The sequence below is a fragment of the Enterobacter cloacae complex sp.6700776 genome (assembly GCF_048284255.1).
In the GTDB taxonomy this organism is placed as follows: domain Bacteria; phylum Pseudomonadota; class Gammaproteobacteria; order Enterobacterales; family Enterobacteriaceae; genus Enterobacter; species Enterobacter intestinihominis.
On sequence record NZ_JBLVYK010000007.1, the window covers coordinates 114,261 to 170,538 of the forward strand.

The window sequence follows — 56,278 nt, forward strand, 5'->3', positions numbered from 1 at the left end:
GGTACGTGACGAGAAGAAAGCACGTGAAGTGGCGCTGTATCGTCAGGGTAAATTCCGTGAGGTGAAACTGGCTCGCCAGCAGAAATCTAAACTCGAGAACATGTTCGCCAACATGACTGAAGGCGAAGTTCACGAAGTGAACATCGTTCTGAAAGCGGACGTACAGGGTTCTGTGGAAGCGATCTCCGACTCCTTGCTGAAACTGTCTACCGACGAAGTGAAAGTGAAGATTATCGGTTCTGGCGTAGGTGGTATCACCGAAACCGACGCAACCCTGGCAGCTGCGTCCAACGCTATCCTGGTTGGCTTTAACGTTCGTGCTGACGCATCTGCGCGTAAAGTTATCGATGCTGAAAGCCTGGATCTGCGTTACTACTCCGTCATCTATAACCTGATTGACGAAGTGAAAGCAGCGATGAGCGGCATGCTGTCTCCTGAGCTGAAACAGCAGATCATCGGTCTGGCTGAAGTACGTGACGTGTTCAAATCACCGAAATTCGGTGCGATCGCGGGCTGTATGGTTACCGAAGGGACCATTAAGCGTCACAACCCAATCCGCGTACTGCGCGACAACGTGGTTATCTACGAAGGTGAGCTGGAATCCCTGCGCCGCTTCAAAGATGACGTTAACGAAGTTCGTAACGGCATGGAATGTGGTATCGGTGTTAAGAACTACAACGACGTTCGCGTTGGCGATATGATCGAAGTGTTCGAGATCATCGAAATTCAGCGTACCATCGCGTAATCTTCGTCAACTGAAGATTAATTAGCGTAGGCCGGGTAAGCGAAGCGCCACCCGGCAGTAATTTTAAAAAGGGGCTTAAGCCCCTTTTTTGTCTGGAGAATTTATTATGGCGAAAGAATTTGGTCGCCCACAGCGCGTCGCGCAGGAGATGCAGAAAGAGATCGCTCTCATTCTGCAACGTGAAATCAAAGATCCACGCGTGGGGATGATGACCACCGTGTCTGGCGTGGAAATGTCCCGCGACCTGGCGTACGCCAAAGTGTTTGTGACATTCCTGAATGACCAGGATGAAGACGCCGTGAAGAACGGCATTAAAGCGCTGCAGGAAGCCTCTGGTTTCATCCGCTCTCTGCTTGGCAAAGCGATGCGTCTGCGTATTGTGCCGGAGCTGACCTTCTTCTACGACAACTCGCTGGTTGAGGGTATGCGTATGTCCAACCTGGTGACCAGCGTGGTGAAACATGACGATGAGCGTCGTGTTAACCCGGCGGACGACAGCAAGGAGGACTGATGAGTCGTCCTCGTCGTCGCGGTCGTGACGTGCATGGCGTGCTGTTGTTGGATAAACCACAGGGCGCATCCAGCAACGACGTGCTGCAAAAAGTAAAGCGTATTTATAACGCCAATCGCGCGGGGCACACCGGCGCGCTGGATCCGCTGGCAACCGGGATGCTCCCGATCTGCCTGGGTGAAGCGACAAAGTTTTCCCAGTATCTGCTGGATTCCGATAAGCGCTACCGCGTGATTGCCAAACTGGGCCAGCGCACGGACACTTCCGATGCGGATGGTCAGGTGGTTGAAGAGCGCCCGGTAACCTTCAGCGCAGAGCAACTTGATGCGGCGCTGGAGAGCTTCCGGGGCGACACAATGCAGGTGCCGTCGATGTATTCGGCGTTGAAATATCAGGGCAAGAAGCTTTACGAATATGCGCGTCAGGGCATTGACGTTCCGCGTGAAGCCCGTCCGATTACCGTGTATGAGCTGTTGTTCATTCGCCACGAAGGTGATGAGCTGGAGCTGGAAGTGCACTGCTCGAAAGGGACCTACATCCGCACCATCATTGACGACCTCGGTGAAAAGCTGGGCTGCGGCGCGCATGTGATTTATCTGCGTCGTCTGGCGGTCAGCAAGTATCCGGTCGAACGTATGGTAACGCTTGAGCATCTGCACGCCCTGGCTGAACAGGCGCAAGCGCAGGGAATTGCGCCGGCAGATCTGCTGGATCCGCTGCTGATGCCAATGGACAGTCCGGCAGCAGATTTCCCGGTTGTTAATCTTCCTTTAACATCGTCCGTTTACTTTAAGAACGGAAACCCGGTCCGCACAACGGGGGCGCCGCTTGAGGGCCTGGTCCGTGTGACGGAAGGGGAGGAAGGCAAGTTTATCGGGATGGGCGAAATGGACGGTGAAGGGCGCGTTGCCCCGCGTCGTCTGGTCGTAGAATACCCGGTCGAAGCGTGACGGTGATAACGCCTCACCTTGCGATAAGCAGGGGAGACGAGTAGAATATCGCCGCTTAACGCCTGGTAAATTGTTTAACAATCTGCGGGGCGTACATGGGATAGCTGAATTAGAGATCGGCATCCTTACATTCTTTATACTTTGGAGTTTGAAAATGTCTCTAAGCGTTGAAGCTAAAGCTAAAATCGTTTCTGAGTTTGGTCGTGGTACTAACGACAGCGGTTCTACCGAAGTTCAGGTTGCACTGCTGACTGCACAGATTAACCACCTGCAGGGTCACTTTGCAGAGCACAAAAAAGATCACCACAGCCGTCGTGGTCTGCTGCGTATGGTTTCTCAGCGTCGTAAACTGCTCGACTACCTGAAGCGTAAAGATGTTGCACGCTACACCGCGCTGATCGAGCGTCTGGGTCTGCGTCGCTAATTCTTGCGAGTTTCAGAAAAGGGGGCCTGATGGCCCCTTTTTTCAACCAGACGGCAGCAATTCAGGGGAAACTATTGTATTGTTGCTATAAATGATCTTCATTGCAGAGGTTCGCGCGGCTAATGAGAGGCTTCACCCATGGGGGTGTCGGTTGTCATTAGTCGCGAGGATGCGAAGAAGGTCGGGTTAAATCGTCAGCACACCTGAGGTGTGCTTTCAAACATTTAAGAAAGGACAGAATTTTGCTGAATCCGATCGTTCGTAAATTCCAGTATGGTCAGCATACCGTCACGCTGGAAACCGGCATGATGGCTCGTCAGGCTACTGCTGCGGTAATGGTAAGCATGGATGACACTGCTGTATTCGTTACCGTAGTTGGCCAGAAAAAAGCTAAACCAGGTCAGGACTTCTTCCCACTGACCGTGAACTACCAGGAGCGTACCTACGCTGCCGGTAAAATCCCGGGTGGCTTCTTCCGTCGTGAAGGCCGTCCAAGCGAAGGCGAAACCCTGATCGCGCGTCTGATTGACCGCCCGGTTCGTCCGCTGTTCCCGGAAGGCTTCGTCAATGAAGTGCAGGTTATCGCAACCGTTGTTTCCGTTAACCCACAGGTTAACCCGGACATCGTAGCGATGATCGGTGCGTCTGCTGCCCTGTCACTGTCTGGTATCCCATTCAATGGCCCAATCGGTGCCGCGCGCGTCGGTTACATCAACGACCAGTACGTGCTGAACCCAACTCAGGAAGAGCTGAAAGAGAGTAAGCTGGACCTGGTTGTTGCCGGTACTGAAGCAGCGGTTCTGATGGTTGAATCTGAAGCAGAACTGCTGAGTGAAGACCAGATGCTGGGCGCAGTGGTCTTCGGCCACGACCAGCAGCAGATTGTTATCCAGAACATCAACGACCTGGTGAAAGAAGCCGGTAAACCACGTTGGGACTGGCAGCCAGAAGCGGTAAACGACGCGCTGAACGCACGCGTAGCTGCACTGGCAGAATCTCGTCTGAGCGATGCATATCGCATTACAGACAAACAGGAGCGTTATGCTCAGGTTGACGTGATCAAAGATGAAACCATCGCAACCCTGATCGCGGAAGACGAAACGCTGGACGCTAACGAGCTGAGCGAAATCCTGCACGCTATCGAGAAAAACGTTGTTCGTAGTCGCGTACTGGCAGGCGAGCCGCGTATTGATGGCCGTGAAAAGGACATGATCCGTGGTCTGGATGTGCGTACTGGCGTGCTGCCACGTACTCACGGTTCCGCGCTGTTCACCCGTGGTGAAACCCAGGCGCTGGTTACCGCTACCCTGGGTACTGCACGTGACGCACAGAACATCGATGAACTGATGGGCGAGCGCACTGACAGCTTCCTGTTCCACTACAACTTCCCTCCGTACTCTGTGGGCGAGACCGGTATGGTTGGCTCACCGAAGCGTCGTGAAATTGGTCACGGTCGTCTGGCGAAGCGCGGCGTGCTGGCAGTAATGCCAGAAGCAGACAAATTCCCGTACACCGTACGTGTCGTGTCTGAAATCACTGAATCCAACGGTTCTTCTTCCATGGCTTCCGTGTGTGGTGCCTCTCTGGCGCTGATGGATGCAGGCGTGCCGATCAAAGCCGCCGTTGCGGGTATCGCAATGGGTCTGGTGAAAGAAGGCGACAACTTCGTTGTTCTGTCTGACATTCTGGGTGACGAAGATCACCTGGGTGATATGGACTTCAAAGTGGCGGGTTCCCGCGACGGTATCTCTGCCCTGCAGATGGATATCAAAATTGAAGGTATCACCAAAGAGATCATGCAGGTTGCTCTGAACCAGGCTAAAGGTGCGCGTCTGCACATTCTGGGCGTGATGGAACAGGCTATCAACGCACCACGTGGTGATATCTCTGAATTCGCTCCGCGTATTCACACCATCAAGATCAATCCAGACAAGATCAAAGATGTTATCGGTAAGGGCGGTTCTGTTATCCGTGCACTGACCGAAGAAACGGGCACCACCATCGAAATCGAAGATGACGGTACTGTGAAAATCGCAGCAACCGACGGTGAGAAAGCGAAATATGCTATCCGCCGTATCGAAGAGATTACAGCAGAAATCGAAGTGGGCCGTATCTACAATGGTAAAGTGACCCGTATCGTTGACTTTGGTGCATTCGTTGCCATCGGTGGCGGTAAAGAAGGTCTGGTACATATCTCTCAGATCGCTGACAAGCGCGTTGAGAAAGTGACCGATTACCTGCAAATGGGTCAGGAAGTACCGGTGAAAGTTCTGGAAGTTGACCGCCAGGGCCGTATCCGTCTGAGCATTAAAGAAGCAACCGAGCAGTCTCAGCCTGCTGCGGCGCCGGAAGCTCCGGCTGCCGAACAGCAAGGCGAGTAAGGTTGCCATTTGCCCTCCGCGCAGGCGGAGGGCTTATTATCAGGCAGGACGCCTTGTTAAGCCGCCGGGGGACAGGACGTTCATCCAATAGTTGTCTTCGGGAGTGGGAAATGAAGCCTTTTTTGCGCTGGTGTTTCGTTGCGACAGCTTTAACGCTGGCAGGATGCAGCAACTCTGCCTGGCGTAAGAGCGAAGTCCTCGCAGTGCCATTGCAACCGACTTTGCAGCAGGAAGTGATTCTGGCACGCATGGAACAAATACTTGCCAGTCGGGCTTTAACCGATGACGAACGCGCACAGCTTTTATATGAGCGCGGAGTGTTGTATGATAGTCTCGGTCTGAGGGCATTAGCGCGAAATGATTTTTCACAAGCGCTGGCAATTCGACCTGATATGCCTGAAGTATTCAATTACTTAGGCATTTATTTAACGCAGGCAGGCAATTTTGATGCTGCCTATGAAGCGTTTGATTCTGTACTTGAGCTTGATCCAACTTACAACTACGCGCACTTGAATCGCGGTATCGCATTGTATTACGGCGGTCGTGATAAGTTAGCGCAAGATGATCTGCTGGCGTTTTATCAAGACGATCCTAATGATCCTTTCCGCAGCCTGTGGCTTTACATCGTTGAGCAGAAGCTCGATGAGAAGCAGGCCAAAGAAGCACTGAAACAGCGCTTCGAGAAATCGGACAAGGAACAGTGGGGATGGAACATTGTCGAGTTCTACCTGGGCAACATTAGCGAAGCAACGCTGATGGAACGCCTCAAGGCGGACGCAACGGATAACACCTCGCTCGCTGAGCATCTCAGTGAAACCAACTTCTATTTAGGTAAGTACTACCTAAGTCTGGGGGATATGGACAGCGCTACGGCACTGTTCAAATTAGCGGTTGCTAACAACGTACATAACTTCGTTGAGCACCGTTATGCATTGTTGGAATTATCGCTCTTGGGCCAGGAGCAAGACGACCTGGCAGAATCGGACCAGCAATAGCTGACGACATAAACATCAGCCCGTAATCTTTTGATTGCCATCACCTTCACTGGTGAGGGCGTTGTTGTTCGTCAATACACCTAATTTGAGCCGGTTCACACTTTTCAATGAAAATTGCTAATCATTTTCACGATGAGCTAAGTAGACTGGCCGCCATTAATATCGAGGCACTTGTACTACATGGCTGAATTCGAAACCACTTTTGCAGATCTGGGCCTGAAGGCTCCTATCCTTGAAGCCCTTAACGATCTGGGTTACGAAAAACCATCTCCGATCCAGGCTGAGTGTATCCCACACCTGCTTTCTGGTCGTGACGTGCTGGGCATGGCCCAGACCGGTAGCGGTAAAACCGCAGCATTCTCGCTGCCGCTGCTGAACAACATTGATCCGGACCTGCGTGCGCCGCAGATCCTCGTCCTGGCTCCAACCCGTGAACTGGCTGTTCAGGTTGCTGAAGCAATGACGGAATTCTCTAAACATATGCGCGGCGTAAACGTGGTAGCCCTGTACGGCGGCCAGCGTTATGACGTGCAGTTACGCGCCCTGCGCCAGGGCCCACAGATTGTTGTCGGTACGCCGGGCCGTCTGCTGGATCACCTGAAGCGCGGTACCCTGGACCTCTCTAAGCTGAGCGGCCTGGTACTGGATGAAGCAGATGAAATGCTGCGTATGGGCTTCATCGAAGACGTTGAAACCATCATGGCGCAGATCCCGGAAGGTCATCAGACCGCTCTGTTCTCTGCAACCATGCCAGAAGCGATCCGTCGCATTACCCGCCGCTTCATGAAAGAGCCGCAGGAAGTGCGTATTCAGTCTAGCGTGACCACTCGCCCGGACATCAGCCAGAGCTACTGGTCTGTATACGGCATGCGCAAAAACGAAGCGCTGGTCCGTTTCCTGGAAGCGGAAGATTTTGATGCGGCGATTATCTTCGTACGTACCAAAAATGCGACCCTGGAAGTGGCTGAAGCGCTGGAGCGTAGCGGCTACAATAGCGCAGCGCTGAACGGCGACATGAACCAGGCGCTGCGTGAGCAGACTCTGGAGCGTCTGAAAGATGGTCGTCTGGATATCCTCATTGCAACCGACGTGGCAGCACGTGGTCTGGACGTTGAGCGTATCAGCCTGGTTGTAAACTACGATATCCCAATGGACTCCGAGTCTTACGTTCACCGTATCGGCCGTACCGGTCGTGCGGGTCGTGCGGGCCGTGCGCTGCTGTTCGTTGAGAACCGCGAGCGTCGTCTGCTGCGTAACATTGAACGCACCATGAAGCTGACCATTCCAGAAGCCGAGCTGCCAAACGCAGAACTGCTGGGCAAACGCCGTCTGGAAAAATTCGCCGCGAAAGTACAGCAGCAGCTGGAAAGCAGCGATCTGGATCAGTACCGTGCGCTGCTGTCCCAGATCCAGCCTGTCGCTGAAGGCGAAGAGCTGGACATGGAAACCCTGGCCGCAGCACTGCTGAAAATGGCGCAAGGCGAACGTAGCCTGATTGTGCCACCTGATGCGCCGATGCGTCCTAAGCGTGAGTTCCGTGACCGTGACGATCGTTTCGAACGTCGTGGCGACCGTAACGACCGTGGTCCACGCGGTGACCGTCCAGAGCGTGGTGGTGAAGACCGTCCACGTCGCGAGCGTCGTGACGCTGGCGAAATGGAACTGTATCGCATTGAAGTGGGCCGTGATGATGGTGTTGAAGTTCGTCACATCGTTGGCGCGATCGCTAACGAAGGCGACATCAGCAGCCGTTACATCGGTAACATCAAGCTGTTCGGTTCACACTCAACGATCGAGCTGCCAAAAGGCATGCCGGGCGAAGTACTGCAGCACTTTACTCGCACCCGCATTCTGAACAAGCCAATGAACATGCAACTGATGGGTGATGCACAGCCTCGCTCTGACCGCGGTGGCGAACGCCGTGGCGGTGGTCGCAGCTTCGGTGGCGAGCGTCGTGAAGGCGGTCGTAGCGAAGGTCGCACTGGCGAACCTCGTCGTTTCTCCGGCGAGCGCCGTGAAAATCGTGGCCCACGCCGCGAAGAAGGCACCAGCCGTCGTCGTTTCGGTGACGCGTAAGCCTTTTCGCTTTTGACGTAAAGTAAAATATACAGCCCCGATAGTTGTTATCGGGGCTTTTTTTATTCCTTTTGTACTCCTGTACTGGTACAGTGCATCACATTAAAATGCACACCACATTTTTGACTGGAGATAAGGCCGCATGGCAACACTAACCACCACCCAAACGTCACCTTCGCTGCTTGGCGGCGTGGTGATCATCGGCGGAACCATTATTGGTGCCGGGATGTTCTCCCTGCCAGTGGTTATGTCCGGTGCGTGGTTCTTCTGGTCGCTGGCGGCGCTGGTTTTCACCTGGTTCTGCATGCTCCATTCCGGGCTGATGATCCTTGAAGCAAACCTGAACTACCGCATTGGCTCCAGCTTCGACACCATCACCCGAGATCTGCTGGGCAAAGGCTGGAACATGGTGAACGGGTTGTCCATCGCGTTTGTACTCTATATCCTGACCTACGCGTACATTTCAGCGAGCGGATCGATTCTGCATCACACCTTCTCCGAGATGTCGCTGAACGTTCCGGCGCGTCTGGCGGGTCTCTGCTTCGCGCTGGGCGTGGCGTTTATCGTCTGGATGAGTACCAAAGCGGTCAGCCGCATGACGGCGATCGTGCTGGGCGCCAAGGTCATCACCTTCTTCCTGACCTTCGGCAGCCTGCTGGGGCACGTCACGCCGGCCACGCTGTTTAACGTTGCGGAAGTGAACACCTCCTACACGCCATACCTGCTTATGACGTTGCCATTCTGTCTGGCGTCGTTCGGCTACCACGGCAACGTACCGAGCCTGATGAAGTACTACGGCAAGGATCCGCGCACCATCGTGAAATGCCTGATTTACGGCACGCTGCTGGCGCTGGGGCTGTATGTGATCTGGCTGCTGGGGACGATGGGTAACATCCCGCGTCCGGAATTTATCGGCATTGCGCAGAAGGGCGGTAACATTGATGTGCTGGTACAGGCGCTGAGTGGCGTGCTGAACAGCCGCAGTCTGGATCTGCTTCTGGTGGTCTTCTCTAACTTTGCGGTGGCGAGCTCATTTCTCGGCGTGACGCTGGGCCTGTTTGACTACCTGGCAGATCTGTTTGGTTTTGATGACTCTGCGATGGGGCGCTTCAAAACGGCGCTGTTAACCTTCCTGCCGCCGATTGTGGGCGGCCTGCTGTGGCCGAACGGTTTCCTGTACGCCATCGGCTATGCAGGACTGGCGGCTACCATCTGGGCGGCGATTGTACCGGCGCTGCTGGCGCGTAAATCACGTAAGCGCTTCGGCAGCCCGAAATTCCGCGTCTGGGGCGGAAAACCGATGATTGCGCTGATCCTGGTATTTGGTATCGGCAACGCGGTGGTGCACATGCTGTCGAGTTTTAATCTGTTGCCTGTGTATCAGTAAACAGAAAGCCCGGTGGCGCTACGCTTACCGGGCCTACAGGGATCGCGTAGGCCGGATAAGGCGAAGCCGCCATCCGGCAAAAAACTACCCCACCAACTCCTCTTTCACCTGCATCGCCAGATCAAATGAATGCAAACGCGCCTGATGATCGAAAATCTGGCCGTTGACCATAATTTCATCCGCCTGCGTTTCTCGTAGCACTGCCTCCAGACCGTGACGCACCTTCGCCTTATCACCCACCAGCGACATGCTCAGGGCCTGCTGCACGCCATACTGCTCGGAGGCCGACCACAGCTGATGCATATTTTCTACCGGTGGTGGCAACTGGCCCGTCTCGCCGCGACGCAGCTTCACAAACGCCTGCTGCATGGAGGTAAACAGGAATTCCGCGTCGCGGTTGCTGTCGGCGGCAATGATATTGATGCACACCATCGCATACGGCTTCTCAAGACGCTCGGAAGGCTTGAAGTTTGTGCGGTAGAGATGCAGAGCCTGATGCAGCATATCCGGTGCGAAGTGGGAAGCGAACGCGAACGGCAGCCCCAGCTGTGCGGCAAGCTGTGCGCTGTACAGACTTGAGCCTAACAGCCACACCGGGATTTTCTCGCCGTAGCCCGGCACCGGGCGCACGTGCGGGTTAGGATCGCTCGCATCGAACCAGTCTACCAGCTCCGCTACATCACGCGGGAAGTTGTCGATATCGCCGCTCATATGGCGACGCAGGGCGCGCATGGTCGGCTGGTCGCTGCCCGGCGCGCGGCCAAGACCCAAATCAATGCGACCGGGGTAGAGTGTATTCAGGGTGCCAAACTGCTCGGCAATCACCAGCGGGGCATGGTTCGGCAGCATCACGCCACCGGAGCCAAGGTGCAAAGTAGTGGTATTCGCCGCCAGATAGCTAATCAGTACTGAGGTGGCGGCGCTGGCGATGCCCACCATATTATGGTGCTCCGCCAGCCAGTAGCGGTGATAGCCACGTTTTTCGGCAAGCTGAGCCAGATCCAGAGAGTGCGAAAAGGCTTCTCTTGCCGAGGAGCCTTGTGGAATCGGTGCCAGATCCAGCACCGAAAACGGAATGGTTTTGTCAGTCATAACAGCTCACTTTGTCGACGGTCAATCTTTAATACTGCATTAAAAAATGATAACCGTTGTTAACAAAGTGAGCTTTTTTACCCCTGCAATTCCAGTCCGGCGAGACGTTTCCAGTAACCGTTGCAGTCGCTGTTTGCCGTCAGCGGCAGCGGCGAGGTGCCGTTTTCGTTGGCACGGAAGGCGTCCAGCATGGTGAACACGCCGGTATCGAGCGGCGAAAGACGCACCATATCCACCAGCCCATGCATTGACGCCAGCTCGTTGCCGAGGTTATAGACGTAACCGCTCATAGTCTGAATGCCGTTGAGGACAAACACCTGCTGATTCTCCTGTGACAGCATGCTGCGTCCGTTCGGGTACTTAATGCAGCAGGTTTCACACTCGTCTTTCGGGCGATCTTCGGAACGCGCGGTGAAGCAGCGGGCAGAGTAGGCCAGCGGCAGATGGCCGTAGCTCAGCACTTCGACTTCAAACTGATTGCGAATGCCCAGCTCGTCACACTGATTTAGCAGGTTGACCAGCCAGTCGCGGGAGAGCTCAACCGGCATGCACCAGCGTGTCATCCCCTTTTTGAGCAGCAGGCGCAAGGTCACCGCGTTATAGCAGTTCAGCGCATGTCCGGCGACAAACGGCAGCTTACGCTCGGCGCACATGTTCACCACGCCCAGGTCGCTCGCCTCCAGCAGGAACTCACCGTTTTCGACGTAGCGCTTCAGCTCGCCCAGTTCAGAGGACGCCTGCACCAGCGCCAGCGTCGAGAGCACCACCTGCTTGCCGCTGCCGGCCAGGCTTTTCGCCATATCCAGCCAGTCGCCCACTTTGGTGGCACGGCGCTTGCTGCACACCGCTTCGCCGAGGTAAATCACATCGGCGCTGCTGTTAGCCGCCTGCTGGTAAAAATCTTCCAGCGTCTCTTTTGGCCAGTAGTAAAGCACCGGCCCTAATGAATATTTCATGATTATCTCACTGCCATTTACGGTGATACGCGCCGAGCGTGGTTTGCGTGCCTTCGGACATCGCGCCGAGCGTCTCCATCCAGGCCGCCTGCGGGGCGTAGTTTTGCGGGTCCGCCATGCAGCGGTCGATGGCCTGACGCCACACCTTCGCCACCTGGCTCACGTAGGCCGGGCTACGCTGGCGGCCTTCGATTTTCACCGAGGCAATGTTGGCGGCCAGCAGTTCCGGCAGCAGCTCCAGCGTGTTGAGGCTGGTGGGCTCCTCCAGCGCGTGGTAGCGCTCGCCGTCCACCAGATAGCGGCCTTTGCACAGCGTCGGGTAGCCCGCGTTTTCACCGTCCTGATAGCGGTCGATTAACACATCATTCAGGCGCGACTCCAGCCCCTGCGGCGTTTGCTGCCAGCGAACGAAGCGGGCAGGCGAGCAGGCACCGACGGTGTTTGGCGATTCCCCGGTAAGATAGGAAGAAAGATAGCAGCGGCCTTCGGCCATGATGCACAGGCTGCCGAAGGCAAAAACCTCCAGCGGAACTGGCGTGACGCGCGCCAGTTGCTTAACCTGATGAATAGAGAGCACGCGCGGCAGCACCACGCGGGCTACGTCAAAGTGTCGATGATAAAAACGCACGGCCTCTTCATTGGTGGCCGATGCCTGAACAGAGACGTGGCGCTCAATATGCGGATAACGTTCTGCCGCATACTCAAGCATAGCGAGGTCGGCCAGGATCAACGCATCGGCGCCCAGCTGGGCCGCCATATCCACGGCGCGCTGCCAGCGGGCGTAGCCATCAGGATGGGCAAAGGTATTGATGGCGATGTGCAGTTTGCGCCGGTGCTGGTGAACGAAGTTAACGGCTTCCTGAAGCTTTTTCTCCGTAAAGTTAAGACCCGCAAAATGGCGGGCATTGGTATCATCTTTCAGCCCGATATAGACCGCATCGGCCCCATTTTCGATGGCCGCCTTAAGCGCCGGAAGGTTTCCGGCAGGGCAGAGCAGCTCCATAATTTATCCCGATGTTGTCGATCGCAGGGATCGTAAAAAATGTTAACGAGCTGGGATTTTAATTAACCCATACGCGACAATTTTTGATTTAAGGCAGCTAATGGCGTATTGATGGCACCAATAATGAGGTATACCGGACAACGGTTTGTTGATTTACGCCGCTATCTTCTTGTCGGGATATGGCAAAATAGCAGGACTATAGCTATCAGGGAGTAAAGCTCGTGCTGGATAAACTGCGTTCACGTCTCGTACAATTTGGCCCATCAATGCTGAGCGTGCCGGTAAAACTGGCGCCGTTCGCGCTTAAACGCCAGGTGCTGGAACAGGTACTGAGCTGGCAGTTCCGCCAGGCGCTACAGGACGGTGAGCTTGAGTTTCTGGAAGGCCGCTGGTTAAAGATTGAAGTACGCGATATCGGGTTGCGCTGGTTTACTTCCGTAGAGAACGATCGGCTTATCGTCCGTGAAACCGCCGAGGCGGATGTCAGCTTTAGCGCGGATGCCAGCGATCTGCTGATGATCGCCGCGCGCAAACAGGATCCGGACACCCTTTTCTTCCAGCGTCGTCTGGTGATTGAAGGCGACACGGAGCTCGGTCTGTACGTCAAAAATTTAATGGATGCCATTGAGCTGGAGCAGATGCCGAACGCACTGCGTATGATGTTGATGCAAATGGCAGATTTCGTTGAGGCCGGGCTAAAAACCCCGCCGGACAGTAAACACACTTCAGTAGGTGAACCATGCTGATTCGAGTCGAAATTGGGATTGATGCGCCGGGTATCGATGCGTTGTTACGCCGCTCTTTTGCAGGCGACGCCGAAGCTCAACTGGTTCACGATCTTCGCGAAGATGGCCTGATTACGCTGGGCCTGGTTGCCACCGACGATGAGGGGCAGGTGGTCGGCTACGTGGCGTTCAGTCCGGTGATTGTGCAGGGCGAAGAGTTACAGTGGGTCGGCATGGCGCCGCTGGCGGTGGATGAAAACTACCGTGGACAGGGCCTGGCACGCCAGCTGGTCTATGAAGGGCTGGATTCCCTGAATGAATTCGGCTATGCCGCTGTCGTCGTTCTGGGCGATCCGGCGTTCTACGAGCGTTTAGGCTTTGAGCCAGCGTCCAGATACGATCTGCGCTGCCACTGGCCAGGCACGGAAACATCTTTCCTGGTACATCCTCTGGCGGACGATTCGCTCGACGGCGTTACCGGTCTGGTGGAGTACCACGATCATTTCAATCGTTTTTAAGCAGGCTTTCGCGTAGCGCCTCGAAAGAGCCGTCCCCGTTGACGAGACGCTCTTTCTGGCGCTTCGTCAGCTGCTTGATGCGGTACTCCAGCCTGAGCGCCAGGGATCTGTCGCCCACGGCGGCTGAAAACGCCAGCTGAAGTTCACCTTTCCCCCGCAGTGCTTTCGCCCCTTTTCCCGTTTGATGTTGTAAAAAACGCCGTGCCACATCGGTAGTGATCCCGGTGTAGAGTGCGTTATCAGCGGTTCGGACAAGATAGAGAAACCAGCACACGGTAAACAGATTCAGTATGTTAAGGTGAACGCACCATAGCATGAGAGAGAGCGAAAATGGAAACACTGGCCGCCATTAACCGCTGGCTGGCAAAGCAGCATGTTGTGACCTGGTGCGTCTGTAAAGACGAGGAGATGTGGTGCGCAAATGCCTTTTATTACTACGATCCCGAGCGCGTGGCCTTTTACGTGATGAGCGAAGACAAAACGCGGCATGCGCAGATGACGGGCCAACAGGCAAAAGTGGCGGGCACGGTAAATGGTCAGCCTAAAACCGTTGCGCTGATCCGCGGGGTCCAGTTCAAAGGCGAAATTCGTCGCCTGGAAGGTGAGGAAAGCGACGCCCAGCGTAAACGCTATACGCGCCGCTTCCCGGTGGCCGCAGCGCTAAAAGCCCCGGTGTGGGAAATCCGCCTCGATGAGCTGAAATTTACCGACAACACCCTGGGCTTTGGCAAGAAGCTGCACTGGTTACGCACCGAGCAGGCGTAGCGCTTCGCGGTTAAAAGCTGGAAGATCGTCCGGCGTACGGCTGGTGATCAGCTGATCGTTATCGTTCACCACTTCCTGATCGTAGAACTCGGCGCCGGCGTTTTTCAGATCGATAACGATCGGTTTCACCGCGGTGAGCTTACGCCCGCGTACCACCTCGGCGCTGATCAGCAGCTGCGGGCCGTGGCAAATGGCAAACACCGGTTTACCGGTGCCGACGAAGTCACGGGTAAAGGTGACGAAACGCTCGTCCCCGCGCAGGGAATCCGGTGAATGGCCGCCCGGTAACAGCAGGGCGTCGAAATCCGACGGGCTGACGTTATCAATGGATTCGTCAATGGTCACGCTGGCTTCACCCTTGTGGCCCTTCACGGTTTTACCCGCTTCTTTTTCGATGGTGACCACCTCGTGGCCCGCCTTGCGGAATGCCTCTGCTGGCGACGTAAATTCTGAATCTTCAAACTCGTCGGTAATCAAGACTGCGATTTTTTTACCCATGCTTCCTCCGTTGTTTTCGCTTCAGACTGTTTTTTTCCCGTTTGTGGTAAATACTTACCGGTAACAGACTTTTAAGTGTGGTAGAGCAGGCCCAGATCGCAAACGGACAATTCTGTAAAGGGGACAAGATGAGTCAGGTACTGATTACCGGCGCAACCGGGCTGGTGGGTGGACATCTGCTGCGGCTGCTGATCCAGGATCGGCATATCAACTATATCGCCGCCCCGACGCGTCGCCCGCTGTTGGATATCACCGGCGTCTATAATCCGCACGATCCCCAGCTTACCGACGCGCTGGCGCAGGTGCAGGATCCCATTGATATCGCCTTTTGCTGCCTTGGCACCACCCGACGGGAAGCGGGCAGTAAAGAAGCCTTTGTCCATGCAGATTACACGCTGGTGGTAGATACCGCTCTGACGGCCAAGAAGCTGGGTGCTAAGCATTTCCTGGTGGTCAGCGCGCACGGCGCGAACGCAGGCTCGCCGTTTTTTTACAACCAGGTGAAGGGCAAAATGGAAGAGGCGTTAATCGCGCAGCAATGGGAGCGCCTGACCATCGTGCGGCCTTCCATGCTGATGGGCCACCGCGACGAACGGCGTTTTAACGAGTCTTTTTTCGCTCCGCTGTTTCGCATCCTGCCCGGTAACTGGAAGTCCATCGAGGCGCGGGATGTCGCGCAGGCGATGCTGAAAGAGGCACTGGCTCCGTCGCAAGAGGGGGTTAATATTATCCCTTCGGCAAAACTGCGTGAAATCGCGCAGGGCGAGGCGTAAACTTCCCCGGCTTATTAAATAACACCTTCCGGGGAATGGTATGACTGGTCAGTCTTCATCTCAGGCGGCAACACCTGTTCAGTGGTGGAAGCCCGCACTCTTCTTTCTTGTGGTCATCATTGGCCTCTGGTATGTGAAATGGCAGCCGTACTACGGTAAAGCCTTCACCGCCGCCGACACCCACAGCATCGGTAAATCGATTCTCGCGCAGGCCGATTCCAGCCCGCTTCGCGCGGCGTGGGATTACGCCATGGTCTATTTTCTTGCCGTCTGGAAAGCGGCGGTATTGGGCGTATTGCTGGGCTCGCTGATTCAGGTACTTATCCCGCGTAACTGGCTGATAAAAACCCTGGGACAACCGCGCCTGCAGGGCACGCTGCTGGGAGCGATTTTCTCCCTGCCGGGCATGATGTGCTCCTGCTGCGCTGCACCGGTGGCGGCGGGTATGCGCCGACAGCGCGTGTCGATGGGCGGCGCGCTTGCCTTCTGGATGGGTAACCCCCTGCTGAACCCGGCAACGCTGGTGTTTATGGGCTTCGTTCTCGGCTGGCATTTCGCGTTTATCCGTCTGGCGGCTGGCCTGCTGACGGTGGTGCTTGTCGCTACGCTAGTGCAGCACCTGGTGAAAGACAACGAGGCCGGGCCTGCCTCCGTTGAGCTGGACCTCAGCGATCCGCAGGGCAGTTTCTTAGCTCGCTGGGGCAAAGCGCTGTGGCAGCTTTTCTGGAGCACAATCCCGGTCTATATCCTGGCCGTACTGGTGCTCGGGGCGGCGCGCGTCTGGCTGTTCCCGCATGCGGATGGCGCTATCGACAACACGCTGATGTGGGTGATTGCGATGGCGGTGGCCGGTTGCCTGTTTGTGATCCCAACCGCGGCGGAGATCCCGATTATTCAGACCATGATGATGGCTGGCATGGGTACCGCACCGGCGCTGGCGCTGCTCATCACGCTGCCGGCGGTGAGCCTGCCGTCGCTGATCATGCTGCGTAAGTCATTCCCGGCGAAAGCGCTGTGGCTGACGGCGGGGCTGGTGGCGTTGAGCGGAGTGATTGTGGGGAGTATGGCGCTGGTGTGAAAGAAAGCCCGGTGGCGCTGGCGCTTACCGGGCTTACAGTCAGGTGTGAATTACTTGATATAAGTAAAGGCGGTGGTGACGTGCTTCACGCCGCTCACCCGGCTGGCGATATCCGCCGCCGCTTTCCCTTCACGTTCTGTCACCAGGCCCAGCAGGAACACTTCGCCGTTCTCAGTGGTTACTTTCACGTTTGAGGATTTCACCTGGTCGGTACCCAGCAGCTGGGAACGCACTTTGGTGGTGATCCAGGTATCAGATGACGCGGTGCCGAGACCAATCGGCTGGCCCTGGCGGATCTCGTTAAACACTTCCGCCGTACCTTCTACGCCCATCGCGATCTGTTTGGCGCGCGAGGCGAGTTCAGGGGTTGGCGCCTGGCCTGCCAGCAGAACTTTGCCCTGATAAGCCGTCACGTTAATGCGTGCTTCCTTCTTGATCTGTTCGTCTTTCGACAGCGCACTGTTTACGCGCAGCTCAAGCGTACCGTCATCCACCTGCGTCCCAACGGTACGCGGATCGGTCGCTGCTTTGGTGCCGACCGCTGCGGTACCGACTACAGCGGCAGCGATGCATCCCTGAAGCAGTAATGCAGACATCACGACTGCAAGGGCCGATAAAACCTTCATGAGAACTCCTTAATCATCCTGGTGAGGGAAAAGCGTGTTATCGATCAGATCGCATAAGCAGTTCACCGTGAGCATATGCATCTCCTGGATGCGGGCGCTACGGTGCGAAGGAATGCGGATCTCCACATCCTGCGGCCCCAGCAGGCCAGCCAGCTCACCGCCGTCGTAACCGGTCAGGGCGACAATCGTCATGTCCCGGGTTACTGCCGCTTCAACCGCCTTAACGATATCCCGGCTGTTACCGCGCGTGGAGATCGCCAGCAGCACGTCTCCGGCATGGCCTAAGGCGCGCACCTGCTTGGCGTAAATTTCGTCATGCAAACGATCGTTGGCAATCGCAGTTAAGACCACGTTATCGGTGTTTAGTGCAATGGCTGGTAAACTCGGTCGCTCGGTTTCGAAGCGATTGATCATGCTGGCAGCAAAATGCTGTGCGTTGGCGGCGGACGTGCCATTGCCACAACAGAGGATTTTGTTGCCGTTGAGCAGCGACTGAACCAGCGTCATCGCTGCACGCGAGATCGCGTCCGGAAGGGCTTCCGCTGCGGCAATCTGCGTTTGAATGCTTTCTGTGAAGCACACTTTTATTCGTTCGAGCACGGTATCCCTTTAAAATCTTATTTATGCGTCTTCGCCAAACGCGTTTTTAAGCCAGTCGATCGCATTTCCGGTGAAGGCTACCACATCGAAACGGCAATCCACAGTATCAAAACTCCCATTATGGCGGGCAAGCCACAAGTGGGCAGTCTGTAATAATTTTTGTTGTTTGGCGAGCGTCACGCTGGCGGCAGCACCGCCAAAACGGGACGACTGTCGGTAGCGTACTTCAACAAACACGATGGTTTGACCGTCTTTCATAATCAGGTCAATCTCGCCGCCGCGCCCGCGAACGTTGGCGGCGACAAAGCGCAGTCCTTTGCCTTCAAGCCAGCGGCGCGCTTTTAGCTCCCACGCGTCGCCGGTCTCTTTGCGGCTTAACTGGCCGGGACGATCTGCCCCTGCTGGTATTTGAGCCATGATAACTTCCTGTTAATCACACAATCCTGATCGGCGGTCAGATCGCCGGTATTCCCGTTAAGCTCAAAGCCCGGTACCTGGCGCATCTGGGTAAAGTGGTTTGCCAGCGCCCAGGCATCGACGCCCATCGCGTACAGACGCGCCAGGGAATAATCATTGCGCACCGCGCCCAGCGCCTGCTGCATCAACTGCGGGTTGCTGCCTGCCAGCATAGGGATCTCGCTGTATTGCAGTCCTTCCATTTCCAGACGGAAATCCGGGCCTGCGGTACCCTGTGCGCTGCGTGAGCTGGCGTAGAGCGTTGCGCCGCTCTGGCTGCCGTTACGCATGGCGATCATTGGTTTGATAAAGGCGATCTCTTCCGGCGTAGCGACGATGTACGCCGAATCCACTTTACCGCCGCCGCTGATTTGCGCGTCGGTAGGGGGGGCCGGGATCGTCAGACCGCCGATGGTGACGCTCTGCTGCTGCGGCAGGCTGGCGGATACCGGGCTACCGTTGAGGGCAATACCTGCCCCGCCGTTCACGCCCGCTCTCAGTTCGGAAGCTGAGCCAAATTTCTGCTGCAACACCACGCCACCGCCAAGGGTCTGCCACTCTTGCGCAAAGGCGTTGGCAACGCGGTCGCCCAGCGTGCTGCGTGGGATCAGCAGCAGCGGCGCCTGTTTGCCCTGCTCGTGGATATGACGGGCCGCATCGCGGGCTTCATCCTCCGGAGAGAGGGCGAAGTAACAGATATTGGCGCGGTTCTGAACCTGCTCAGGCTGGTTAAGCGCAAGCACGTTCAGCGTGGTGTTGCTCTTCATCAGCGCTTCCACGTTGTTTTTCAACAGCGGGCCGACAACGATGCTGGCCCCGTCCTGCTGAACCTGCGCCAACACCTGGTCAAGCGGCTGGGCGCTGGTGTCGTAGATTTTCAACTCTGCACCAGGGTTAGCGCTGGTGGTGGCCACAGCCTGCGGCTGGGCTGCTGGCTGCTGTTCCGGCTGCGCGGTTTGCGGCTGAGGTTGTTCTGCCGTCGCGGGCGCCGGGGTTTCAGCCGGGGCCTGTGTTGCCGCAGGCGCTGAGGTAGCGGGTTGCGTCGTTGGGGCGGTAACCGGATTCTGCATGGTGCCCTGGGCAGGGGTTTGCGCGGTGGTCAGGTCGCTGGTTTCGGCGGCTGACGGACTGACGACGTCATTCACATTCGCCGCCTGTGCTGCCTGCGCCGGAACGGCGCTGCCGGTGACGGCGGTAGTGCCGTTTTTCGCGGCTTCAAAACCTTGCTGAATGGCGCGGCCAAACACCGCTGCCTGGCCGTTTAACGGCAGCAGCAGGGCGATTTTGCTGGTGGAGGCGGGCTTAAAGTTTTGCACGTTCACCAGCTGCGTTGGCAGCATTTTTGCTCCCGGGTTTTGCGGGTAGCGCTTTTGCCAGTCGGTAATGCCGGCTTTCAGCATGTTCGGATCGCTGCGGTTGTTGAACCACATCTGTTGCAGATCCAGCCAGCCTTGCAGGACATTTTCATCGGCGTTGATCACCAGCGCTCTGGCCTGATCCTGGGTCATGGAGGCGAGTGCCTGCCAGGTTGCGTCAATATTTTTCTGCTTGTCCGCACCCGCGAGCAGAGGCTCCTGGGCAATCAGCGCGCGGAGAAGCGTCAGGGAGGGGCGACCTTGCTCAGCGGTGATACCGGCCTGCCAGAAACGGGCCTGCTGATTCTTATCCAGCGCGCTCAGTTCGATAGTGCCGAGGATCTTCTTCGCGCCGTCGAAATCTTTCTGCGCGACCTTCAGTTCTGCCGACAGCAGCGTCTGCTCATGGCGCTGATCGTCGTTAAGATCCTGCGGCAGCTGGCTGAACAGCTCGGCAGCCTGCTGGGTTTTTCCTTCCTTCAGCAGTGCACGAATGGCGAGTAATTGCCAGTTGATCCTGGTATCATTTGAACTCTGCGACATTTGTTGCAGATAAAAGCCAGAATCAGCCTGAGCGGATCCCTGCATATGAGCAGTGCTCTGGTCGGGTGCCTGGGTGCCGCAGCCGGTAAAGATCAGGGCTGCCAGCAGGAGGGGCACGCTGTGCGCGGCTTTTTTTCGAAGAAACGTTAACGGTACCATACTGTATCCAGTGATTTTTTTACGCAATGCTCAATATTAAATCGGCAATACGGACGAAACAATGAAACAACACGAAACGGCAGATAATTCTCAAGGCCAGCTTTATATTGTACCTACTCCTATCGGGAATTTGTCTGATATTACCCAACGTGCACTCACTGTATTGCAAGCTGTTGATTTAATTGCTGCTGAAGACACCCGTCATACCGGTTTACTGCTGCAGCACTTTGCCATTAACGCCCGTTTGTTTGCCCTGCACGATCACAATGAGCAACAAAAAGCCGAAACGCTGGTGGCGAAGCTGAAAGAAGGGCAGAACATCGCGCTGGTCTCCGATGCGGGTACGCCGCTTATCAACGATCCGGGTTACCATCTGGTGCGCACCTGCCGTGAAGCAGGGATCCGCGTTGTGCCGCTGCCGGGGCCGTGTGCTGCTATTGCCGCATTAAGTGCGGCGGGCCTGCCGTCCGATCGTTTCTGCTACGAAGGTTTCCTGCCTGCTAAATCCAAAGGCCGTCGCGACGTGTTAAAGGATCTGGAAGCAGAGCCGCGTACCCTGATTTTTTACGAATCAACCCACCGCCTGCTGGAAAGCCTGGAGGATATGGTTACCGTCTGGGGCGAATCCCGCTACGTGGTGCTGGCGCGCGAGCTGACCAAAACCTGGGAAACCATTCACGGCGCGCCGGTTGGCGAACTGCTGGCGTGGGTGAAAGAGGATGAGAACCGCCGCAAGGGCGAAATGGTGCTGATTGTCGAAGGGCATAAAGCGCAGGAAGACGCCCTGCCTGCCGATGCGCTGCGTACGCTGGCCCTGCTACAGGCTGAACTCCCCCTGAAAAAAGCGGCGGCGCTGGCGGCGGAGATCCACGGCGTGAAGAAAAATGCGCTGTATAAATATGCGCTGGAGCAGCAGGGGGAGTAAGCCCCTGCCGCCTGTTTTGCCGGGTGGCGGCTTCGCCTTACCCGGCCTACACCGTGTCAAAGCCTCACTATTTTCCCGGCATCGCCTCAAACACCAGCGTTTCCAGCGGTTGCAGCGTAATCACCACAGCGTTTTTATACTCCTCTGGTACGGTCGAATTACTGCCGTACACGGCTTTCAGGGTAAACTGCGAGCGCTCTCCTGCCGGGATCTCAAAATCTTTGGTTAAATCCAGGTAGTAACGTTGCGGCTTATCCGACGGGTTGCGTAAACCAAAAATCGCTTTGTCTTTACTCCATGAGGCCCAGCCGTAAACCTCAAGCGAAGTTGGGTCACCGCCAATCCAGTGCGTATCCACCAGCACGCTGGCATTCTCACGCGACCATTTCGCCGCCTGTGCCAGGGTGTCCCACTTCGCCTTGTTAAGCATGGACGGCGTGATGTACAGCTCCTGAAGTTGAGTTCCGGTCGCGAAGTAGCTCCAGACCTGATCGGCAAAATCACCGTCCGTTTGTACTTTCTCCAGTCCATAGTAAGCGTTCTCTGCACTGACGATCCCGTGGTACATCAGGGAGTTCAGCGGGAACAGCGGGCCTTTACGTACGATGGAGCGATAAGTTTCGGCATCCCGGTAGGTCATCCACTGCTGCACTGGCGTGCCGGGACCGTACAGGTTGATATCATCGCCCTGACGCCAGATTGAATCAGCATAGAACAGCCAGGACGGGCTCGCGTCGGTCCCGGTGGTCAGGTTGATAAACAGGTTCGGGTTTGCGCTGCGCATGTTGTGCAGCAGGGCAATGGACGCGTCAAAATCCGATGCAAATGGGCTGCCCTTGATATGCGAATTGGCGTTACCCATTCCGTCGAGCTTGAACGAGGTAATGTGCTCGTTTTTGATCAGCTTAATGATCTGATCGTTAAAGTTTTTAAAGTAGTTCGGCCCCGACAGCGCCAGCTTGCCGTCTACGGTTTCGAAACCATACTCTTTTGCATGCGAGACGCGAATATCGCGCGGCTTGTTGTAACCGCCCCACGGTGAAAGCCACAGCCCAACCGAGCTATGCAGGCTATCGGCTTTTTCCCTGACTTTGCCAAAACCGTTGCTGAATGCCGGGCCAAACAGCCAGCGTCCGGTGCGATCGTCCCAGCCATCGTCCAGCAGGAACGCGTCCAGCGCCACCCCGCGTCCGGCAATAAATTCTTTATTCCATTCGTCCATTCGCCCAATGACATCCTGCTCGGAGTAAGGAGTAAAGAAGCCGATGTCCATCCAGCTGTTGTAGTGCAGATAAGGCTTATAAGGCCGCGGGCGCACGGCATCGATAAACTGGTTTACGCTGCGCCGCAGCTGATTAGTTTCCGGGAAAGTGCCGAACCAGGTGGTAAAACTGACCGGTGTCTCAGGCAGAATTGGCGTTTTCAGCTCCACGTTGAGGTTCGTGGTGGCTTCATAAGCGTAAGTATTCACAATCGGTTTGTCTGGCAGGATGAAGAACGAGTCGGCCACGATTGGCGAGCTGTTAATCGCCCCGTCAACGTAAGGTGCCTGAGACTGCTTCTTCGTCGGGAAGAAGGTCATTTTCGCTACGTCCCGCGGCTGCCCGACGGCGGCGATGGTGTAGCCGATGCTGGCGTATTTTCCCTTCACCAGGTTCAGTTTCACCGTTACGTTAAAATCCGGATGCGTAAAGTCGATGACTATCGCGTTGTCCTGCTTTTCGACGTGCTTGATTTTGAAATCAGCGGTGTGGATTTTTGTTTCATCCGGCAGTGTCAGAAAGAACAACTCCTGTGGCGTGAGCGGATGGTTAGCCTTGCTGTCCGTTACTACTACCGTTGCATTTGCATCATCAAACGAAAGGGCAATATTGTTGTTACTGAGCGCGTAGTTTGCTGCCGCCGCGCCATGAGAAACACAGAGAGCCAGCAGCGAGAGAGTGAGCCTTGTTTTCATCGGGGTAAGATCCTTATCAGTAATGCTTCAGCATTCGGTTGATGGACTGTTCCAGCCAGTAGCGCTGGGTGCCGAAGTTAATACGCAGGTAGTTTTCGCCGTTTTGTACGTAGTGGCTGCCATCTTCGATGACCACGCCAGCCTGTTTGGCGAAATGTTGGGTTAGCGCCGTCGCACTGCGATCGTCCGCACTGACGTCTATCCAGGCGAGATACGACGACTCCGGGTTCATCATCTTCCATGCAGGGAAGTGGGTCTGGATGGCATCTGCAAGGTAGCGGGCATTGCCGCGCAGATAACCATTCAGCGCGTCGAGCCATGGCTGACCTTGCCGATAGGCCAGAATAATTCCCCACACGCCGAAGATATTGGGCGAGGTAATGGAGTTCTTCTCCAACTGCTGGCGGAAACGCTGGCGCAGCGAATCGTCTGGAATCATTGAGTAGGATGTTTTTAGCCCGCCAAGGTTGAAGGCTTTATTGGGGGAGGTCAGCACAATCAGGTTGTCCTGGGCGGCACAGCCCGAAGTCAGACAGCTGACGAATGTACCGTCCAGAATGTGCTCGGCGTGAACCTCATCAACCACCAGAATCGTGCCGTAGCGCTTACAGAGATCGGACACCTGGCGTATCTCATCCGCGCGCCAGATGCGGCCCGAGGGGTTATGCGGCGAGCAGAAGAACCACAGTTTTGGACGGTGAGTTTTGAGCTGAACTTCAATCAGATTAAAATCCAGCTGATAGCGGTTTTCCTTCACGCTCAGCGGATTTGCAAGCACCCGCACGCCCTGTCGCTGTGTCGCCATCGCAAACGGGTCATACACCGGGGTGTTCATCATCACGCAGTCGCCGGGATTGCAGAACGCCTGAACCGTATAGTGCAGCGTAGAAACGGTGCCGTAGGTCAGGGTGATCCATGACTTATGCACCTCAACCTGATGACGGGTGCGCTGGAAGGCGATGACCGCATCGTAGAATTCGTCGAAGCACCAGGTGTAACCGAAGGTGCCATGCTCCACGATGCGCTGAAAGCCTTCAATCACGGCGGGTGGCGAGGTGAAATCCATGTCTGCTATCCACAGCGGGATAAATCCCTCCGGGACATCACCGAAACGCGAACACACAAACGCATGATCCCATTTACGGCATTTATCGCTTTTACGCTCAATGATTCTGTCGAAATCAAACACAACGACCCCCTGTTAAATTAAGGCTTCAATGCCGGATTTGACGCTCTGCACCTGCGGGCCGATGATCACCTGAACGCTGTGGGCATCAAGCACCACGACTGACAAGGCGCCAGCGGCCTTCAGCGCCTGCTGGTCGATAAGCCCCATATCTTTCACCACCAGACGTAAGCGGGTAATGCAGTTGTCGAGCGACTCAATATTCTCTTTACCGCCAAGCGCGCGAAGAATAAGCCCATGATCGTATTTTGATTTTCCACGTGCCCGGGTATTGGCTTCCACCGCCTGGAGCGCACCCTGCGCGTCAACCTCACGGCCTGGCGTTTTTATATCGTGCTTGAGGATGTACCAGCGGAAGACGAAGAAGTAGATAGCAAACCAGGCAATACCCACCGGGAACAGCAGATACCATTTGGTCGACATCCCCTGCATGACGCCGAAGATCAGCAGATCCAGAATACCGCCGTCAGTGTTGCCGATGGTGACGCCGAGCAGCGCCATCACCATCAGCGCCAGGCCAGACATAACGATATGAAACGCGTAAAGCACAGGGGCAATAAACAGGAACAGGAACTCAATCGGCTCTGAAATACCCGTGACAACTGAAACCAGCACGCCTGAAAGCAGCAGCCCTTTAATCACCGGACGGTTTTCCGGGCGCGCGGTGCGGTAGATAGCGTAAGCGACGGCAGGCAGGCCGAAGATAAAGGTCGGCATAAACCCTTGCGATAAAAATGCCGTAACGTGCGGGCTAAACGGCAGACCCGCTTTCAGCTCGGCGTAGAAAATGTTCAGCGCACCGGCCACTTCCTGGCCGTTAACCATCTCAATGCCGCCCGCCGGGGTGAAGCGCACCATCGCCAGCAGAATGTGATGCAGGCCAAAAGGTTTGAGTAGCAGCACGCCCACGCCATACAGGAACGGTCCAAAGACGCTGGTGCTCTGGATGATATGACCAATCCCGGCAATGCCCATTGCCACATATTCCCACAGCAGGGGGATGACCAGGCCGACCAGCGACAGGGTGAGGGCGGTAACAATCGGAACAAAACGAATGCCGCTAAAGAAGGCAAATGCGTCGTGCAGCACCGTGTCCTGGAAGCGTTCGTGCAGGAAGTAGGTGATCACCCCTACCACAATGCCGCCGAGCACGCCCATCTCCAGCGTTTGAATGCCAAGCACGATGGATTGTCCCACCTGTCTCATGGTGGCGGCATCCGCAAGCTGGTGGGTGGCGGTCAGGTAGTAGTTGATGCTCATGTTCATCAGCATGTAGCCAACGAATCCGGCAAAAGCGCCCACCGCTTTATTACGCCTGGCAAGGCCCATTGGGATCGCCATGGCAAACATCAGCGGCAGATAGGTAAAAGCAAAGCCACCGACCATGGCGATAAAACCAAAGGTGAGCTGCGTTAACTCACCGCCCAGAAAGGGAAAACTTTTGATGGTGGAAGGGCTGGTGACAGAACTACCGATACCTAACAACAACCCCATAAAGGCCAATAGCGAAACCGGGAACATAAACGTCTTTCCCAGGCTCTGGAAAAACTCCCACGCTTTCGATTTAAACGACTTTTCCTGTGTCATGTAGGGACTCCTCGGATTTTTAGGATAATGGAAGGCGCTGTCCGGCTTAAGGACGCGCCTTCATATTTGCGAGGCTTATAGTTATTTTTTAGGTACTAACGTTATGCGCGATGGGTTCAGGCTTCAGCCGGAAGCAGCAGGCGGTTCGCCGAGCCGCAAACGGTGATTTTGCTTCTGACCACCTCTTTCATGGCATCCATGCCGACGCGCATGTAGAAGCGCGGATCGTTGCCCTGTGGGTTCTCGGCAAACCAGGCTTTGACTGCGTCAGAGAAGGCGATTTTCAGCTCTGTTGCGACGTTAACTTTGCAGACGCCCAGCTCAATGGTGCGGCGTACATCCTCATCCGGAACATCGCTCGCACCGTGCAGTACCAGCGGCACTGTCACTACCTCGCGGATCTCGGCCAGCCGCTGGAAGTCGATTTTTGGGCGTTTGGTATAGAGGCCGTGCGCGGTTCCGATGGCAACGGCGAGGCTGTCCACGCCTGTCAGTTCGACAAAGCGTTTTGCTTCCTGCGGGTCGGTCAGGAACGCGCTTTCGGCGTCGACGCTCATGTCATCTTCCACTCCACCCAGTCGGCCCAGTTCGGCCTCGACGCTACAGTCGTTGAGGTGACAGAAATCGACGACCGATTTCACCAGCTTGACGTTTTGTTCGAAGGGGTAATGGCTACCGTCGATCATTGCGCTACGTACGCCGGCATGGACTTTGCGGCGAATGTCATCCAGCGATTCGTGGTGATCGAGGTGTAGCGCCAGCGGCATGTCATAAGTAAGGGAATATGCGCTGCACAAGGCGTAGATCTCTTCCAGCGCAATATGTTTAAACGTCCCCGGCGTACCCGCGAGGATCACCGGGGATCGCATTTCGCTACAGACTTCGAGGATCGCCTGGATCGTCTCGGCGTTATGAATGTTAAAGGCCGGAACGGCATAGCCCTTTGCCTGTGCGTCCTGCAAAAGATATTTGGTGGAAATAATACTCATGAGCCTGTCCTCTTAAGCCTGCCACGGATGAATAACGACGCCCTGGACCACACGGTTAACCGTACCGCTGGCGGATGGCGTATCTGGCGTATTGCCAACGTGCAGAGACTGGGTCAGTGCGAAGACCTGGGCGTACATCAGGAAGCAGAACGCCTGCTCCATATCGTTAAATGAACGAGAAGGCGGCAGCAGGATATGCGGGCCAGCTTCAATGACCGGATCCGTTTCGGCTGCAATGGCTACTACCCGCATAGCCTGACGATCGCGACGTAGCTCGGCGAGCAGATCCAGATCGTACTGACGCGTGTACGGATGGCTGGAGACAAACACGACGACCAGCGTTTCGTTGTCCACCAGTGACTTAGGCCCGTGACGGAAACCCGTTGGCGAATCGTAGAATGCCGCCAGCTTACCGGCGGTCAGCTCCAGCACTTTCAGCGCAGACTCCCGTGCGGCGCCCTGTAATCCACCGCTGCCCAGATAAACAATGCGTTTCCACGGTTCGTGACCAAAGACGCCGGGGCTGAAATCGCCAAGCGAAGTGAGGATCGCCTGACAGCGATCGGACACGTTCCGGAACGTTTTGCTGTTGATCGTTTCCGGTGCGAATACCGCCAGGCAGCTCGCCATCATGGTGGTGATGCTGCTTGTCATCGCGAACCCGCGATCGTGCGTTTCGGCTGGCATGAGCAGAGCGCAGGCGTTATCGCTGTCGACGGCATTCTGGTACAGGCTGCCCGCTTCATTACAGGTGATCGACAGGTGGTAGCACTCCGGTACGAACTGATTCGCCAGCTCAACGGCGGCGACGCTCTCCGGGCTATTGCCAGAACGGGCGAAAGAGACCAGAAGCAGCGGGTGCGCAGGGCTGAAATAATCCATCGGGTTGGTGACCAGATCGGTCGTAGGTATCGCGACGATGTTTTTCCCCGTGTGGCTGGCAAGCCATGGCGCAATGATGTCGCCGATAAAAGCGGACGTACCCGCGCCGGTCAGAACGATCCGCAGATCGGGCTTGCGCAACAGTGGTGTCAGAAAACTGTCGATCGACGCGCGCAGATTATCAATATTGTTGAGCGAGCGAAGCCAGCTGGCTGGCTGCTGGCGGATCTCTTTTTCGGTCCAGGTGCCGGTGGTGGCGGTAGTGGTTTGTGGCATAACTCAGTCCTTAGTCGTGTGAATTCCACATCAGACGCTGGCAAACGTGTCGCTATCTTTCGTTTCGTTTCACTTGTTCACTTTAGCAGTTAAATAAAATCTATAGAAAAGAAATCGAAAGTTCAATGGCGTAAAAGAAATAAAACGAAAAGTGTGATCCCGAAAGGAAAGGAGAAATTCAAGGAAAGGAAAAGAAAGGCCTTACGATCGTCTTCCGTAAGGCCAACAGGGCACACTGTGAAAGGGCTACAGGGAAAGAGCCTGACCCTGGATCCAAATCTGCCGGAGGTGTAAACCCGCATCCAGCGCAATAATATTGGCGCGTTTGCCAGGCGCTAACGATCCCAGCAGGTGATCCATACCGAGCAGACGGGCGGGATGCAGTGAAGCCATATGGATAGCTTGCTCTGGGGCGACCCCCGTATGCTCCACCATATTTCGCACGGCGGCATCCAGCGCGAGCGTGCTGCCCGCCAGCCCGCCTGAGGCCGTGCGGACAACGCCGCCCTGCATCTCGACATTTCCACCACACAACGTATAGCGTCCATCAGGCATACCCGCCGCCTGCATGGCATCGGTAATCAGCACCGTACGATCCTTCGCGCAGCAACAACACAGCCGCATGGCTCCAGGATGAACGTGATGCCCGTCGGCAATAAGCTCCAGCCACGCGCGTGGGTCCGTAAGGCCAGCGCCAACCATGCCGGGCTCCCGGTGGTGTAACCCCGTCATGCCGTTGTAGCAGTGCACCAGCCCGGCTGCGCCTGCATCAAATGCGGCCAGGGTTTGCGCGTATGTAGCGGCGCTGTGACCCAGCATGACGCGTATCCCTTTTTGCTTGAGGTGATGGATCGCCTTCAGGGCTTCCGCTTTTTCCGGAGCAAGCGCCACTACCCGCAGCGTGTTCTGCGAAACCGCAATCAGATCATCAAGTTCCGCGAGATCCAGTTCGCGAAACAGTTCTTGCGGATGTGCCCCTTTGTTCTGCGGCGTAAAGTACGGGCCTTCCAGATAGCTGCCCAGGACCTGCGCACCGGGGCCACCGACATGACAGCGTCGGGCAATGCGCCGTAACGCGCTATGGATCGCCTCCAGCGGAGCGGTGACGGTGGTAGGCAGAAACGCCCCCACGCCTTCACGCGCTTTATGCATGGCTAACCGGTCCAGCACGTCGGGGGCATCATCCATCACATCCACACCCGCGCCGCCGTGGACGTGGATATCAATGTATGCCGGGCAAAGCAGGTCTGCCTCGCGGGTGTTAACCCCTGCCGGAATCGGCTCGATGGCGGTGATGACGCCTCTATCCATGCGCAACTGATGGTCATCCAGCCAGCCCTGCCCGGTAAGCAGACGACGCGCGCGCAGCAGCTGGCTCATATCCCTTCCTCGGCGGGCGCTTCCTCGCGACAGCGTGCAAGCTCATCCACCAGGCTGGTCAGGCCGCGATGGCCGCACTCCAGCGCCTGCAAACGAAATGCTTCACTGCTTAACCCTTCGCGCTCCAGAACCATCTCCAGCAAAAGCTGGAGATTGGTGCCGGTGATCACTTCGCTGCCGGGGTGTTGCATCGCGAGGGTAGAGGCCACACGAAACGGCGTACCGCCGAGAAGATCGGTGAGAAACACGATATCGTGCTCTGCATCCAAATCATTCACTGCCTTCTCAAGCTGCGCGGTCAGCTGCGCAGTGGTGGAGCTTTCCGGAAAATCGATGGCTATAAACTGCGGCTGTTCGCCGAGGATTTGCTTCATCGCCTGTTCCAGCCCGCTGGCAAAACCGCCATGACCCGTCAAAATAATGCCTAACATCGCAACCTCTTTGCTTTTACAGGAAGTGACAGAATTTACCGACAACGCCCAGCACCACGGTGATACCAATCAGGCGCAGCGGGCTCCAGCCACGGCGTACCAGCCAGAACATGGTCAGGGTGTAGACCAGCGGCAGAAAGGCGGGCATCAGTTTGTCGATCACGTCGGTTTGCAGTTTGACGACCGCATCCCCGGCTTTAATCTCGAGTGTGGTATTCAGGCGCACATAGGTTGCCACCAGTGCACCAATCACCGTCATCCCGACAATGGACGCAGCATGACCAACCTTTTTGGTGTTGGCCTTGATCAGCGGGATCGCGGCGACACCCATCCGGTAGGCATAGTGCGCCAGACCAAAACGCAGGCCGAGATGCACCACGTTAAACAGCACGATAAAGACCACGGCGCCAAGAATGGATCCCTGTAGCGCCAGGCTGGCGCCAATCCCCCCACAAATAGGCAGCAGGGTTAGCCAGAACATGGCGTCACCAATGCCACCGAGCGGTGCACCGACGGCAATTTTAGTGCTCTGGATGCTGTTCACATCCTGCTTGGAACGCTCCATTGCCAGAATAATGCCGATGACGAAGGTCACCAGGAACGGGTGGGTGTTAAAGAAGCCCATATGGCCTTTCATGGCGCGCGCCAGGTCCCGCTTATTGGTGTGGATCTTTTTCAGCGCGGGCAGTAGCCCATACAGCCAGCCGGAGGCCTGCATTCGCTCGTAGTTGAACGAGGCCTGTAGCAGCATGGAACGCCAGGCGACACGGTTAATATCCTTTTTCGTTAGCTCAGCGCCAATACTCTGGTCTTCGTAGACGTTTTCATTCACGCCGGTCAGCAGCGTCTCTTCACTTTCAGACACGCCCGGCAGGGTGGTTGGATTAGATGCCATCTTCAAATTCCTCTTTCTGGGCCGCAGGCGCCGTCGGTTCAGGCGATTTGCGCAGCAGGTCGATCAGCGCCATCGCCAGCGCAGCCGCGGCAATCGCCAGCACCGGCAGTTTCAGCCAGGCCGCGGCGACAAAGCCGATAATGAAGTAAGGGATGTAGACGTTTTTCATCATGATCTTCAGCAGCACGGCGAAGCCGATCGCTGGCATGATGCCGCCCGCGACGCCCAGACCGTCGATCAGACGTTCCGGCAGGACATCAATGGCGGTTTTCGCGTGTTCAGCCCCGAAGTAGATGGGCAGAAACGCACACAGGAAGTAGAAGACGCCGAGCGCCAGCAGTGCCAGATAGTTGACCCGTTCAATACCACGGGTGTCTGCGTTAGCCGCCATGCGATCGCAGCGGGACATCACGCCGGACATCACCGAGAAGAGGAAAGTGATCCCCATCTGAACCGCCACGGCAAACGGCACGGCGACTCCAACCGCGACATCCGGTTTCACGCCTGTGGTAATGGCAAATGTGGTGCCAACGATGGTGCCGATAATCACGTTTGGCGGCTGCGCGCCCGCCAGCGGCGCGAGACCCATCCAGACCAGTTCTAACGTACCGCCGGTCAGAATTCCGGTGTGCAGATCGCCCAGAATCAGGCCAACCAGTGGCCCGAGCACCACCGGACGGTGCATGTGTGTTAAGCCGTTAAACATATCCAGGCCCGCGATAAAGGCGAGAAGCCCCAGCGCGAAAGCCTGCAACAGACTGATTTCCATTGTGAATCCCTCAGAGCAGTTTAAAGAGATCCAAAGCAGTCTCTGTTGGAACGCCCTGAACGAAGCATTCCACTCCGGCCGCCTTCAGGCCGTTAAACGCGGCGATATCGTTCGCGTCTACAGATACCGTTTTGGCAATTTGCTGTTTGCCACTGGCGTAATGCATATTTCCGACGTTGATACGGGTGATGGGCACGCCGCCCTCGACCAGCGTTAAAAAATCAGCCGGTGTTTTACAGACCAGCAGAATTTTCTGCCGATCGGCGGCGCGATGAATGTTGTCGATCACTTTTTGCAGGGACCAGAAACGCACGGCGATGCCTTCCGCAAGCACCATCTCCATCAGGTTTTGCTGAACCGGATCGTCTGCAACCTCGTCATTTGCCACCAGCACCAGGTTCGCCCCCGCAAACCCCACCCACTGTACGCCCACCTGACCGTGGATCAGGCGTTCATCAATGCGGCATAAGACAATGTTTGGCATAGCGTTTTCCTCTTTTTAATTATGCGTGTTGAGTCGTTACGCCTTCGCAGGCGGCATGGTACTGCTGGAGTATGTCCTGAATGTGGTCGAGAATGAGCTCCCGTGGTGTGGACCTGAGAGCACCCTCGCGAACTTTGCTGTACTGCAACGGCAGATACTGGCTGATCAGCGGCAGCGGGATCGGTTCATCCGCCAGGTTGCGTACCAGTCGCTCAAAAGCCTCGTCAATCTGGCTGTCTGGCCAGTAATAGCGCACGCGGTCGGAATAGCTGTAACCGCGGGCCAGGCGACGGGCATTGCCGTCGCCGTGATAGTGGCTTTGCCAGTATTCCGGGCGATCGAGCATCACGTTTTCCAGGACGTGACGCAGTCCTGAGCAGGCTTTTGCCGGCAAAAGCTCTTCTTCAATTGCAGCCAGGGAGAACAGCGCTTCGCGCAGCGCGAAGGTTAGCGCAGGGCCGACTTTCAGAATGGCGAAGTGATCTTTCACCAACTGGCGCAGCGCCTGCGGCGTCTGGTAATCGGTAGAGTGTGCCTCAAATACGAGCGTGTCGTAGGCTTCAACCATCTTGCTCAGTGCGACGGCTTTATGCGGTTGATAGTCACAAACGTGCGCATGGTCGAACTCAACGCCAGGCTGAACCACCAGGCCAATAATGCGCGGCCAGATGTCGCTTAACCCTTCCTTCTCGAATGCGTGGCGGTGTGCCTCAAGCGTGGCACGTGCCGCCTCTGGTGTGGTGACCTCAAGCTCGGTCAGCGTTTCGTGTGCCCCACCGGGAACCGGAACTTCCGTGCCGATAACGTAGACCAGATCCGCTACGCCAAATTGCTCGAGACAGGTGGTTTCGGCAATTTTAGCCAGCCGAGCGGCACGCCCGGCAACGATTGCATCGGTTAAAGGAACCGGATCGTCTTCGCAGGACATGCTGCAATCGAGGTGAATTTTTTTAAATCCGGCCGCCACGTAGCTTCTGATCAGATCGTCGGCGTTCGCCATCGCCTGCAAAGCTGGCAGGTTTTGCCAGCGGTTAGGACCTAAATGATCGCCGCCAAGGATCAGCTGTGAGGTGGGGAAACCGAGGGATCCCGCCAGATTGCAGACAAACCCATAAAAATCGGCGGGCGTCATACCGGTATAGCCGCCAAACTGATCCACCTGGTTTGAGGTGGCTTCAATCAGCAGAGGCGTCTGTTGTGAATGGGCGTAACGAATTGCAGCTTCAAGTACCAATGGATGTGCGGAACAGACGGCGTAAATCCCGTTTGTATTCCCCCGTTTATGTTGTTCCACCATTTCTGTCAGATGTTTCACTTTCCTCTCCATTTCGGATGGTGTTGGTATTCATCTTTCGTTTTGTTTCATTTGATACTGCATTATGGTGGGGTAAAAATAAAACGAAAGATAATAGTTTTCCGATCTGTTTCACAAAAGAAACATAATGAAAGGTTTCAGCGGCGGTTAAGCTTGCGTCTGCTCACCATACAGGGCTTGCATTCCCTCAAAAGAAAGGCGTTAATAAGCAAAACGAAATGAAACGAAAGTTTATTTACTAAGGAGCTCGTATGAGCAGCACCGATTCATCCGCAGAGAAGCGCATCACCGGCACCAGTGAAAGGCGAGAGCAGATCATTCAGCGGTTGCGGGCGCAGGGAAGCGTGCAGGTTAACGATCTTTCTCTTTTATACGGCGTGTCGACGGTGACGATCCGTAACGATCTGGCCTTTCTGGAAAAGCAGGGGATTGCCGTTCGCGCTTACGGCGGCGCGCTGATTTGCGAAGGCAATGCCCCCGGCGTGGAGCCGTCCGTTGAGGACAAAAGTTCCCTTAATACGGCTGTGAAGCGCAGCATCGCGCAGGCGGCGGCTGAACTGGTGAAGCCGGGTCACCGCATTATTCTGGACTCCGGCACCACGACCTTTGAAATTGCTCGCATGCTGCGCCAGCACACCGATGTTATTGCCATGACCAACGGGATGAACGTGGCAAACGCGCTGCTGGAAGCGGAGGGCGTAGAGCTGCTGATGACCGGCGGGCACTTGCGCCGTCAGTCGCAGTCCTTCTATGGTGACCAGGCGGAGCAGTCCTTACAGAATTACCATTTTGACCTGCTGTTCCTGGGCGTCGATGCCATCGATCTCGATCGGGGGGTGAGTACGCACAACGAGGATGAAGCCCGTCTGAACCGGAAAATGTGCGAGGTGGCGGAGCGTATTATCGTTGTCACTGATTCCAGCAAGTTTAACCGTTCAAGCCTGCATAAAATCATTGATACTCAGCGGATCGACATGATTATCGTTGATGAAGGTATTCCGGCGGAAAGCCTGGAAGGGTTACGCAAAAGCGGGATCGATGTGGTGCTGGTCTAAAGAGGCTTTTCCCCTCACCCTAACCCTCTCCCCATAGGGGAGAGGGGACTGCTCGGTGCGGTTTTTTTACCCTCTCCCCGGTGGGGAGAGGGCAGGATGAGGGGCCATCACGTCACCGGCGCCGGGTTAAACACCGCCAGCGAGTTATGCAATCCCCATTGATCGGAGAAGGTTTTCTTCCGCCCGCTTGCCACATCCAGAATGAAGTGGAACAGCTTCCAGCCCACCTCTTCAATACTCTCTTCCCCGGTGGCGATGGTGCCCGCGTTGATATCCATTAAGTCATACCAGCGGTTTGCCAGCTCGGTGCGGGTCGCCATTTTGATCACCGGTACCGCCATCAGGCCGTACGGCGTGCCGCGTCCGGTGGTAAAGACCTGTACCGTAATGCCGGATGCTACCTGCTGGGTGCCGCACACGAAATCACTGGCAGGCGTTGCCGCGTAGATCAGACCGCGTTTGGTTGGTCGCTGGCCAGGTGAGAGCACTTCCACAATCGCGCTCTGGCCGGATTTGGCAATCGACCCGAGGGCCTTTTCCACCACGTTCGCCAGGCCGCCTTTCTTGTTACCCGGAGACGGGTTGGCGCTGCGGTCGGTTTTGCCCATGTCGAGATAGTTATCGTACCAGGCCATCTCCTCCAGCAGGCGTTTGCCCACCTCTTCGTTAACGGCGCGCGGCGTGAGCAGGTGGATAGCATCACGCACCTCGGTGACTTCAGAGAACATCACCGTGGCGCCGCAGCGCACGAACAGATCGGAGGCATAACCTACCGCCGGGTTAGCGGTGACGCCGGAAAACGCATCGCTGCCGCCACACTGTGTCCCAACCACCAGTTCAGAGGCCGGGCAGGTTTCACGCTGGCGTTTGTTCAGCTTCTCCAGATGGCGCTCTGCCACCTGTAAAATGTCGTCGACCATCGATCTGAAGCCGACATGGTGTTCATCCTGAAGACGCACAATACTGGCCTCGTCAACCGGAATGGCTTTCACATCCTCAGTACCCTGCAACAGGCGTTCTGGCTGCAATTTTTCACAGCCGAGGCCAATCACCATCACCTCGCCGCCAAAGTTTGGGTTAAGGGCGATATTGTGGATCGTGCGGATCGGCACGACCGCTGCGGGCGCGTTGATCGCCACGCCGCAGCCGTACAGGTGGTTAAGACCCACCACGCCGTCAACGTTGGGGTATTTCGGCAGCAGATCGCGCTCAATAATTTTCACCACGTAATCCACGACACCCGCCACGCAATGCACGCTGGTGGTGATGCCAAGCAGGTTTTTGGTTCCCACGCTGCCATCCGCGTTGCGGTAACCTTCGAAGGTATAACCCTCCAGCGGAGGTAACGGCTCAGGGACGCGGGTAGCCAGCGGCAACGTCTCCAGCGGCGGGGCGGTGGGCAGCTCAACCAGCGACTCCTCAATCCAGCTACCCTGCGGGATAGCGCGCACCGCATAGCCGATGACTTCGCCGTAGCGCACGATTTCGCCCTGCGCCGGGATATCGACCAGTGCGACTTTATGCCCCTGCGGAATGTGCTCAATCAGCTCGAGCCCGTCCGGAAAGCGGGTACCCGCTTTTAAGCCATTGTCGTTGACAATAATCGCCACGTTATCGGTATCGTGCACTTTTATATAGAACGCCGTCGGCGACGCCTGTCGAATTTCAATATCGGCCATTGTTCACTCATCTCCAGCAAAATATCTGATACTAAATATAGCCAGATGGTTAATCGTTTCTTATTGAGGAAATAAAGAATGTCAGGAGAGGAAAAGTGAGAATGTGATCGCGATCGCTCCCGAAACACTAATCGTTGATTCTGTGCATCAGCGCCCACTGCATTGGGCATATGCTCAAAATAGCGTGCTAACCCCGTTGGATAATTGAGCATTGAGACAATGTGCTGCCGGGTGGTGACGATTATACTGAATGACGATTTTATAAAGCCAAAATTCAGTCAGGAAAATAAATATAACGCTGACGCTGAGTCGGAATAAATAAGAAAAGCTACTGGCTAAAACTGCGGAATTAAAAAAGGTATACGTAATGAGTAACGACATCTTCCCGAATAAATTTAAAGCGGCCCTTGCGGCGCATCAGATTCAGATTGGCTGCTGGTCTGCGCTGGCCAACCCCATCAGCACCGAAGTGCTGGGCCTGGCCGGATTCGACTGGCTGGTGCTGGACGGCGAACATGCGCCAAACGATATCAACACGTTTATTCCGCAGCTGATGGCGCTGAAAGGCAGCCACAGCGCGCCGGTGGTGCGTGTACCTACCAACGAGCCGGTGATCATCAAGCGTCTGCTGGATATCGGCTTCTACAACTTCCTGATCCCGTTTGTTGAAACGGAAGAAGAAGCGGTGCTGGCCGTAGCTGCCACCCGCTATCCGCCGGAAGGGATCCGCGGCGTGTCTGTCTCGCACCGCGCCAACATGTTTGGCACCGTGCCGGACTATTTCGCCCAGTCCAACAAGAACATCACCATTCTGGTTCAGATCGAGAGCCAGCAGGGGGTCGATAACGTCGACGCCATTGCCGCGACCGAAGGTGTCGACGGTATTTTCGTCGGCCCGAGCGATCTGGCGGCCGCCTTTGGTCATCTGGGCAACGCCAGCCACCCGGACGTGCAGCGGGCAATCCAGCACATTTTTGCCCGTGCCAAAGCGCACGGTAAACCGTGCGGCATTCTGGCGCCGGTGGAAGCTGATGCCCGCCGCTACCTGGAGTGGGGCGCAACGTTTGTCGCCGTCGGCAGCGACCTCGGCGTATTCCGCGCCGCCACGCAGAAATTAGCAGACGCTTTTAAAAAATAACCATCATTGAGGAAACAGATTATGACGCTGAAAGTGGGTTTTATTGGCCTGGGTATCATGGGCAAACCAATGAGCAAAAACCTCATCAAAGCAGGTTACTCACTGGTGGTTTTAGATCGTAATTCAGACGCGGTGGCAGAAGTGATTGCGGCTGGCGCAGAAACGGCGACAACTGCAAAAGCGATCGCCGAGCAGTGCGATGTCATTATCACCATGCTGCCAAACTCCCCGCACGTGAAAGAGGTGGCGCTGGGTGAGAACGGCATTATCGACGGCGCGAAGCCGGGTCTGGTGGTGATCGACATGAGTTCTATCGCGCCGCTGGCGAGCCGCGAAATCAGTGAGGCGCTGAAAGCGAAAGGCGTGGAGATGCTGGATGCGCCGGTCAGCGGCGGCGAACCGAAAGCCATCGACGGTACTCTGTCGGTAATGGTGGGGGGCGATAAAGCCGTGTTCGACAAATACTACGACCTGATGAAAGCCATGGCTGGCTCCGTGGTGCATACCGGTGAAATTGGCGCAGGCAACGTCACCAAGCTGGCAAACCAGGTGATTGTGGCGTTGAACATCGCGGCCATGTCCGAAGCACTGACGCTGGCCACCAAAGCGGGCGTTAATCCGGATCTGGTCTATCAGGCCATTCGCGGTGGTCTGGCGGGCAGCACCGTGCTGGATGCCAAGGCACCGATGGTGATGGATCGTAACTTCAAGCCGGGCTTCCGCATCGATCTGCACATTAAAGATCTGGCGAATGCGCTGGATACCTCCCACGGCGTGGGCGCGCAGTTGCCGCTGACTGCCGCCGTCATGGAGATGATGCAGGCGCTGCGTGCGGACGGTCTGGGCACCGCCGATCACAGCGCGTTAGCGTGCTATTACGAAAAGCTGGCGAAGGTTGAAATTGCTCGCTAATGACGTCCCGCCCGGTGGCGTTACGCTTACCGGGCCTACGGCTCAGGCATACAACTATGAAAATCGTAATCGCGCCAGACTCTTATAAAGAAAGCCTGTCTGCCACTGAGGTGGCGCAGGCGATAGAAAAAGGATTTCGGGAAATTTTCCCCGACGCTCATTACGTGTCTGTTCCCGTTGCTGACGGCGGAGAAGGTACGGTTGAAGCGATGATCGCCGCGACGCAGGGCACCTGGCAGCAGGCTGTCGTCACCGGCCCGTTAGGGGAAAAGGTGAAGGCCAGCTGGGGGATCTCGGGCGACGGTACCACCGCGTTTATCGAGATGGCCGCCGCCAGCGGCCTGGTACTTGTTCCTCCCGCGCAGCGTAACCCGCTGGTCACGACGTCGCGCGGGACGGGGGAGCTGATCCTCCGCGCGCTGGATAAAGGCGCGCGCAACATCATTATCGGTATCGGCGGGAGCGCAACCAACGATGGGGGCGCGGGTATGATGCAGGCGCTGGGCGCAAGGTTTACGGATGCGAACGGGACGGAGATCGGCTACGGCGGCGGCAGCCTGATGGCGCTGAACCGTATTGATATTTCTGATCTTGATCCGCGTCTTCAGGGGTGCGCAATCCGCGTCGCCTGTGACGTGACGAATCCGCTGGTCGGTGAAAGCGGCGCGTCGCGTATCTTTGGCCCGCAAAAAGGCGCCACGGAGGAGATGATCCTCGAACTCGACGCCAGTCTTAGCCACTACGCCAACGTGATCAAAAAATCGCTGCGCATTGACGTCAACCCGGTTCCGGGGGCAGGAGCGGCGGGCGGCATGGGCGCGGCGCTGATGGCCTTCCTGGGCGCTGAGCTGAAAAGCGGCATTGAGATTGTCACTCAGGCGCTCAATCTTGAAGAACATATTCACGACTGCACGTGGGTGCTGACGGGAGAAGGGCGCATCGACAGCCAGAGCATTAATGGCAAAGTGCCCGTCGGCGTGGCGAGCGTCGCCAAAAAATACCATAAGCCGGTGATAGGGATTGCCGGAAGTCTGACGCAGGATGTGGGTGTGGTGCATCAGTACGGCATCGACGCGGTGTTCAGCGTATTGACCCGCATCGGTTCACTGGAAGAGGCGTTCCAGGGAGCGTACGACAACATTTACCGCGCCTCGCGCAATATCGCGGCCACATTGCAGGTAGGCATGCGTAGCCAGGGGTGACAGCGGCGCGCAAACCCTCTATACTGCGCGCCGAAGCTGACCAGACAGTCGCCGCTTCGTCGTCGTCCCTTTCGGGGGAGACGGGCGGAGGGGAGGAAAGTCCGGGCTCCACAGGGCAGGGTGCCAGGTAACGCCTGGGGGGGAAACCCACGACCAGTGCAACAGAGAGCAAACCGCCGATGGCCCGCGTAAGCGGGATCAGGTAAGGGTGAAAGGGTGCGGTAAGAGCGCACCGCGCGGCTGGTAACAGTCCGTGGCACGGTAAACTCCACCCGGAGCAAGGCCAAATAGGGGTTCACATGGTACGGCCCGTACTGAACCCGGGTAGGCTGCTTGAGCCAGTGAGCGATTGCTGGCCTAGATGAATGACTGTCCACGACAGAACCCGGCTTATCGGTCAGCTTCAACTTCTTACGAAACCCCGCTTCGGCGGGGTTTTTGTTTTCTGAAGGTTGCATGCCGGGTCAGCGAAACGCCAAACGACATCAATTCTCAATTTTGCGACGCCAAGCACATTTCACTGCTTTACCGATTATGCGTTCCTTTCATCTGCTGCGCATGATCGTAATCACAAAATTTAACGCTATAAAAATAGAAAATTTTAGTGTTGAACAGATGTTGTGAATGTTGAATCAGTGATGCTGAATGTTATTCATTTGATAATTTAATATTGAATCTAAAAACATTCTTCTGGTGAATGTGTGATATATCCCACTCTTTAACCGGAAGCTGAGAAAATATTCCTGATAAAGTTGATAAACCACAAAAATGTTTTAAAAGAATAATGATGGTTTATTAACCTTTAATTGCCTGAAAGATAGTCTCTATTAATATTGTTAAGGCAAAAAAATTCATGCTGGTTATTGCCATAAAATAAATTTATTACCGAGGGTTTTGTTGATCAATATCAGCGTAATTGCGTATTTTTAGCTGTCTAACTGTTTGAATAATAAGATTATAAATCGATTTTAAATGTGGTTGTAAAAAGGGCATCCTGGCAAATTGTGAGTAACAGCACATACCCCCTGAAACAATATTGGGTAGAATCCGCTGCGTCATAGGGAAATAAGCGCAGAATATTATGAATACTATTATTCTACCGAAAACACAGCACCTCGTGGTATTTCAGGAAGTCATCAAAAGTGGCTCTATAGGTTCTGCTGCAAGACAACTGGGGCTGACGCAACCTGCCGTCAGCAAAATCATCAGCGACATCGAATCTTACTTTGGGGTAGAAGTGATGGTGCGTAAAAACACCGGCGTAAAACTCACTGCCGCCGGTCAGGTGCTGCTGTCCTACGCTGAGTCGATCACCCGCGAAATGAAAAACATGGTGAGCGAGATCAACAGCCTCAGTTTCAGTACCGTCATGGACGTCTCCTTCGGCTATCCGTCGCTGATTGGCTTCACCTTCCTGTCCGGGATGATCAAAAAATTCAAGGAAGTGTTCCCGAAGGCGCGCGTCTCAATGTATGAAGCGCAGCTCTCTTCATTCCTGCCCGCCATTCGCGATGGCCGGCTGGATTTCGCCATCGGCACGCTGAGCGACGGGATGTTGCTCCAGGATCTTCACGTTGAGCCACTCTTTGAATCTGAGTTTGTGCTGGTGGCGAGTAAATCACGAACGTGCACCGGCCCGACCAGACTGGCATCGCTCACGCACGAGCAGTGGGTGATGCCGCAAACCGATATGGGCTACTACAATGAACTCCTGACCACCCTGCAAGATAACCACATCAGCATTGAAAACATCGTCCAGACCGATTCCGTCGTCACCATCTATAACCTTGTTCTCAATGCCGATTACCTGACGGTGATCCCCCGTGACATGATTGCGCCATTCGGCTCGGACCAGTTTATTGTCCTGCCGGTGGAAGATGCATTACCCGTGGCGCGTTATGCCGCCGTGTGGTCAAAAAATTACAGTATTAAAAAATCGGCGTCAGTATTAGTTGAACTGGCAAAACAATATTCGTCGATGAATATCGAAAAACGACGATAGAAATAATGATGATTTAAAACACCCGGAGCGACGCTTTTTAACGCTCTGATACCCTGACTTTGCCTGAAAATAATGAATTATTATAACGAGGATATTATGCACATTACTTACGATCTCCCGGTGACCATTGACGATATTCAGGACGCCAGAAAAAGACTGGCGGGAAAGATCTATAAAACCGGTATGCCGCGTTCAAATTATCTGAGCGAACGGTGTAAGGGTGAGATATTCCTGAAATTTGAAAATATGCAGCGTACCGGTTCGTTTAAAATACGTGGGGCGTTTAATAAATTAAGCTCGCTGACCGATGCGGAAAAACGTAAGGGCGTGGTGGCCTGTTCCGCAGGGAACCACGCGCAGGGGGTGTCGCTCTCCTGCGCCATGCTCGGCATCGACGGCAAAGTGGTAATGCCTATGGGCGCGCCGAAATCCAAGGTGGCCGCCACGCGCGACTACTCCGCCGAAGTGGTGCTGCACGGCGAGAACTTTAACGACACTATCGCCAAAGTGAGCGAAATCGTCGAGATGGAAGGGCGCATATTTATTCCGCCTTACGACGATCCGAAAGTGATCGCCGGTCAGGGCACCATCGGCCTGGAAATCCTCGAAGATTTATACGACGTGGATAACGTGATTGTTCCCATCGGCGGTGGTGGTTTAATTGCCGGTATTGCGACAGCAATTAAATCCATCAACCCAACTATCAATATTATCGGCGTGCAGTCTGAAAACGTGCACGGAATGGCGGCGTCGTATCAGACCGGTGAAATAACGAACCACCGCATTACCGGCACATTAGCGGACGGCTGCGACGTGTCTCGCCCGGGTAATTTAACCTTCGAAATCGTTCGTGAACTGGTTGACGACATTGTGCTGGTCAGCGAAGACGAGATTCGCAACAGCATGATCGCGCTTATTCAGCGAAATAAAGTGGTTACGGAAGGTGCTGGCGCGCTGGCGTGCGCGGCGTTATTAAGCGGCAAGCTGGACCACTATATTCAGGGCCGTAAAACCGTCTGCATTATTTCCGGTGGCAATATTGATCTCTCCCGTGTTTCCCAAATTACCGGCTTCGTTGACGCATAAAGGTGACCTATGAGCAACACAGAAAGCATTATCGTTGGCCAGACAAAAACGTCCTCCTGGCGTAAATCGGATACCACCTGGACGCTCGGCCTGTTTGGTACCGCCATTGGCGCTGGCGTGCTGTTCTTCCCCATCCGCGCAGGCTTTGGGGGGTTGATCCCTATTCTGCTGATGCTGGTTCTGGCGTTCCCCATTGCCTTTTACTGCCACCGCGCGCTGGCGCGTCTGTGTTTGTCCGGCAGTAACGTCTCCGGCAACATCACCGAAACGGTGGAGGAGCATTTTGGTAAGACCGGCGGGGTGGTGATCACCTTCCTCTACTTCTTTGCTATTTGCCCGCTGCTGTGGATTTACGGCGTCACCATTACCAACACCTTTATGACCTTCTGGGAAAACCAGCTCCAGATGCCTGCCCTGAACCGCGGCGTGGTAGCGCTGTTCCTGCTGCTGCTGATGGCCTTTGTGATCTGGTTCGGTAAAGACCTGATGGTGAAGGTGATGAGCTACCTGGTGTTCCCGTTCATCGCCAGCCTGGTGCTGATTTCTCTCTCGCTGATCCCGTACTGGAACTCAGCGGTGATCGACCAGGTTAACCTTAGCGATATCGCCTTCACCGGTCATGACGGCATTCTTGTCACGGTGTGGCTGGGGATTTCCATTATGGTCTTCTCCTTCAACTTCTCGCCTATCGTCTCCTCGTTTGTGGTCTCCAAGCGCGAAGAGTACGAGCCGGAGTTTGGTAAAGAATTCACCGAGCAGAAATGTTCCAAAATCATCGGTCGCGCCAGCCTGCTGATGGTGGCGGTGGTGATGTTCTTCGCCTTTAGCTGCCTGTTTACGCTCTCTCCGCAGAACATGGCGGACGCCAAAGCGCAGAACATTCCGGTGCTCTCTTACCTGGCGAACCACTTTGCGTCGATGTCAGGCAGTAAATCCACGTTCGCCACGGTGCTGGAGTACGGCGCGTCCATCATCGCGCTGGTCGCTATCTTTAAATCCTTCTTCGGTCACTACCTGGGCACGCTGGAGGGGCTGAACGGCCTGATCGTTAAGTTCGGCTACAAGGGCGACAAGAAGAACGTCTCCGTGGGCAAGCTGAACACCATCAGCATGGTCTTCATCATGGGCTCCACCTGGATTGTGGCCTATGCCAATCCGAACATTCTTGACCTTATTGAAGCTATGGGCGCGCCAATTATCGCCTCTCTGCTGTGCCTGCTGCCGATGTACGCCATCCGCAAAGCACCGGCGCTGGCGAAATACAAAGGCCGGACCGAGAACATCTTCGTAACCGTGGTCGGCCTGCTGACCATTCTGAACATCGTGTACAAACTGTTTTAAACCAAAGCTCAGGAAGAGCGGAGCCATACCATGATTGAGTTTCCGGTAGTACTGGTCATTAACTGCGGATCGTCCTCTGTTAAGTTTTCGGTGCTGGACGCCGCAGGCTGCGATGCCCTGCTGACGGGCATTGCGGACGGCATCAACACAGAAAAAGCCTTTATTTCCGTGAATGGGGGTGAGCCAGTCAGACTGGCTCATCAGGACTACGAAGGGGCGCTGGCCGCCATCGCCCTGGAGCTGGAGAAGCGCGACCTGATGGGCAGCGTGGCTTTGATTGGCCATCGCATTGCCCACGGCGGCGATCTCTTCAGCGAGTCGACCCTGATCACGGAAGAGGTGATGGAGCAGATCCGCCAGGTCTCCCCGCTGGCGCCGCTGCATAACTACGCTAACCTGAGCGGCGTGGAAGCCGCAGAGCGACTCTTCCCCGGGGTGCAGCAGGTGGCGGTATTTGATACCAGCTTCCACCAGACCATGGCGCCGCAGGCGTATCTGTACGGCTTGCCGTACCGCTTTTTTGAAGAGCTGGGCGTGCGCCGCTACGGCTTCCACGGCACCTCTCACCGCTATGTGGCGGCGCAGGCGCACGCGCTTCTCGGGCTCTCCGCCGAAGACAGCGGCCTGGTGATTGCCCATCTCGGCAACGGGGCGTCCATTTGCGCGGTGCGTAACGGCAGAAGCGTGGACACGTCCATGGGGATGACGCCGCTTGAAGGACTGGTGATGGGCACGCGCTGTGGCGACGTAGATTTTGGCGCGATGGCGTGGATTGCCCGGCAGACCGGCCAGACGTTCGAGGATCTGGAGCGCGTGGTCAACAAAGAGTCCGGGCTGCTGGGGATCTCCGGCATCTCCTCCGATTTGCGCGTGCTGGAGAAAGCCTGGCATGACGGCAACGAGCGGGCGCGGCTGGCGATAAAGACCTTTGTCCACCGCGTAGCGCGGCATATCGCCGGTCATGCCGCATCCCTGCACCGTCTGGATGGCGTGGTGTTTACCGGCGGGATCGGTGAGAACTCCGTGCTCATACGCGCGCTGGTGGTGGAGCACCTGAAGGTGTTTGGCATCATCCTCGACGAGTCCAAAAATGCCCTGCCGGGCAGCGCGGGTGAGCGCGTGATCTCCACCGAGTCGTCCCGCGCGGCCTGCGCGGTGATCCCTACCAATGAAGAAAAAATGATCGCGCTGGACGCCCTCCGTCTTGGGAAGGTCACCCCGGCTGCGGCTTACGCCTGATAAAGCGAGAATCTGATGAAAGTAACAATCGATACGGGCGTCGCGCCTTACAGCGACGCATGGGCCGGGTTTTGCGGTGAAGAATGGAAAAACGCCGTTAACGTGCGCGATTTTATTCAGCATAACTACACCCCTTATGAAGGCGATGAAGCTTTCCTCGCGCAGGCGACGCCAGCAACGACGGCGCTGTGGCAGAAGGTGATGGTCGGCATTCGCCAGGAGAATGCCACCCACGCTCCGGTGGATTTTGACACCAACATCGCCACCACCATTACCGCGCACGGGCCGGGCTATATTGACCAGGAGCTGGAGACGATCGTCGGCCTGCAAACCGACAAGCCGCTCAAGCGGGCCCTGCATCCGTACGGCGGGATCAATATGATCCGCAGCTCGTTCGAAGCCTACGGTCGCGAGATGGATCCGCAGTTTGAATATCTCTTCACCGATCTGCGTAAAACCCACAACCAGGGCGTGTTTGACGTTTACTCCCCGGAGATGATGCGCTGCCGAAAATCCGGCGTGCTCACCGGTTTGCCGGACGGCTACGGGCGTGGACGCATCATCGGCGACTACCGTCGCGTGGCGCTGTACGGCATTAGCTTTCTGGTGCGCGAGCGTGAACTTCAGTTCGCCGATCTCCAGGGGAAACTGGAGCGCGGAGACGATCTGGAGGCCACGATCCGCCTGCGCGAGGAGCTGGCGGAGCATAAGCGTGCGTTGCTCCAGATCCAGCAGATGGCGGCGAACTATGGCTTTGATATTTCACGTCCGGCGATGAATGCGCAGGAAGCGGTGCAGTGGGTCTACTTTGCCTACCTTGCCGCAGTGAAATCCCAAAACGGCGGGGCGATGTCGCTGGGGCGCACGGCCTCGTTCCTCGATATCTACATTGAACGTGACATGCAGGCAGGAAGGCTGAACGAGGTGCAGGCCCAGGAGCTGATCGACCACTTCATCATGAAGATCCGCATGGTGCGCTTCCTGCGCACGCCGGAGTTCGACACGCTCTTCTCCGGCGATCCGATCTGGGCCACGGAAGTGATCGGCGGCATGGGGCTGGACGGGCGCACGCTGGTGACCAAAAACAGCTTCCGCTATCTGCATACCCTGCACACCATGGGGCCTGCGCCGGAGCCAAACCTGACGATCCTCTGGTCCGAACAGCTGCCGATCGCGTTCAAGAAATACGCCGCGCAGGTCTCGATCGTCACCTCCTCGCTGCAATACGAGAACGACGATCTGATGCGTGCCGACTTCAACAGCGACGACTACGCCATTGCCTGCTGCGTCAGTCCGATGGTGATCGGCAAGCAGATGCAGTTCTTCGGCGCACGCGCCAACCTGGCGAAAACGCTGCTGTACGCGATTAACGGCGGGGTGGATGAGAAGCTGAAGATCCAGGTGGGGCCGAAAACCGAGCCGCTGCTGGATGAGGTACTGGATTACGACACCGTAATGGCGAGCCTCGATCACTTCATGGACTGGCTGGCAGTGCAGTACATCAGTGCGCTGAATCTCATTCACTACATGCATGATAAATACAGCTACGAAGCCTCGCTGATGGCGTTGCACGACCGGGACGTTTACCGCACCATGGCCTGTGGCATTGCCGGGCTGTCGGTGGCGGCGGATTCCCTGTCGGCCATCAAGTACGCCACGGTAAAACCGGTGCGCGACCACACCGGTCTGGCGGTCGATTTCGTCATCGAAGGCGACTATCCGCAATACGGCAACAACGACGATCGCGTGGACAGTATCGCCTGCGATCTGGTTGAGCGCTTTATGAAGAAAATCCAGGCGCTGCCGACGTACCGCAACGCCGTGCCGACACAGTCGATCCTGACCATCACCTCCAATGTGGTTTACGGGCAGAAGACCGGCAACACGCCGGACGGACGTCGCGGCGGTACACCGTTTGCGCCTGGCGCCAACCCGATGCACGGGCGCGACAGAAAAGGAGCGGTGGCGTCGTTGACCTCGGTCGCCAAGCTGCCGTTCACCTATGCCAAAGACGGGATCTCCTACACCTTCTCCATCGTGCCGCAGGCACTGGGCAAGGACGAGCTGGTGCGCAAAACCAACCTTGTCGGGCTGCTGGACGGGTACTTCCACCACGAAGCGACCATTGAGGGCGGGCAGCACCTGAACGTCAACGTGATGAACCGGGAGATGCTGCTGGATGCCATCGCCCATCCGGAGAACTATCCGAACCTGACGATCCGCGTTTCAGGCTATGCGGTGCGGTTTAACGCTCTGACGCGCGAGCAGCAGCAGGACGTGATTTCGAGGACGTTTACGCAGGCGATCTAACACAGGCTCCATCTTCAGCCTCCTCAGATGAGGAGGCTTTTAATTTTGTGAACACCGTCAATTTTAGAAAACTCGCTCTCTTTTCTGCTATCCCGAAGTAATATTTTCCTCTCGCCTAAGGAAATCCCTATAAAAGTTGTGACTTTTTTCTCCCGCGCTCCGGATATGATCTCCCCATACCAATAACTCACACCTGCACCCTCTGACTCGCAATCGCTGGCGATCGGAACCTTATAAAAACAAATCGTTACCCTACAAAATAAGCGAGTGCCCAATGAATATGGCAACAAACAGCAGTGTGATTGTGAGTGATTCCCCTGCGGCAAGGCGGGCGGGAATGAGCGAAAGCGAATGGCGAGAGGCGATTAAATTCGACAGCACCGATACGGGCTGGGTCATCATGAGTATTGGGATGGCTATCGGCGCGGGCATTGTTTTTCTTCCGGTGCAGGTTGGATTAATGGGGCTATGGGTATTTTTACTCTCGTCGATAATTGGTTATCCGGCCATGTACCTGTTCCAGCGCCTGTTTATTAATACGCTGGCGGAATCACCGGAATGTAAAGACTATCCGAGCGTTATTAGCGGATATTTAGGCAAAAACTGGGGCATCTTATTGGGTGCACTTTATTTCGTGATGCTGGTGATCTGGATGTTTGTCTATTCGACGGCCATTACAAACGACAGCGCATCCTATTTACACACCTTCGGCGTAACCGACGATTTGCTCTCGGAAAATCCGTTCTACGGCTTATTCCTGATCTGCATTCTGGTCGCCATTTCGTCGCGCGGTGAAAAGCTGCTGTTTAAAGTCTCCAGCCTGATGGTGCTGACCAAATTATTTGTGGTGGCGGCGCTGGGGCTTTCGATGATTGGCCTCTGGCATTTAGCCAACGTCGGCATGCTGCCGCCAATGGGGCTGCTGATTAAAAACGCCATTATTACGCTGCCTTTCACCTTAACCTCCATTCTGTTTATTCAGACATTAAGCCCGATGGTGATTTCCTATCGTTCAAGGGAAAAATCCGTTGAGGTGGCGCGGCATAAAGCGCTGCGGGCAATGAATATCGCCTTTGGCGTGCTGTTTGTGACGGTCTTTTTCTACGCTGTCTCCTTCACCCTGGCGATGGGGCACGACGAGGCGGTAAAAGCCTATGAGCAGAATATTTCCGCCCTGGCAATCGCAGCACAGTTTATCAGCGGTGACGGCGCGGGCTGGGTCAAAATCGTCAGCGTAATCCTCAATATTTTCGCTGTGATGACCGCGTTCTTTGGCGTCTATCTCGGCTTTCGTGAGGCGACGCAGGGCATTGTGATGAACATCCTGCGCCGCAAAATGCCGGCGGAGAAAATCAATGAAAATGCCGTCCAGCGCGGGATTATGCTGTTTGCCATCCTGCAGGCCTGGAGCGCGATTGTGTTAAACGCGCCGGTGCTGAGCTTCACTTCCATCTGTAGCCCTATTTTCGGGATGGTGGGCTGCTTAATTCCGGCGTGGCTGGTCTACAAAGTGCCCGCACTTCATAAATATAAAGGCGTATCGCTGGTGATTATTGTGATTACCGGGCTGCTGCTTTGTGTTTCTCCTTTCCTCGCCTTCTCATGAGGTTAAATAAGGTCGTAACGATGTCTGAGCAAATTAATCCTTTATGGAACCATTTTATTCGCGCGGTGCAGGAAGAGGTAAAGCCTGCGCTGGGCTGTACCGAACCCGTCTCGCTGGCGCTGGCGTGCGCGATGGCTGCCGGACAGCTTGACGGTGAGGTGACGCGTATCGAGGCGTGGGTATCGCCGAACCTGATGAAAAACGGGCTTGGCGTAACGGTGCCCGGTACCGGTATGGTCGGTTTACCCATCGCGGCCGCGCTGGGGGCGACAGGCGGTAATGCACACGCCGGGCTGGAGGTGTTGAAAGACGCGTCGTCCGAGGCGCTAACGCGCGCCAAAGCACTGCTGAACGCGGGTCTGGTGCAGGTAAAATTGCAGGAGCCGTGCGATGAGATCCTCTATTCACGTGCCTGCGTTTACGTCGGTGAATCCTCGGCGATGGTGACCATCGCCGGCGGGCACACCCGTGTGGTGGAGATGGTGTGTCAGGGCGAAACGCGCTTCAGGCTTGACGATAATCAGAGCCAGAACAGCGACGATCCGCTGGAGGTGCTCTCGACCACCACGCTGTCGCAGATCCTTGAGTTTGTGGAACAGGTGCCGTTCGACGCGATCCGCTTTATCCTCGATGCGGGACGGCTGAACGATGCGCTCTCCCGGGAAGGTTTACGTGGCAACTGGGGGTTGCATATTGGTGCGACGCTCAATAAACAGCGCACACGCGGATGGATGGCGCAGGATCTGGGTTCAGACATTGTTATCCGCACCAGCGCAGCCTCGGATGCCCGCATGGGGGGCGCGACACTGCCGGCGATGAGCAACTCGGGTTCCGGGAATCAGGGCATCACCGCCACCATGCCGGTGGTGGTGGTGGCTGAGCACGTTCAGGCCGATGACGAACGGCTGGCGCGGGCGCTGATGCTCTCGCACCTGTCGGCGATCTATATCCATTACCAGCTTCCGCGCTTGTCCGCGCTGTGTGCGGCGACAACGGCCGGAATGGGGGCCGCCGCAGGGATGGCGTGGCTGATGGGCGGTTCTTACCAGACCATTGCCATGGCGATCGGCAGTATGATCGGCGACGTCAGCGGGATGATCTGTGACGGGGCGTCTAACAGTTGCGCAATGAAGGTCTCGACCAGCGTCACCAGCGCCTGGAAAGCCGTGATGATGGCGTTGGATGATACTGCCGTGACGGGTAATGAGGGGATTGTGGCGCACGACGTGGAGCAGTCGATCGCGAACCTGTGCGCGCTGGCGTGCCGCTCGATGCAGGCAACGGACCGGCAGATTATTGAGATTATGGCGAGTAAGGTGTAAAAATTTCCCCTCACCCCAACCCCTCTCCCCATAGGGGCGAGGGCTCGATCGTTCCCTCTCCCCTTTGGGGAGAGGGCTAGGGTGAGGGGCGAGTCTGTTCTTTAAACCGGCAAATCAATCAGCAGCGCGCGCAGCGGCGTATCCGCCACCAGGGTGATATTCGCTTCATCACGAATAAACGCGCCGTCGCCGCAGGTGAGCGCCTCTTTCTCTTCCGCGTGCGTCACCGCATGCACCGTTCCGTGTATGGACTGCAGATAGGCGCGCGGGCCATGAAGCTGGAAGCTTGCCTGTTCACCTTTTTTCAGTTCGATATGGTGCAGCCACACCTGCTGGCGCAACTGCAGGCTGCCTTTGCTGCCATCAGGGGATGCAATCAGCTGCTGTTTATCGCCCTTCAGATCGATTTTTTGCACCAGCGGATTTTCCCGCTCCGGACAGGCATCCAGCCACAGCTGCATGCGGGTCAGCGTTTTGTCTTTGCTGAGGTTATGCTCGCTATAGCTAATACCCGGCTGCGTGGAAATTAACAGCGCCTCGCCAGCCTTCGCCTGGACATGATTGCCCTCGCTATCGCGGTATTCTGCCTCGCCTTCCAGGATCAGGTTCAGGATATCGACTTTCGGGTACGTGCGCGGCTGGAAGGACGCGCCCGGGGCGAGCACTTCCTGGTTCAATACGCGCAGTGAAGCGTAACCGAGAAGTTTAGGGTCAAAGTAGTGTCCAAAGGAAAAGGTGTAGCGGGCCTGCAACCAACCGAAATCGGCTTGTCCGCACTGTTTCGCTGTTCTTGTCGTAATCATAAACTTGACCTCTCTTTACACTAAATCAATGGTAAAGGTATGGACGCTGCATTGTTAGCCAGATATTCTGCCCGGTATGTTCAAATTTCCTGAATGAGAACGAGATGGCTAAAGAGAGAGCATTGACGCTTGAGGCGCTTCGCGTCATGGACGCGATTGACAGGCGCGGCAGTTTTGCCGCGGCGGCAGATGAACTGGGGCGCGTTCCGTCTGCGCTGAGCTACACCATGCAGAAGCTGGAGGAAGAGCTGGACGTGGTGCTTTTTGACCGCTCCGGTCATCGAACAAAATTCACCAATGTCGGCCGAATGCTGCTGGAGCGCGGCCGCGTGCTGCTGGAAGCGGCGGATAAGCTGACGACTGACGCCGAAGCGCTGGCGCGCGGTTGGGAAACCCATCTGACGCTCGTGACCGAAGCGCTGGTGCCAACCGAAGCGCTGTTCCCACTGGTGGACCGCCTGGCGGCGAAGGCCAATACGCAGCTGTCGATCATCACCGAGGTGCTGGCAGGGGCGTGGGAGCGCCTGGAGACGGGCAGGGCAGATATCGTTATTGCGCCGGACATGCACTTCCGCTCATCGTCAGAAATTAACTCGCGCAAACTGTACAGCGTGATGAACGTCTACGTCGCTGCGCCGGGTCACCCGATCCATCAGGAGCCGGAACCGCTCTCTGAGGTCACGCGCGTGAAATACCGCGGCGTGGCGGTGGCGGATACCGCGCGCGAGCGCCCGGTGTTAACGGTGCAGTTGCTGGATAAACAGCCGCGTCTGACGGTGACGTCGCTGGAAGATAAGCGTCAGGCGCTGCTGGCGGGGCTGGGCGTGGCGACCATGCCGTATCCGTTCGTCGAAAAGGACATTGCAGAGGGACGACTGCGCGTTGTCAGCCCGGAATACACCAGCGAAGTGGATATTATTATGGCGTGGCGTCGTGACAGCATGGGCGAAGCCAAATCATGGTGTTTACGCGAAATTCCGAAGCTTTTCACGCAATATAATAAATAAAATCGTAATTTGTAGGCCCGGTAAGCGAAGCGCCACCGGGCTTTTTTTTATGCGCAGATCTTCGGATCCGGACCAAAGCGGTTTTCTCCCGGCGTTCCGCTCTGACAGTTGAAAATCAAAATCACGATCCAGCCGATAAGCGGGATCAACAGCAACAGCAGCCACCACGCCGAACGGTCGGTGTCGTGAAGACGACGAAACAGTACGGCCCATGAAGGCAGCAGAACCAACACACCATAAATGGTGGTGAGAATGCCTTCGCCCCCCTCGCGTTCCCAGCCGAGGATTTTGTCCACAATACCCAGCACCATAATCAGGACGAAGTTCACCAGAACGAACATCCAGTACTCTTTACGGCGGGCACGGCCACCAAATCCAACGTAGTTGCGCAGTACTTTTAAATACCAGTCCATTTTTCCTTGCCTCTTAGTCAGTCAATCACTTGTTTTCTAAGCGATCGAGGTAAGGATAGATGTATGCCGTGAATTAAAAAAGGGAATCAATTGATTCCCTAAATAATTATCCGAAACGCACGTCGCGCCCGTGTGGTTCGTCCAGATCCTGCCACGGACCAATGGAGATAATGCCCGTTGGGTTGATGGTCTTATGACTGCGGAAATAGTGGGTGCGAATATGGTCAAAATTGACCGTCTCCGCAATCCCCGGCATCTGATAGATGTCGCGCAGGAAACCGTGCAGGTTCAGATAATCGCTGATGCGATGCTTGTCGCACTTGAAGTGGGTGACATACACCGGATCGAAGCGGATCAGCGTCGTCCACAGGCGGATGTCTGCTTCGGTGAGGCGATCGCCCGTTAAATAACGATGCTGGCCGAGGATCTGCTCCAGACGTTCCAGGGATCCAAACACGTTGCCGACCGCTTCGTCGTACGCTTCCTGACTGGTGGCAAAACCGGCTTTATAGACGCCGTTGTTGACGTTGTCGTAGATCCAGCCGTTCAGCTCGTCAATTTTCTCGCGCAGCTCAACCGGATAGTAATCCCCGGCGCGGGCGCCGTGCGCGTCAAACGCGGTATTGAACATGCGAATGATTTCAGCGGATTCATTGCTGACGATCGTCTGGTTTTTCTTGTCCCACAGCACAGGCACCGTTACGCGTCCGGTGTAGTGCGGATCGGCGCGCAGATAGAGCTGATACAGGAAATCGTGATGATAAAGCTCATCACCCGTCGCGGCCGGGAAGTCACTGTCGAACGTCCAGCCGTTTTCCAGCATCAGCGGGTTGACCACCGAAACCGGAATTAGCGATTCGAGACCTTTAAGTTTGCGCACAATCAGCGTGCGGTGCGCCCACGGACAGGCGAGAGAAACATACAGATGATAACGATCTTTCTCCGCCGCAAAGCCCCCTTCGCCACTCGGGCCGGGTGCGCCGTCGGCGGTCAGCCAGTTACGGAAGGCCGAAACAGAGCGCTTAAAGCGTCCACCGGTGGATTTGGTGTCATACCAGACATCCTGCCAGACGCCGTCTACGAGTTGTCCCATTTTTTTCTCCTCCGTCAGATAGCAAAAGCGAGGAGATGTCTCCTCGCTTTGAATGTAATCAGTATAGCGTGCTTACCACTTCTTATTCAGAAGACGGTCGATGCTGTAGGCGCCCGGACCCGTGATAGCCAGCAGCAGGAAGCCACCCGCGATTGTCAGGTTTTTCATGAACATCAGGGAGTTCACGCCTTCCGCAAAGTTGCTGTGGAAGATGAACGCGGTCAGCAGGGTAAAGCCTGCGGTGAACAGCGCCGTGGTGCGGGTCAGGAAACCGAACAGCACTGCCAGGCCGCCGCCGAACTCAAGCAGGATGGTCAGTGGCAGCAGGAAGCCCGGCACGCCCATCGCTTCCATATACTGCTGAGTGCCCGCATAGCCGGTAATTTTGCCCCAGCCTGCGGTGATGAACAGCACAGGCATCAGAATACGCGCTACCAATACACCAACATCATCTAATTTTTTCATTTTACTCTCCAGGAAACCACATCAGCGGCTAAACGTTATTTGCGTGCAAATTCGGGTAGATACCGCGTCTTTGCTGTCGATGGAGAGGAGTGTAAACGGGGCGGATGGCAATTGTTAGCAAGGAAAACTGTCAATCTTTTTCAAAGATATTGAGTAAGGGAGCATAGAGAGATTTTGCCGGGTGACGGCTACGCCTTACCCGGCCTACTTTTTACCGTAGGCCGGGTAAGCGCATCGCCACCCGGCGAGAAGGCTAGCGCAGCTGCTGCTGACGAATCGTTGCTTTCACCAGACGCCATGCGCTCCAGACACCAAAGCCACGGCGTGCCCAGCGAATAAGCATGTTTGGATGACGAATCGTCCAGATCGCCATCACGCTGCTACCCACCAGCGCCCACGATCGCAGGCTCAGAAGAGTATTCCAGCCGCGATCGTAACGCTGGGTCAGCTCCAGCCAGTCGCGACGGCTGGCGGACAGGTCCAGCCGCTGCTGCTGGATCTGGCTCAGCAGATACGCTTTCCGCTTTTGACGTTCGGCTTTGTCGCTCACGACTTATCATCCTCCAGCAGGGCGCGGTCGTTGGCCAGCTCCTGGCGAGTATGGCGCAGGAAGGTCGACGTGCGCGCTTTATGCAGGGTCCAGATACCGCCTATCAGCGCCGCCACCAGCAGAACCACGGTAGTCGCAATCATCGCGTTCAGCCGATACTGTGGATCGATAGCCCAGATGATTAACACCATCAGGCTCATCAGACCAAACGCGGCAAAGAGCATCGTAAGCCCAAGCATGAGCAGCATCTGGAAGAGATTGGCTTTCTCCTCTTCCAGTTCCACTACCGCAAGCCGGACGCGCGTTTCGGCAATCCCGACCAGCGTCGTAAGAATACGCTGGCCGATGCCGAGGACGTTTTTAGCAGGCCCTTGTGCGTGACGTGGATCTTCCATAATCAACGACGCGTCAGCAGGACACCCAGCACCACACCCACTGCGGCACCAATACCAACGCCTGTCCATGGATTGTCACGTACATATTCGTCTGCGCGCGCAGCCGCTTCGCGGGTCTGTTTCGCCAGTGCATCACCGGTTTCACCCAGACGGTAACGGCTCTCTTTCAGTGCCTGCTCCGCTTTGCTGCGCAGTTTGCTGACTTCTTCTTTCGATTTATCGGCAGAAGAGTTCAGCACCTCTTCCAGGGTGTCCGCCAGGGATTTCAGCTCAGCGCGCAGATGTTCTGAAGTTGTATCTTTTGACATGATTCTCTCCTGTTGAGATTTCCGTTAACTCAATAATCGCGAGCTTCCAGCGCTTTCAGTTCGTCCTGCGCCTCTTGCAACTTCCTCTCGCGCTTGGCAATTTTTTCCGCATCACCTTTCTCTTTCGCTTCTTGCAGGTCTTGACGGCGCTCGGCTATCTCGTCCTTCTGTTCAGCGATTTTTTCCTGATGATCGGCACGCAGCTTGCTGTCCGTACAATTGTCTTTCACTTCGCTCAGCGCTTTTTTCAGTCCGTCGATCCGGTGCTGATTGTTATGCTTTTCGGCATAACTGATTTCGCGTTGAATATCCTGTTCTTTCTCCTGACAAAGAGACATAGCGAAGGAAGCTGTGCTTAAAGAAAAAAGGGCCAGAGCCAGGGTGATGCGGTATTTCATTATAGAAACCTTCCATTGTGTTACGGCGTAAGCCGTGTTCCAGAACTATGCGGAGAACATCTGAGGGGTGCTCCGCGTACTTAAGCATAGTAAGTAAACGGGAGTTTCACCAAAGTGGGTGAAAATATTCGGAATATTAGTCGTTAGCCAAATCGATGCGACGTGTCGCGTAACCGTGACATCCAGGAGGCTACATGGCTGTCATCATCCTGTTGCGCGATGATGTAACCCTGCGGCAACGTGCGGTCCAGCACCGCTTTCG

At 55.9% G+C, this 56,278-nt stretch carries 57 protein-coding genes and 1 other RNA gene (2 of these 58 only partly in view); 28 read left to right on the top strand and 30 right to left on the bottom strand.

Going from position 1 to position 56,278, the window contains the following annotated elements:
• From infB to mtr, 9 genes are all read left to right on the top strand, one after another.
• A protein-coding gene (infB, locus tag ACNQ0T_RS13045; protein ID WP_022649517.1) for a translation initiation factor IF-2 crosses the window boundary here: on the top strand, positions 1-745 show its 3' end. It extends 1,943 nt beyond the left edge of the window; the window shows 745 of its 2,688 coding nt (coding positions 1,944-2,688); its start codon lies off the left edge, out of view; its stop codon occupies positions 743-745.
• A 106-nt stretch (positions 746-851) separates the two neighbouring features.
• Positions 852-1,256: a 30S ribosome-binding factor RbfA gene (gene rbfA / locus ACNQ0T_RS13050; RefSeq protein WP_003861793.1), complete on the top strand. Its 405-nt coding sequence runs from the start codon at positions 852-854 to the stop codon at positions 1,254-1,256.
• A complete protein-coding gene (truB, locus tag ACNQ0T_RS13055; protein WP_023298718.1) occupies positions 1,256-2,206 on the top strand; it encodes a tRNA pseudouridine(55) synthase TruB in 951 nt (316 codons plus the stop codon). The genes rbfA and truB overlap by 1 nt, the downstream gene beginning before the upstream one ends.
• Positions 2,207-2,360: 154 nt before the next feature.
• On the top strand, positions 2,361-2,630 hold the full coding sequence (rpsO, locus tag ACNQ0T_RS13060; protein ID WP_003861789.1) for a 30S ribosomal protein S15: 270 nt from the start codon (positions 2,361-2,363) through the stop codon (positions 2,628-2,630).
• Positions 2,631-2,872: 242 nt separating this feature from the next.
• Positions 2,873-5,011, top strand: coding sequence for a polyribonucleotide nucleotidyltransferase (gene pnp / locus ACNQ0T_RS13065; RefSeq protein WP_022649515.1), 2,139 nt, complete (start codon positions 2,873-2,875; stop codon positions 5,009-5,011).
• A 110-nt stretch (positions 5,012-5,121) separates the two neighbouring features.
• Positions 5,122-6,006: a lipoprotein NlpI gene (gene nlpI / locus ACNQ0T_RS13070; RefSeq protein WP_003861782.1), complete on the top strand. Its 885-nt coding sequence runs from the start codon at positions 5,122-5,124 to the stop codon at positions 6,004-6,006.
• Between the two features lie 107 nt (positions 6,007-6,113).
• Positions 6,114-6,194: a protein YrbN gene (gene yrbN / locus ACNQ0T_RS13075; protein ID WP_097397692.1), complete on the top strand. Its 81-nt coding sequence runs from the start codon at positions 6,114-6,116 to the stop codon at positions 6,192-6,194.
• Positions 6,187-8,082 carry a DEAD/DEAH family ATP-dependent RNA helicase gene (locus tag ACNQ0T_RS13080; protein ID WP_022649514.1) on the top strand — a complete coding sequence of 632 codons (1,896 nt, stop codon included), beginning with the start codon at positions 6,187-6,189 and terminating at the stop codon, positions 8,080-8,082. Before yrbN ends, ACNQ0T_RS13080 begins: the two co-directional genes overlap by 8 nt.
• 142 nt (positions 8,083-8,224) lie before the next feature.
• Positions 8,225-9,469 (top strand): tryptophan permease, encoded by a 1,245-nt coding sequence (mtr, locus tag ACNQ0T_RS13085; RefSeq protein ID WP_023298717.1) that lies wholly within the window; start codon positions 8,225-8,227, stop codon positions 9,467-9,469.
• 84 nt (positions 9,470-9,553) lie between these two features.
• Here the strand turns inward: mtr and ACNQ0T_RS13090 are convergent, their stop codons facing one another.
• From ACNQ0T_RS13090 to ubiU, 3 genes are all read right to left on the bottom strand, one after another.
• A complete protein-coding gene (locus ACNQ0T_RS13090; protein ID WP_063853598.1) occupies positions 9,554-10,561 on the bottom strand; it encodes a luciferase-like monooxygenase in 1,008 nt (335 codons plus the stop codon).
• A 77-nt stretch (positions 10,562-10,638) separates the two neighbouring features.
• Entirely contained in the window at positions 10,639-11,517 is an 879-nt protein-coding gene (locus tag ACNQ0T_RS13095; protein ID WP_417930121.1) for a U32 family peptidase, read from the bottom strand.
• A gap of 7 nt (positions 11,518-11,524) precedes the next feature.
• Positions 11,525-12,520 carry a ubiquinone anaerobic biosynthesis protein UbiU gene (gene ubiU, locus ACNQ0T_RS13100; protein ID WP_003861773.1) on the bottom strand — a complete coding sequence of 332 codons (996 nt, stop codon included), beginning with the start codon at positions 12,518-12,520 and terminating at the stop codon, positions 11,525-11,527.
• A gap of 221 nt (positions 12,521-12,741) precedes the next feature.
• On the opposite strand from ubiU, the gene ubiT reads away from it, so the two are divergent.
• Together ubiT and ACNQ0T_RS13110 are read left to right on the top strand one after the other, a co-directional pair.
• Positions 12,742-13,266: a ubiquinone anaerobic biosynthesis accessory factor UbiT gene (gene ubiT, locus ACNQ0T_RS13105; protein ID WP_023307057.1), complete on the top strand. Its 525-nt coding sequence runs from the start codon at positions 12,742-12,744 to the stop codon at positions 13,264-13,266.
• On the top strand, positions 13,260-13,763 hold the full coding sequence (locus ACNQ0T_RS13110; protein ID WP_022649509.1) for a GNAT family N-acetyltransferase: 504 nt from the start codon (positions 13,260-13,262) through the stop codon (positions 13,761-13,763). Before ubiT ends, ACNQ0T_RS13110 begins: the two co-directional genes overlap by 7 nt.
• Here the strand turns inward: ACNQ0T_RS13110 and ACNQ0T_RS13115 are convergent.
• Complete coding sequence (locus tag ACNQ0T_RS13115; protein ID WP_003861768.1) at positions 13,750-14,079, bottom strand: GIY-YIG nuclease family protein; 330 nt, start codon at positions 14,077-14,079, stop codon at positions 13,750-13,752. The two genes, ACNQ0T_RS13110 and ACNQ0T_RS13115, sit on opposite strands and share 14 nt — an antisense overlap.
• 14 nt (positions 14,080-14,093) lie before the next feature.
• Between ACNQ0T_RS13115 and ACNQ0T_RS13120 the strand changes: the two genes are divergently transcribed.
• Entirely contained in the window at positions 14,094-14,528 is a 435-nt protein-coding gene (locus tag ACNQ0T_RS13120) for a YhbP family protein (RefSeq protein WP_022649508.1), read from the top strand.
• Here ACNQ0T_RS13120 and ACNQ0T_RS13125 read toward each other — a convergent pair.
• Positions 14,508-15,026: a type 1 glutamine amidotransferase domain-containing protein gene (locus ACNQ0T_RS13125; protein ID WP_015571965.1), complete on the bottom strand. Its 519-nt coding sequence runs from the start codon at positions 15,024-15,026 to the stop codon at positions 14,508-14,510. The genes ACNQ0T_RS13120 and ACNQ0T_RS13125 overlap by 21 nt on opposite strands.
• 128 nt (positions 15,027-15,154) lie before the next feature.
• Between ACNQ0T_RS13125 and ACNQ0T_RS13130 the strand changes: the two genes are divergently transcribed.
• Positions 15,155-15,799 carry an NAD(P)H-binding protein gene (locus ACNQ0T_RS13130; RefSeq protein ID WP_022649507.1) on the top strand — a complete coding sequence of 215 codons (645 nt, stop codon included), beginning with the start codon at positions 15,155-15,157 and terminating at the stop codon, positions 15,797-15,799.
• A gap of 40 nt (positions 15,800-15,839) precedes the next feature.
• Positions 15,840-16,877 carry a permease gene (locus tag ACNQ0T_RS13135; protein WP_063149067.1) on the top strand — a complete coding sequence of 346 codons (1,038 nt, stop codon included), beginning with the start codon at positions 15,840-15,842 and terminating at the stop codon, positions 16,875-16,877.
• 50 nt (positions 16,878-16,927) lie between these two features.
• On the opposite strand, the gene dolP is transcribed toward ACNQ0T_RS13135, so the two are convergent.
• From dolP to ACNQ0T_RS13155, 4 genes are read right to left on the bottom strand one after another with little or no spacing between them, the layout of a single operon-like run.
• On the bottom strand, positions 16,928-17,503 hold the full coding sequence (gene dolP / locus ACNQ0T_RS13140; protein ID WP_022649505.1) for a division/outer membrane stress-associated lipid-binding lipoprotein: 576 nt from the start codon (positions 17,501-17,503) through the stop codon (positions 16,928-16,930).
• A 9-nt stretch (positions 17,504-17,512) separates the two neighbouring features.
• Positions 17,513-18,103 carry a DnaA initiator-associating protein DiaA gene (gene diaA / locus ACNQ0T_RS13145; RefSeq protein WP_003861754.1) on the bottom strand — a complete coding sequence of 197 codons (591 nt, stop codon included), beginning with the start codon at positions 18,101-18,103 and terminating at the stop codon, positions 17,513-17,515.
• Positions 18,104-18,124: 21 nt separating this feature from the next.
• Positions 18,125-18,520 (bottom strand): YraN family protein, encoded by a 396-nt coding sequence (locus ACNQ0T_RS13150; RefSeq protein ID WP_022649504.1) that lies wholly within the window; start codon positions 18,518-18,520, stop codon positions 18,125-18,127.
• Positions 18,478-20,616 carry a penicillin-binding protein activator gene (locus ACNQ0T_RS13155; protein WP_045622090.1) on the bottom strand — a complete coding sequence of 713 codons (2,139 nt, stop codon included), beginning with the start codon at positions 20,614-20,616 and terminating at the stop codon, positions 18,478-18,480. The genes ACNQ0T_RS13150 and ACNQ0T_RS13155 overlap by 43 nt, the downstream gene beginning before the upstream one ends.
• A 61-nt stretch (positions 20,617-20,677) precedes the next feature.
• On the opposite strand from ACNQ0T_RS13155, the gene rsmI reads away from it, so the two are divergent.
• Positions 20,678-21,541, top strand: a complete 864-nt coding sequence (gene rsmI, locus ACNQ0T_RS13160; protein ID WP_063146524.1) for a 16S rRNA (cytidine(1402)-2'-O)-methyltransferase — start codon at positions 20,678-20,680, stop codon at positions 21,539-21,541.
• Positions 21,542-21,608: 67 nt separating this feature from the next.
• On the opposite strand, the gene ACNQ0T_RS13165 is transcribed toward rsmI, so the two are convergent.
• The 11 genes from ACNQ0T_RS13165 to kbaZ form a co-directional block, all read right to left on the bottom strand.
• Complete coding sequence (locus tag ACNQ0T_RS13165) at positions 21,609-23,498, bottom strand: enterotoxin (protein WP_032626403.1); 1,890 nt, start codon at positions 23,496-23,498, stop codon at positions 21,609-21,611.
• Positions 23,499-23,514: 16 nt separating this feature from the next.
• The gene (locus tag ACNQ0T_RS13170) at positions 23,515-24,687 is read right to left on the bottom strand and encodes a MalY/PatB family protein (RefSeq protein WP_045308029.1); all 1,173 of its coding nucleotides are present in this window, start codon (positions 24,685-24,687) and stop codon (positions 23,515-23,517) included.
• 12 nt (positions 24,688-24,699) lie between these two features.
• Positions 24,700-26,271, bottom strand: coding sequence for a maltose/glucose-specific PTS transporter subunit IIBC (malX, locus tag ACNQ0T_RS13175; protein ID WP_022649499.1), 1,572 nt, complete (start codon positions 26,269-26,271; stop codon positions 24,700-24,702).
• A 116-nt stretch (positions 26,272-26,387) separates the two neighbouring features.
• On the bottom strand, positions 26,388-27,260 hold the full coding sequence (gene kbaY, locus ACNQ0T_RS13180; protein WP_003861740.1) for a tagatose-bisphosphate aldolase subunit KbaY: 873 nt from the start codon (positions 27,258-27,260) through the stop codon (positions 26,388-26,390).
• A 12-nt stretch (positions 27,261-27,272) separates the two neighbouring features.
• The gene (locus ACNQ0T_RS13185) at positions 27,273-28,418 is read right to left on the bottom strand and encodes an SIS domain-containing protein (RefSeq protein WP_155025091.1); all 1,146 of its coding nucleotides are present in this window, start codon (positions 28,416-28,418) and stop codon (positions 27,273-27,275) included.
• 246 nt (positions 28,419-28,664) lie between these two features.
• Complete coding sequence (gene nagA, locus ACNQ0T_RS13190) at positions 28,665-29,798, bottom strand: N-acetylglucosamine-6-phosphate deacetylase (RefSeq protein WP_023307049.1); 1,134 nt, start codon at positions 29,796-29,798, stop codon at positions 28,665-28,667.
• Positions 29,795-30,229, bottom strand: a complete 435-nt coding sequence (gene agaF / locus ACNQ0T_RS13195) for a PTS galactosamine/N-acetylgalactosamine transporter subunit IIA (protein WP_022649495.1) — start codon at positions 30,227-30,229, stop codon at positions 29,795-29,797. Before agaF ends, nagA begins: the two co-directional genes overlap by 4 nt.
• A gap of 16 nt (positions 30,230-30,245) precedes the next feature.
• A complete protein-coding gene (gene agaE, locus ACNQ0T_RS13200) occupies positions 30,246-31,124 on the bottom strand; it encodes a PTS N-acetylgalactosamine transporter subunit IID (RefSeq protein WP_022649494.1) in 879 nt (292 codons plus the stop codon).
• Positions 31,114-31,893, bottom strand: a complete 780-nt coding sequence (gene agaW, locus ACNQ0T_RS13205; protein ID WP_003861730.1) for a PTS N-acetylgalactosamine transporter subunit IIC — start codon at positions 31,891-31,893, stop codon at positions 31,114-31,116. Before agaW ends, agaE begins: the two co-directional genes overlap by 11 nt.
• Positions 31,894-31,903: 10 nt before the next feature.
• The gene (gene agaV, locus ACNQ0T_RS13210) at positions 31,904-32,377 is read right to left on the bottom strand and encodes a PTS N-acetylgalactosamine transporter subunit IIB (RefSeq protein WP_003861728.1); all 474 of its coding nucleotides are present in this window, start codon (positions 32,375-32,377) and stop codon (positions 31,904-31,906) included.
• Positions 32,378-32,396: 19 nt separating this feature from the next.
• Positions 32,397-33,704 (bottom strand): tagatose-bisphosphate aldolase subunit KbaZ, encoded by a 1,308-nt coding sequence (gene kbaZ / locus ACNQ0T_RS13215; RefSeq protein ID WP_032677146.1) that lies wholly within the window; start codon positions 33,702-33,704, stop codon positions 32,397-32,399.
• Between the two features lie 239 nt (positions 33,705-33,943).
• Between kbaZ and ACNQ0T_RS13220 the strand changes: the two genes are divergently transcribed.
• Entirely contained in the window at positions 33,944-34,747 is an 804-nt protein-coding gene (locus tag ACNQ0T_RS13220) for a DeoR family transcriptional regulator (protein WP_015571958.1), read from the top strand.
• Between the two features lie 107 nt (positions 34,748-34,854).
• On the opposite strand, the gene garD is transcribed toward ACNQ0T_RS13220, so the two are convergent.
• Entirely contained in the window at positions 34,855-36,426 is a 1,572-nt protein-coding gene (garD, locus tag ACNQ0T_RS13225) for a galactarate dehydratase (protein WP_023307046.1), read from the bottom strand.
• A 367-nt stretch (positions 36,427-36,793) separates the two neighbouring features.
• On the opposite strand from garD, the gene garL reads away from it, so the two are divergent.
• The 11 genes from garL to ACNQ0T_RS13280 all read left to right on the top strand — a co-directional run bounded on the left by garL (position 36,794) and on the right by ACNQ0T_RS13280 (position 50,584).
• Positions 36,794-37,564 (top strand): 2-dehydro-3-deoxyglucarate aldolase, encoded by a 771-nt coding sequence (gene garL / locus ACNQ0T_RS13230; RefSeq protein WP_003862676.1) that lies wholly within the window; start codon positions 36,794-36,796, stop codon positions 37,562-37,564.
• 21 nt (positions 37,565-37,585) lie between these two features.
• Positions 37,586-38,476: a 2-hydroxy-3-oxopropionate reductase gene (gene garR / locus ACNQ0T_RS13235; RefSeq protein ID WP_022649490.1), complete on the top strand. Its 891-nt coding sequence runs from the start codon at positions 37,586-37,588 to the stop codon at positions 38,474-38,476.
• A gap of 56 nt (positions 38,477-38,532) precedes the next feature.
• Positions 38,533-39,678, top strand: coding sequence for a glycerate 2-kinase (gene garK / locus ACNQ0T_RS13240; RefSeq protein ID WP_022649489.1), 1,146 nt, complete (start codon positions 38,533-38,535; stop codon positions 39,676-39,678).
• Between the two features lie 32 nt (positions 39,679-39,710).
• Positions 39,711-40,087, top strand: an RNA gene (gene rnpB, locus ACNQ0T_RS13245) — RNase P RNA component class A.
• Between the two features lie 672 nt (positions 40,088-40,759).
• Positions 40,760-41,680, top strand: coding sequence for a transcriptional regulator TdcA (gene tdcA / locus ACNQ0T_RS13250; protein ID WP_023298702.1), 921 nt, complete (start codon positions 40,760-40,762; stop codon positions 41,678-41,680).
• Between the two features lie 96 nt (positions 41,681-41,776).
• Entirely contained in the window at positions 41,777-42,766 is a 990-nt protein-coding gene (tdcB, locus tag ACNQ0T_RS13255) for a bifunctional threonine ammonia-lyase/L-serine ammonia-lyase TdcB (protein ID WP_023298701.1), read from the top strand.
• Between the two features lie 9 nt (positions 42,767-42,775).
• Positions 42,776-44,107, top strand: coding sequence for a threonine/serine transporter TdcC (tdcC, locus tag ACNQ0T_RS13260; protein ID WP_022649486.1), 1,332 nt, complete (start codon positions 42,776-42,778; stop codon positions 44,105-44,107).
• Positions 44,108-44,137: 30 nt separating this feature from the next.
• Positions 44,138-45,346, top strand: a complete 1,209-nt coding sequence (gene tdcD / locus ACNQ0T_RS13265) for a propionate kinase (protein ID WP_063147857.1) — start codon at positions 44,138-44,140, stop codon at positions 45,344-45,346.
• 15 nt (positions 45,347-45,361) lie between these two features.
• Complete coding sequence (pflB, locus tag ACNQ0T_RS13270) at positions 45,362-47,656, top strand: formate C-acetyltransferase (protein ID WP_171936158.1); 2,295 nt, start codon at positions 45,362-45,364, stop codon at positions 47,654-47,656.
• 274 nt (positions 47,657-47,930) lie between these two features.
• Entirely contained in the window at positions 47,931-49,262 is a 1,332-nt protein-coding gene (locus ACNQ0T_RS13275) for a hypothetical protein (RefSeq protein ID WP_417930127.1), read from the top strand.
• Positions 49,263-49,282: 20 nt separating this feature from the next.
• Positions 49,283-50,584 (top strand): serine dehydratase subunit alpha family protein, encoded by a 1,302-nt coding sequence (locus ACNQ0T_RS13280; RefSeq protein ID WP_058646857.1) that lies wholly within the window; start codon positions 49,283-49,285, stop codon positions 50,582-50,584.
• A gap of 101 nt (positions 50,585-50,685) precedes the next feature.
• Here ACNQ0T_RS13280 and ACNQ0T_RS13285 read toward each other — a convergent pair whose 3' ends face one another.
• Positions 50,686-51,387 (bottom strand): pirin family protein, encoded by a 702-nt coding sequence (locus ACNQ0T_RS13285; protein ID WP_022649481.1) that lies wholly within the window; start codon positions 51,385-51,387, stop codon positions 50,686-50,688.
• 104 nt (positions 51,388-51,491) lie between these two features.
• On the opposite strand from ACNQ0T_RS13285, the gene yhaJ reads away from it, so the two are divergent.
• Positions 51,492-52,394 carry a DNA-binding transcriptional regulator YhaJ gene (yhaJ, locus tag ACNQ0T_RS13290; protein ID WP_022649480.1) on the top strand — a complete coding sequence of 301 codons (903 nt, stop codon included), beginning with the start codon at positions 51,492-51,494 and terminating at the stop codon, positions 52,392-52,394.
• Between the two features lie 47 nt (positions 52,395-52,441).
• Here the strand turns inward: yhaJ and ACNQ0T_RS13295 are convergent, their stop codons facing one another.
• The 8 genes from ACNQ0T_RS13295 to mzrA all read right to left on the bottom strand — a co-directional run.
• Positions 52,442-52,807 (bottom strand): DUF805 domain-containing protein, encoded by a 366-nt coding sequence (locus ACNQ0T_RS13295; RefSeq protein WP_022649479.1) that lies wholly within the window; start codon positions 52,805-52,807, stop codon positions 52,442-52,444.
• A 106-nt stretch (positions 52,808-52,913) separates the two neighbouring features.
• Entirely contained in the window at positions 52,914-53,900 is a 987-nt protein-coding gene (locus tag ACNQ0T_RS13300) for a glutathione S-transferase family protein (RefSeq protein ID WP_003862653.1), read from the bottom strand.
• Between the two features lie 72 nt (positions 53,901-53,972).
• Positions 53,973-54,365 carry a DoxX family protein gene (locus tag ACNQ0T_RS13305; protein WP_032626373.1) on the bottom strand — a complete coding sequence of 131 codons (393 nt, stop codon included), beginning with the start codon at positions 54,363-54,365 and terminating at the stop codon, positions 53,973-53,975.
• 253 nt (positions 54,366-54,618) lie between these two features.
• Positions 54,619-54,915 carry a YqjK-like family protein gene (locus ACNQ0T_RS13310; RefSeq protein ID WP_022649477.1) on the bottom strand — a complete coding sequence of 99 codons (297 nt, stop codon included), beginning with the start codon at positions 54,913-54,915 and terminating at the stop codon, positions 54,619-54,621.
• Entirely contained in the window at positions 54,912-55,310 is a 399-nt protein-coding gene (locus tag ACNQ0T_RS13315; protein WP_003862647.1) for a phage holin family protein, read from the bottom strand. Before ACNQ0T_RS13315 ends, ACNQ0T_RS13310 begins: the two co-directional genes overlap by 4 nt.
• A 2-nt stretch (positions 55,311-55,312) precedes the next feature.
• Complete coding sequence (locus tag ACNQ0T_RS13320) at positions 55,313-55,618, bottom strand: DUF883 family protein (RefSeq protein WP_008503141.1); 306 nt, start codon at positions 55,616-55,618, stop codon at positions 55,313-55,315.
• Between the two features lie 29 nt (positions 55,619-55,647).
• A complete protein-coding gene (locus ACNQ0T_RS13325; RefSeq protein ID WP_017382428.1) occupies positions 55,648-56,016 on the bottom strand; it encodes a DUF1090 domain-containing protein in 369 nt (122 codons plus the stop codon).
• Between the two features lie 143 nt (positions 56,017-56,159).
• Positions 56,160-56,278 carry the 3' portion of an EnvZ/OmpR regulon moderator MzrA gene (gene mzrA / locus ACNQ0T_RS13330; RefSeq protein WP_022649476.1) on the bottom strand. 265 nt of this gene lie beyond the right edge of the window, so 119 of the gene's 384 nt are visible here — the last part of the coding sequence; its start codon lies off the right edge, out of view — the gene reads right to left on this strand; the stop codon is at positions 56,160-56,162.

Excerpts from the sequence above, each read along its gene's own strand:
- rbfA (WP_003861793.1), top strand. The coding sequence starts at position 852 with ATGGCGAAAGAATTTGGTCGCCCACAGCGCGTCGCGCAGGAGATGCAG.
- truB (WP_023298718.1), top strand. The coding sequence starts at position 1,256 with ATGAGTCGTCCTCGTCGTCGCGGTCGTGACGTGCATGGCGTGCTGTTG.
- rpsO (WP_003861789.1), top strand. The coding sequence starts at position 2,361 with ATGTCTCTAAGCGTTGAAGCTAAAGCTAAAATCGTTTCTGAGTTTGGT.
- nlpI (WP_003861782.1), top strand. The coding sequence starts at position 5,122 with ATGAAGCCTTTTTTGCGCTGGTGTTTCGTTGCGACAGCTTTAACGCTG.
- yrbN (WP_097397692.1), top strand. The coding sequence starts at position 6,114 with ATGAAAATTGCTAATCATTTTCACGATGAGCTAAGTAGACTGGCCGCC.
- ACNQ0T_RS13080 (WP_022649514.1), top strand. The coding sequence starts at position 6,187 with ATGGCTGAATTCGAAACCACTTTTGCAGATCTGGGCCTGAAGGCTCCT.
- mtr (WP_023298717.1), top strand. The coding sequence starts at position 8,225 with ATGGCAACACTAACCACCACCCAAACGTCACCTTCGCTGCTTGGCGGC.
- ACNQ0T_RS13090 (WP_063853598.1), bottom strand. The coding sequence starts at position 10,561 with ATGACTGACAAAACCATTCCGTTTTCGGTGCTGGATCTGGCACCGATT.
- ACNQ0T_RS13095 (WP_417930121.1), bottom strand. The coding sequence starts at position 11,517 with ATGAAATATTCATTAGGGCCGGTGCTTTACTACTGGCCAAAAGAGACG.
- ubiU (WP_003861773.1), bottom strand. The coding sequence starts at position 12,520 with ATGGAGCTGCTCTGCCCTGCCGGAAACCTTCCGGCGCTTAAGGCGGCC.
- ACNQ0T_RS13110 (WP_022649509.1), top strand. The coding sequence starts at position 13,260 with ATGCTGATTCGAGTCGAAATTGGGATTGATGCGCCGGGTATCGATGCG.
- ACNQ0T_RS13115 (WP_003861768.1), bottom strand. The coding sequence starts at position 14,079 with ATGCTATGGTGCGTTCACCTTAACATACTGAATCTGTTTACCGTGTGC.
- ACNQ0T_RS13120 (WP_022649508.1), top strand. The coding sequence starts at position 14,094 with ATGGAAACACTGGCCGCCATTAACCGCTGGCTGGCAAAGCAGCATGTT.
- ACNQ0T_RS13125 (WP_015571965.1), bottom strand. The coding sequence starts at position 15,026 with ATGGGTAAAAAAATCGCAGTCTTGATTACCGACGAGTTTGAAGATTCA.
- ACNQ0T_RS13130 (WP_022649507.1), top strand. The coding sequence starts at position 15,155 with ATGAGTCAGGTACTGATTACCGGCGCAACCGGGCTGGTGGGTGGACAT.
- ACNQ0T_RS13135 (WP_063149067.1), top strand. The coding sequence starts at position 15,840 with ATGACTGGTCAGTCTTCATCTCAGGCGGCAACACCTGTTCAGTGGTGG.
- dolP (WP_022649505.1), bottom strand. The coding sequence starts at position 17,503 with ATGAAGGTTTTATCGGCCCTTGCAGTCGTGATGTCTGCATTACTGCTT.
- ACNQ0T_RS13150 (WP_022649504.1), bottom strand. The coding sequence starts at position 18,520 with ATGGCTCAAATACCAGCAGGGGCAGATCGTCCCGGCCAGTTAAGCCGC.
- ACNQ0T_RS13155 (WP_045622090.1), bottom strand. The coding sequence starts at position 20,616 with ATGGTACCGTTAACGTTTCTTCGAAAAAAAGCCGCGCACAGCGTGCCC.
- rsmI (WP_063146524.1), top strand. The coding sequence starts at position 20,678 with ATGAAACAACACGAAACGGCAGATAATTCTCAAGGCCAGCTTTATATT.
- ACNQ0T_RS13165 (WP_032626403.1), bottom strand. The coding sequence starts at position 23,498 with ATGAAAACAAGGCTCACTCTCTCGCTGCTGGCTCTCTGTGTTTCTCAT.
- malX (WP_022649499.1), bottom strand. The coding sequence starts at position 26,271 with ATGACACAGGAAAAGTCGTTTAAATCGAAAGCGTGGGAGTTTTTCCAG.
- kbaY (WP_003861740.1), bottom strand. The coding sequence starts at position 27,260 with ATGAGTATTATTTCCACCAAATATCTTTTGCAGGACGCACAGGCAAAG.
- ACNQ0T_RS13185 (WP_155025091.1), bottom strand. The coding sequence starts at position 28,418 with ATGCCACAAACCACTACCGCCACCACCGGCACCTGGACCGAAAAAGAG.
- nagA (WP_023307049.1), bottom strand. The coding sequence starts at position 29,798 with ATGAGCCAGCTGCTGCGCGCGCGTCGTCTGCTTACCGGGCAGGGCTGG.
- agaF (WP_022649495.1), bottom strand. The coding sequence starts at position 30,229 with ATGTTAGGCATTATTTTGACGGGTCATGGCGGTTTTGCCAGCGGGCTG.
- agaE (WP_022649494.1), bottom strand. The coding sequence starts at position 31,124 with ATGGCATCTAATCCAACCACCCTGCCGGGCGTGTCTGAAAGTGAAGAG.
- agaW (WP_003861730.1), bottom strand. The coding sequence starts at position 31,893 with ATGGAAATCAGTCTGTTGCAGGCTTTCGCGCTGGGGCTTCTCGCCTTT.
- agaV (WP_003861728.1), bottom strand. The coding sequence starts at position 32,377 with ATGCCAAACATTGTCTTATGCCGCATTGATGAACGCCTGATCCACGGT.
- kbaZ (WP_032677146.1), bottom strand. The coding sequence starts at position 33,704 with ATGGAGAGGAAAGTGAAACATCTGACAGAAATGGTGGAACAACATAAA.
- ACNQ0T_RS13220 (WP_015571958.1), top strand. The coding sequence starts at position 33,944 with ATGAGCAGCACCGATTCATCCGCAGAGAAGCGCATCACCGGCACCAGT.
- garD (WP_023307046.1), bottom strand. The coding sequence starts at position 36,426 with ATGGCCGATATTGAAATTCGACAGGCGTCGCCGACGGCGTTCTATATA.
- garL (WP_003862676.1), top strand. The coding sequence starts at position 36,794 with ATGAGTAACGACATCTTCCCGAATAAATTTAAAGCGGCCCTTGCGGCG.
- garR (WP_022649490.1), top strand. The coding sequence starts at position 37,586 with ATGACGCTGAAAGTGGGTTTTATTGGCCTGGGTATCATGGGCAAACCA.
- garK (WP_022649489.1), top strand. The coding sequence starts at position 38,533 with ATGAAAATCGTAATCGCGCCAGACTCTTATAAAGAAAGCCTGTCTGCC.
- tdcA (WP_023298702.1), top strand. The coding sequence starts at position 40,760 with ATGAATACTATTATTCTACCGAAAACACAGCACCTCGTGGTATTTCAG.
- tdcB (WP_023298701.1), top strand. The coding sequence starts at position 41,777 with ATGCACATTACTTACGATCTCCCGGTGACCATTGACGATATTCAGGAC.
- tdcC (WP_022649486.1), top strand. The coding sequence starts at position 42,776 with ATGAGCAACACAGAAAGCATTATCGTTGGCCAGACAAAAACGTCCTCC.
- tdcD (WP_063147857.1), top strand. The coding sequence starts at position 44,138 with ATGATTGAGTTTCCGGTAGTACTGGTCATTAACTGCGGATCGTCCTCT.
- pflB (WP_171936158.1), top strand. The coding sequence starts at position 45,362 with ATGAAAGTAACAATCGATACGGGCGTCGCGCCTTACAGCGACGCATGG.
- ACNQ0T_RS13275 (WP_417930127.1), top strand. The coding sequence starts at position 47,931 with ATGAATATGGCAACAAACAGCAGTGTGATTGTGAGTGATTCCCCTGCG.
- ACNQ0T_RS13280 (WP_058646857.1), top strand. The coding sequence starts at position 49,283 with ATGTCTGAGCAAATTAATCCTTTATGGAACCATTTTATTCGCGCGGTG.
- ACNQ0T_RS13285 (WP_022649481.1), bottom strand. The coding sequence starts at position 51,387 with ATGATTACGACAAGAACAGCGAAACAGTGCGGACAAGCCGATTTCGGT.
- yhaJ (WP_022649480.1), top strand. The coding sequence starts at position 51,492 with ATGGCTAAAGAGAGAGCATTGACGCTTGAGGCGCTTCGCGTCATGGAC.
- ACNQ0T_RS13295 (WP_022649479.1), bottom strand. The coding sequence starts at position 52,807 with ATGGACTGGTATTTAAAAGTACTGCGCAACTACGTTGGATTTGGTGGC.
- ACNQ0T_RS13300 (WP_003862653.1), bottom strand. The coding sequence starts at position 53,900 with ATGGGACAACTCGTAGACGGCGTCTGGCAGGATGTCTGGTATGACACC.
- ACNQ0T_RS13305 (WP_032626373.1), bottom strand. The coding sequence starts at position 54,365 with ATGAAAAAATTAGATGATGTTGGTGTATTGGTAGCGCGTATTCTGATG.
- ACNQ0T_RS13315 (WP_003862647.1), bottom strand. The coding sequence starts at position 55,310 with ATGGAAGATCCACGTCACGCACAAGGGCCTGCTAAAAACGTCCTCGGC.
- ACNQ0T_RS13320 (WP_008503141.1), bottom strand. The coding sequence starts at position 55,618 with ATGTCAAAAGATACAACTTCAGAACATCTGCGCGCTGAGCTGAAATCC.
- ACNQ0T_RS13325 (WP_017382428.1), bottom strand. The coding sequence starts at position 56,016 with ATGAAATACCGCATCACCCTGGCTCTGGCCCTTTTTTCTTTAAGCACA.